We start from the raw sequence: 56,240 nt of genomic DNA on the forward strand, positions 1-56,240 counted from the left end.
GAGCTCGATGCTCGGGCTCGCAGCGCACAGGGCCGACGTCACGATGTAGGCGACGATCCCGATGATCAGGATGCCGCGGCGGCCGTACCGGTCGGACAGCGGTCCGGCGATGAGCTGACCGGCGGCGAGCCCCACGAGGCAGGCGGTCACGGTCAGCTGCGCGATGGAGGTCGCGGCGGAGAGCTCGAGCGTCAGGGCCGGGAGCGCCGGGAGGTACAGGTCCATCGAGATCGGACCGAACACCGTCAGGAGCAGCAGGAGAGCCGGCAGCAGGCGACCGGCCTTCGGGCGGATCATCGGTGGGGTCATGGGTTCCAGCGTCGCGTGCAGCGGTGCGAACGCGGGAGTTCCTGACGAGACGTGTACCGACAGGGCACCCCTCTTCTGCCGCGACCGGCTTAGCCTGCTATGCATGGACAATCGAGCCGAGGTGCGGGAGTTCCTGATGACCCGCCGCGCCCGGGTGACCCCCGAGGCCGCCGGCCTCAGCGCCGGCCCGAACCGGCGGGTCGCAGGCCTTCGCCGCAGCGAAGTCGCGGCTCTCGCCGGCGTGAGCGTGGAGTACTACGCGAAGCTCGAGCGCGGTTCGATCGCCGGAGCCTCCGCATCCGTCCTCGACGCCATCTCCCGAGCACTGCAGCTCGACGACACCGAGCGCGCGCATCTGCTCGACCTGGCCCGAGCCGCGGACGGCATCCCGACCAGCGGCCGCCCGCGCCGCCGCGCTTCCACACCCGGCGCACCCCGTCCCAGCCTTCAGTGGGCGCTGTCCTCGATCACCGATGCGGTCGCGTTCGTACGGGACCCCCGGCAGAACCTGCTCGCCACGAACGAGCTGGGCCGCGCGTTCTACGCGCCGGTCATCGGCGGCGGCGGCCGCACGCCGAACCTGGCGCGATTCCAGTTCCTCGATCCCGCGTCGCGCGACTTCTACCCCGACTGGGACCTGTTCGCCCGGATGTGCGTCGCGATCATGCGTGCCGAGGCCGGCCGGGACCCCCACGACAAAGAGCTGCAGGATCTCGTCGGAGAGCTCTCCACGCGCAGTGAGCTCTTCCGTACTCTGTGGGCCGCCCACGATGTGCGCACCCACGGAGCGGGCACGAAACGGTTCCAACACCCCGTCGTCGGCGAGCTGACCCTCGCGTACGAGGAGCTCGCCATCACTGCCGAGCCAGGGAACGTGCTCCTGGTGTACACGGCCGAGCCCGGGTCGCCCACCGAGGAGCGGCTACGGCTGCTGGCATCGTGGTCCGCCGAGGTTCTCAAGCCTGAGCGAGTCCTCCCTCAATCTCGCGATGGGGCCGCCGCTGGCCCCAGTTGACCGCATCCTGGTCCACAAGGAGAGGGGAGGACGTGACCTCCGCCGTGGCGGTGGCCAACACGGGAGCTTCGTGGTGCGGATCGGGCGGGAGGCCCTCATACCGCGCCCGCGCGGGCCTTCCGGCGGCGTAGCACCAGCACGAGCAGCACGATCGCCACCGCTTGCAGTACGACGACGATCGTGATGAGCGCGGGAACGTTCGCGTACAGGGCGCCCGCGACAATAGCGCCGGCGAGCGCGCCGGCGCCCTGGAAGACCGCGAACCAGCCGTACGCCGACCCGCCTCGACCGCTGGGCGCGAGCTCGGCGACGAGGGCCTTCACCGTGGAGTCCTGCACACCGGATGCCGCTCCCCACAGCACGATGCCGGACACCACGGCGACGAGGGTCGCGCCGAGCGACAGTCCGGGCACGAACACGGTGAGAATCGGGACGGCGAGCAGCACCGCCGGACCCCAGCGGTCGTACGCCCACCCGGTCGCGAGCGCCGAGACCGCCGCCGCTGCCATTCCCACGGCGTACAAGAGCGGTATGGCGGGAAGCGCGACGAGGCCGGTTTGGACCAGGTGGAACGACACGATGCTGTAACTGAGAAGGCCGAAGGTCGTGAGGCCCGCGAAAAGGGAGAACAGGAGGAACGTGCCGTACGTCTTGCGGGCAGGGGCCGGGACGGCTGCGGGCGCTGGGGCGGACGGCTGGTCGGATGTCGCGGGCCCCGCATCCGCACGCCGATACAGGCTCGGATCGGGCACCCGCGCCCGCAGCCAGAACAGCAGGACCATCGCGACGGCGGCGGGGATGATGAGCACCAGGAACGCCGGCCAGAGCGTGCCGGCCACGGCGGTGATCCCGGCGACGAGCAGGGGGCCGGAGAATGCGCCGATCTGGTCGAGCATCTTGTGTACGCCGAAGCCCCGGCCGGCGCCTACGGCCTGGGCGGCGTCGGCCAGCAGCACCGTCTTGGAGGGGGCGCGCACGGCCTTGCCGGTGCGCTCGATCAGCAGCAGCGCGCACGCCACTGCAAGGCCGACCGACCCGAGCAGCGGGGTGATCGCGAGCAGGGGCACCGATATCGCGGTCATCGCGTACCCGACGATCGTGAAGGTCCAGTACGCCCGGGTGCGGTCGGACCAGGGACCGGTCACCAGGCGCAGGAGCAGCGCGAGCGCCTCCGCGCCGCCGGCGACGACGCCCACGAGCACCGCCGACGCGCCCAGCCCCGCCAGCAGGGCGCCGCTGACCGATGCGGCGCCGTCGGCGACCATGTCGATCCCGAGACTGACGAAACCCAAGCCCATGACCATCGACCACGGCGCAACCCGAGGCGCTGGAGTATGCGCGCGGTCGGGGGGCGCGGGGCGGTCAGGACTCGTCATGTCGCGCCCAGCCTATGGGCGGCCCTGGTTCGGCTGGTGCGGGTGGGGTTCGCGCGTCGCGTGGTTCCGAGCCGGCCGGGGTGCGCCGCGAGGACCATTGCGTGGCGATGAGGATGACGACGGCGACGACGGGGAGGATCGCGCACCGGAAGAAGACCGCGGAGTACCCGAGGTCGCCGATCCCCGCGACGGCGATGATCGGCCCGGCGATGACCGCGCCGACGCGGCGTGTGTTCATGAACAGCCCTGTCGCGAGGCCGCCTTCATCCGCGAGCGACGTCTGGACCGCACGCGCTACCTTCTGGAGAACACCCGGATCCCGTTGTCGGACATCGCCGTGATGTGCGGATTCGGCGAGCTCAGCACGTTCAGCCGCGCCTTCCGCCGGTCGTCGGGGGTCGCCCCGAGCCAGCACCGCCGCGCCGCCCGCGAGCGGGCGGCATCGCTGAGCCCGGCCGTCGCCTGAATCGCTGACCGGCATGCTCCGGAACGGCGAGGCCGAACAGCTACCGCACGCTGGACCGCCGAGTCGACCGCACGCGCGGGAGCCGCAACCGCGCATTGCCCGGATAAGGATGGCGAGCGCGCACCAGGACCTCCACAGGACACTGCCCGGGAACCGACCGCGCCCGACTGAGTCCGCGAATCAAGCGCCGACGTTGGGTCGCGTGGCGGCTTGGACGGAACTCCAGAGGTCGTGCAGCGCCCTCCGCAGGCCGTCCGTGTCGACGCCGGCGATGTATTGGAGCACGAGCCCGTCGAGCGTGGCGAACACGCGACGGGCCGTCGCTGCGACGTCTCCCGTCACGCCGGCCTCGGCAAGGCTTTGCTCGACGACGTGCTGGTATCGGTCGTAGAGCCGCTCGACGTCCGGCCGGAAGAGGGGGTTGCGGCGAGCTTCGAGGATCATCTCGTACTGGAACGCCTGCAGCTCGGGTTGATCGGTGATGGATGCGAGCAACGAATCGACGAACGCATCGCCTGAGCCGAGTGCAAGGAGTCCGGTGGTCTCGATCGATCGCTCCACTGCCCATTCGAGCGCTGCGGCGAGCAGCGCCTCCCGGGTGCCGAAGTGGTGGGCGACCAGGGAGTTGTTGACGCCTGCAAGGTCCGCCACCGCCCGGAATGTCAGGCCGCGAAGGCCTTTGTCGGCGACGACCTGAACGGTTGCCGCGACCAACAGGTCGCGGCCTTCGCCGTACGCCACCTTGCGACTCACGCGCCCCATGCTACGCAATCGCGATGATCCCAGATCTGCTCTTGTCACAGAACTAAGCAGCTGCTTAAATTAGTGCGTGCGAAGACGCACCGCCGTGTCGAGGAGGACGCAGATGTCGACAGACCAGTTCACTGTGCTGGGCGTGAAGGACCGAACGCTCGCTGAGCCGTTCGAGGTGGGCACCGTGCAGTGGGTGCGCCGGCCCGGTGACGGTGGCCGTGAGGAGTTGTCGTCGGGATTCTGGTTCATCTCGCCGGAGCAGACCCCTGGGCCGATGGAGGTCGAGGGCCACGCGGATGAGACGGTCTACATCGTCGAGGGTCGGGTTCGCGTCCAGCCCGCCGGTGAGGACGCGGTCGAGCTGACGGCGGGATCCGTCGCGTCGTTCAACAAGGGTGTGCCCGTCACGTGGACGGTCCTCGAGCCGACCGTCGAGTTCTTCGTCTACTCGTGAGCCGCACTGATATGCGCAGTGAATACGACGTCATCGTCATCGGAGCCGGCTTCGCCGGCCTGACCGCCGCCCGTGAGCTCGCACACGCCGGCCGGCGCGTCGCGGTCCTGGAGGCCCGTGATCGCATCGGCGGCCGCACGTGGCTGGACAACCGCCTCGGGCTGGACCTCGAACTGGGCGGTACCTGGGTGCACTGGACGCAGCCCTTCGTGTGGGCTGAATTGCGCCGCTACGGCATCGGTCTCGCCCCCAGCCCCGAGCCGCGGAACGCCTACTGGTGGGACGGCGCTCGCGCCGTCGCGGGGAGCCCCGACGAGCTGCTCGAACTGCTGAACCGCCCCAACGAGCTGCTCTCCGCCCGGGCGCGGGAGGTGTTCCCGCAGCCCTTCGCGCCCCTCGACTCGGCGCTGCTCGCGGACTTCGACCGTGTCTCGCTGCTGGATGAGATCGACCTGCTTCCCATCACGGCGGAAGAGCGGTCCCTCCTGACCTCGTTCTGGACACTCAACTTCAACGGCGTCATCGACGACGCCGCCTTCACCCAGGCGCTGCGGTGGGTGGCGATCACGAACGGCGACTGGAAGGTCAACTTCGAGGCGTGCGCGACCTACAAGATCGCCGGTGGCACTCGCGCACTCGTCGACGCGATCCGCGACGACACCGATGCGGACTTCTTCTTCGGCACCGATGTCCGTGTCGTCGATCAGTCCGGCGACAGGGTGATCGTGGCGACGGCGAACGGACGCGACTTCGCAGCATCCGATGTCGTCCTGACCGCACCCCTGCAGACGCTCTCCCGCATCGCGTTCACTCCCGAACTCCCCACGCCCGTCGCCCAGGCGGCCGAGCGCGGCCAACTGGGTCTGGGAACCAAGGTGTGGTTCACGATCGAGGGCGAACATCCCGCGTTCGTCGCGATGGGTGCGGCCGACTGGCCTCTCAATTTCTTCCAGTCCGAGTACGTCAAGGACGGTCGCACGTTCGTCATCGGATTCGGCCGCGACGCGCACGCGATCGACGCGCCCGACTCGGCGGCGGTCCAGAGCATCCTGAATCGTCTCGTACCGGACCTGACCGTCCTCGAGAGCGTCGGGCACAACTGGGTCGACGACGAATATGCGCAGGAGACCTGGCCCATGCACCGCACGGGCTACCTCACTGAGTCACTGCCTGCACTGCAGCGGCCCCTCGGCAGGGTCCGTCTCGCCGGCTCCGACATCGCCGATGGATGGGGCGGTTTCATCGACGGTGCCATCGACAGCGGGATGAAGGCCGCCCGCGCCATCCTCACCACCCCCCATTCAGTGACCGTCTGACCCGGCCGGTCGCAACAGATCAAGGAAGATCACATGACCGTGAACGAAGCCTCACCGCTGCCCGTCCCCGAGGCGCGCACCACAATCACAGGATCCACCTCCTTGCGCGAGGGCGCTGTCGGAGTGCTCGGCATCCTCTTCTTCGTCCTCTCCGCCCAGGCGCCCCTGACCGGGATCGCGGGCGCGCTCCCGCTCACCGTGTTCCTCGGAAACGGCGCTGGAGCGCCGGGCGCATACCTCGTGATCGGCGTCATCATCGTGCTGTTCGCGATCGGGTTCATCGCCATGAGCCGCCGCGTCAAAGCGAAGGGCGCGTTCTACGCCTACGTGACCGCCGGACTCGGCCGCAGGACGGGCACCGGCTCAGCCTGGCTCGCCCTCCTCGCGTACGCGACCGTACAGGCGGCGATGTACGGACTGTACGGTGCGAGCATCGCCGGCCTGTTCGCGGCGATCGGAGTCACCATCCCGTGGTGGCTGCCCGTGCTGCTCACGATCATCCTGATCCAGGTGCTCGGGTCGCTGAACATCGAACTCGGCGCGAAGGTGCTCGCCGTCCTCGTGGGCTGCGAATGCGCCATCCTGCTCGTCTTCGCGTTCGTGATCCTCCTCACCGGCGGCGGTCCTCACGGCGGAAGCCTCAACATCGTCGCGAGCTTCTCGCCGTCCGCGATCATGTCGGGCGCACCCGGCGTCGCACTCATGTTCGCCGTGGCGTCGATGTTCGGCTTCGAATCCACCGCGATCTACTCCGGCGAAGCGAAGGACCCCAAGCGCACCGTGGCCCGCGCCACCTACCTCTCGGTCGGAGTCATCGCGATCTTCTTCTCCTTCGTCTCATGGATGTTCGTCTCGTACTACGGCGCCGACCACGTCGTCGCGGCCGCGCAGAAGGCAGTGACATCGGGCGACTCGACCAGCTTCGTGTTCGACGCCCTGAGTGGCACGCTCGGATCGTGGGCGGGCGCGGTCGCGAACATCCTGCTGATCTCCTCCCTGTTCGCCGGCATCCTCGCGTTCCACAACGGCATCAATCGGTACGTCCACGCCCTCGGATCGCAGCGGTCGCTGCCCGCGCGACTTGCCCGTACCAACCGGCACCAGGCGCCCCACGCCGCGGCATGGGCTCAGACCGGGATGTCGGTCGTGCTGGTCGCCCCCTTCGCGCTCTTCGGACTCGACCCGGTGCTGACCCTGTTCTCCTGGTTCAGTGGCCTTGCGGTGGCCGCCCTGGTCGCGCTGTACGTGCTGTGCTCGATCGCGATCGTCGTCTACGCGGTACGCAACCACACCGGCGACATCTGGCAGACGCGCATCGCTCCGATCGTCGCGGGCATCCTCCTGCTCGGCGTGCTGGGGCTCGTCGTGCTGAACTTCACCGCGCTCATCGGCGGAGAACTGCTCACTGCCGTGCTCCTGCTCGCGGTCGTGCCGATCGCCTTCTTCATCGGATTCGCGACCGAGCGTCACCCGAAAGACATCCTCGCCGACGCCTGACATACCGCCGACTCCTCTGAAGGAACTCCAATGTCCCAGACCGACACCCCTACCCTTCTCGACTCCGTCACCGTGCCTGTCGAGCAGGGTCGTGCCATCCCCGATGCCGCCACCCGCGAAACGATCGGCTACGCACCTGTCCACACCGTCGCCGACCTCGATGCCGCCATCGCGTCGGCCCGCGCCGCGCAACCCGCGTGGAGCGCGCTCGGACACGCCCAACGGTCCCGCATCCTCAACTCGATCGCGGATGAGATCGAGGCGAACGCCGAGGAGCTTGCTGTGCTGCTCTCGCGGGAGCAGGGCAAGCCCCTCAACGGGCCCAACGCCCGCTTCGAGGTCGGGGCTTGCGCCGTGTGGACTCGGGATGCGGCTGATACCGTGCTCGAGCCAGAGGTCGTCTTCGAGGCCGAGGACTCCCGCGCCGAGATCCACTACGACGCGCTCGGCGTCGTCGGCGCCATCGGCCCCTGGAACTGGCCGATGATGATCTCGGTCTGGCAGATCGCCCCGAGCCTGCGCATGGGCAACACGGTCGTGGTCAAACCGAGCGAGTACACGCCGCTGTCGGTGCTCGCGCTCGTCGAGATCTTCAACCGCCACCTTCCGGCCGGCGTGCTCACGGCGGTCAGCGGCGACCGGGAGGTCGGTGCCGCGTTGGCCGCGCACCCCGGACTCGACAAGATCATGTTCACGGGCTCGACCGCGACGGGCCGCCGGATCGTGGAGTCCTCGGCGCACAACCTCGCGCGCCTGACGCTCGAGCTCGGCGGCAATGACGCCGGCATCGTGCTTCCCGGAACAGACGTCGCAGCCATCGCCGACGACCTCTTCTGGGGCTGCTTCATCAACACCGGCCAGACCTGCGCGGCGCTCAAGCGCCTGTACGTCCACGACTCCGTGTACGACGAGGTCGTCGACACTCTCGCCGGGATGGCCGCGGCTGTGCCGATGGGCGGCGGCCTCGACGAGGGCAACGTCCTCGGCCCCCTGCAGAACGAGAAGCAGTTCGAGATCGTGTCGCGGCTCGTCGAGGACGCCCGCGCCCGCGGCGCGCGAGTCGTCGTCGGCGGTGAACCCGCAACCGACCTCGGGCCGTTGTTCTACCGGGCGACGGTGGTCGCAGACATCGAGGACGGCGCATCCCTCGTCGACGAGGAGCAGTTCGGACCAGCCATCCCTGTCATCAAGTACACCGACCTGGATGATGCGGTGCGACGCGCCAACGCCTCACAGCAGGGCCTCGGGGCTTCGGTCTGGTCGAGCGATCCGGACGAGGCCGTCGAGGTCGCGACGCGCCTGCAGGCGGGAACCGTATGGATCAACCAGCACGGTGCTCTCAACCCGCACATCCCCTTCGGCGGCACGAAGCAGTCCGGCTACGGGCAGGAATTCGGGGTCGCCGGACTCAAAGCCGTCGCGGCGCCCAAAGTCATCAGCCGGTAGCCGACGGCTCTCGCGCGCGGCTACCAGACCGAGTCGCCGCGCATGACGGCATCCGACCCGCCGTCGATGTAGATGATCTGGCCGCACAGGTGGGCGTTCTGCTCACTCGCGAGCCAGACGAGCAGTTCGGCGGCGTCACGGGGCTCGAAGAAGCCGTTCAGTGGCATGGGAACCAACTGGGCGAGCTGCTGCCGGGCCTCGTCGCTGGCGGTGAGGTCGGCGGTCATCGGGGTGAGCACCACACCGGGTGCGATGGCGTTCAGCGGGATCGAGGCGCCCGCCCATTCGGGACGGGGGGCGGTCCGACGCACCCAGCGCGAGAGCGCGCGCTTCGCCGTGCCGTAGATGAGGCCGCCCGTGTCCGGATTCTCCGCGAGCTGGACGGCTCGCGCGAGAGCCGCCGATTCATCCCCCGCGAGCAGCGCATCCAGAAGCGCCTCGTCCGGCGGGAAGAGAGCGGCCATCGACGACACGAGGACGGCGCGCGGCGCGGGCGACTGCGCGAGCAGCGGCCGAAGGCCTTCGAGCGTCGCGACGGTCCCGAAGTAGTTCACCGCGACCGTCGACGGTGTCGGCGTGGCAAGACCCGCGATGGCGAACACGGCATCCACGCTCCCTCCCGACAGATCGCGGACCTCATCGACGAGTCGGCTGCGCCCATCGACCGTGCTGAGGTCTACGCAGACATCCGCATTCGCGATGTCGACGCCGATGACACGCTGCCCGCGCTCGACGAGGAGCTCCTTCGTCGCCTTGCCGATGCCGCTTGCGGACCCGGTGACCACATTCGTTCGGACCATGACACTCCTCGTTTCGACCTCATGCCGCCGGAACAGGCGACCCGATGACTGATCCTGGCCGGCGGCCCGGTCGCCGGTTGGGCCAGAAGTCCTATGACTCTGAACGCTTGCGGGCCGGGTCGGCGGGGCAGACCGTCCGGAAACACGTGCGCGTCAGGGTGACGACCCGCGTCATGTCGTAGTACCGGGTGCTCGCGGTGGTGCCGTTGATGCGCGTACGACGAGGGTCGGGTCCGTCTGCGGCAGGTCGCCGACGGTCTCCCGGCCTTCGATCTGCGCGATGAGCCGCAGCGTGGCCGCGCGGCCGAGCGCCTCGAACGGCTGCCGGACGGTGGTGAGCGCGGGCGAGGCGTACGCCGCAAGCGCGATGTCGTCGACGCTCACGACGGAGATGTCGTCGGGAACGGTGCGACCGGCCTCGTGCAGGGCGCGGATGAGGCCGAATGCCATCTCGTCGCTCGAGACGAATACCGCCGTGGCATGCGGAATGGCGGCGATCGTGCGCCCGGCGCGGTAGCCGGATTCCGGGGTCCAGTCGCCGGGGATGACCGGCGGCGGAATGATGCCGCGATCCTTGAGCGTCTGCTCCCATGCCTCGCGGCGCTGCTGCGACTCGAGCCAATACTCGTCGCCGGACACGTGCCAGACGGTCTCGTGGCCGAGATCGAGCAGATGCTCGACGGCCAGACGCGCGATCGCGCGCTGGTCGACGGCGAGGGGCGCGTCATCCGCGAGAGATACCCGCTCGCTGCGGATCGACGGGGTGCGCTCCATGCGCATCCGCATCGCGGGCCGATCGAGCTCGACGGGAACGCCGATGACGACGCCTTCCGCGCCTTGACGCTCGAGCCGGTCGAATGCCTCCAAGAACGCCTCGCTGGATGCATGGTCGGCCACGGCAGCCGTTGTGACCGTGTAGCCGTTCGCAGCGGCCGCACGCTCGATCCCCACGCTGAGCGCGGCGGACGAGTAGCGGTCGGTCGAAACCAGCAGGAGGCCCAGCAGGCGTGTGCGGCCGGACGCGAGGGATGCGGCGGCCGCGTGCACGCGGTAGCCGAGCTGGTCGACGACGGCCATGACGCGGCGCGCGGTCTCCGGGCGCACGCTTCCCTGACCGGAGATCACGCGCGACACGGTCTGCGTCGAGACACCCGCGAGGCGGGCGACGTCGACCTGGCTCGGAGACTTGTCTGGCTGGCGGGGAGACATGGTGCCAATGGTAGCGGTGAACCTCAGGGAAATCAGGTGATTTCAACGAAGTTCGATGCGATAATGTGAGCGCAAACATTCGGCGTTATGAGTACATGGAGAAACATGACCGACATACTGGCCTCGACCCCGGTCGTCGTCACCTCGGGTGCACCGGCCCTGACCTGGAGCCCGGCCGGCCTGCGCCGTCACGGCCGCGAACACCGGATCCTCTCCGGTGCCATCCATTACTTCCGTGTGCATCCCGATCTCTGGGAGGACCGCCTGCGGCGCCTGGCCGCGATGGGCGCGAACACCATCGACACCTACGTGCCCTGGAACTTCCACGAACGCAGCGAGGGCGATGTGCGGTTCGACGGCTGGCAGGATCTCGAGCGATTCATCCGGATCGCGGGCGAGGTCGGCCTCGACGTGTTCGTTCGCCCGAGCCCCTACGTGTGCGCGGAGTGGTCGAACGGCGGCATCCCGTTCTGGCTCAGCGGGCGTTCGCGCGCGCTGCGCACGAGCGACGAGAACTTCCTGGCGGCGGTGGATGCGTGGTACGACCAGCTCATCCCTCGCCTGGTACCGCTGCAGGCCGCGTTCGGCGGTCCGATCGTCGCGATCCAGGTCGAGAACGAATACGGATCGTTCGGCAGCGACGCCGCCTACCTCGAGCATCAGCGCGAGGCGCTGCGCTCGCGGGGCATCGTCGAGATGCTGACGACAGCCGACGGTGTCAGGTCGGACATGGTCGAGCACGGCAGTGTTCCCGGCGCGATGGCGACCTTCACGTTTGGCACAGGCGTCTCCCGAGCGATCGAACTCCAGCGCGATGGTGACGCACTCATGTGCGCGGAGCTGTGGGGCGGGTGGTTCGACCACTGGGGCGAACGCCATCACGTGCGCTCGGCGCCGAGTGTGCGCGAGACCGTCGACGAGCTCCTCGCGGCGGGCGGATCTCTGAGCCTCTACATGGCCCACGGGGGCACGAACTTCGGCCTGTGGAACGGCGCGAACCACGATCGCGTCCTCCAGCCGACGGTCACGAGCTACGACTCGGACGCTCCCATCGGCGAGGACGGCACGCTGAACGACAAGTTCCACGCGGTGCGCGAGGCGTTCGCGGTGTTCCACGATGGCGAGCTGCCACCCATCCCGCCCGCGCCGGTGTTCCAGGTCCCCCAGTCGGTCCCGTTGTCGCGCCAGGCGGGCCTGCTCGACGTCGTGCGTGCCGTCGCCGTGTCGGCGACGACCGCGGGGCCGCTGACCTACGAAGAGCTCGGCGCCGAGGACGGCCTGGTCGCGTACGAGACGCAGGTCGCGTTCGCGGAGGGATCGATCCTGACGGTCGCGGGATTGCACGACCGGGCGACGGTGTTCCTGGATGACGAGCGCCTGGGAACCCTCGAGCGCGACGGCGAGACCTCGCTCCCGCTTCCCACCGTCGGCGGGTCGGGGCGTCTGACGATCGTCGTCGAGAGCCTCGGGCGCATCAACTACGGACCGCTGCTGGGCGAGGGCAAGGGCATCATGGGCGGGGTGCTCGTCGACCGACGCTATGTGCACGGGTGGGCGCACCGCATCCTTCCCCTCGATCCGCCCACGGTCGTGGGCTCGGCACCCGCGACGGGCGGGTCTGCCCTCGCAACCGTCGAGCTGGAGGCGCCTGCCGACGCGTGGCTCGCCTTCCCCGGCGGCGAGAAGGGCATGGTCTGGCTGAACGGGTTCCTCCTCGGCCGGTACTGGAGCAGGGGCCCCCAGGAGACGCTCTACGCCCCGGCCCCCCTGTGGCGCGCGGGGCGCAACGAGGTTCGCGTTCTCGACACCGACCAGCTCGGCGGAGTCGTCGAGATCCGGGAGCGGCCGTCCTTCGGACCGACTGAGGAGTACATCGGGTCCTGACACCGGCACCGACGGAAGAAGGGGCCGCCCGCGGGCGGCCCCTTCTCTCGCTGCTCGAGTTCGGTCGATACTCGAGGTCAGCCCTTGACGGCGCCGGCCGCGAGCCCCGAGCGCCAGTAGCGCTGGAGCGAGAAGAACAGGATGACGAGCGGGATGACGCCGAGCAGTGCTCCGAGCATCACCGCGCCCTTGTCGGGCGCGAAGTAGCTCATCATCCCGTAGAGGCCGAGCGTGACGGGCTTGAGCTCGGGGCTCGAGATCATCATCAGGGGCAGCAGGAAATTGTTCCAGGTGGCGACGAACACGAACAGGAAGATCGTCACCATCGCGGGCGCGAGCAGGCGCAACACGATCGTGAAGAAGATGCGGATCTCGCCCGCCCCGTCGATGCGCGCCGCTTCGAGCAGCTCCGTCGGCACCGAGGACTCGGCGTAGACCATGCCGAGGAAGACGCCGAACGGCGAGACCGCGGACGGGATGATGATCGCCCACACCGTGTTCGTCAGCCCGAGCGAGTGGAACTCGATGTACAGCGGGATCGTCAGGATCGCCACGGGCAGGAGCAGCCCAGCCATGATCACTCCGACCGCGATGCGCTTGCCCGGGAATGCGAACTTCGCGATCGCGTATCCGGCCATCACGGCGACGAGCGTCCCGATCACGCCGGCGGCGGTCGAGTACGCGATCGAGTTCCCCAGCCAGTGCCAGTACAGGCCCTGCGTCCAGGCCATGAGCTTGTCGTAGTTCGTCGCGAGGTTCCAGTTCGCGAACCAGAAGCCGAAACTGGTGGTCAGGTCGGCGTTGCTCTTCGTGGAGGCGACGGCGAGCCAGTACACCGGCACCAGGAAGTACAGGGTCGCGACCACGAGCGCGATGATCCCGAAGGTCCGCGCGACCGGGCCCGGCGCGATCGATGACGGCAGAGCATCCACGCCCTGCGGCCTGCGAGGGCGACGCGACCCGTATGCCGAGACGACGGCGCGGGTCTCGAGGGTCGAGGTCATCATGCATCCCCCTTGCGTCGCTGCAGCAGCGCGTACACGATCGCCAGCACGCCCGCGATCAGCGCCATCAGCAGCGAGTATGCGGAAGCGGGGCCGCTGCCGGATGGCGAGACCTCGCCCATCATCGAGTTGTAGGTGAGCATCATCGGCGTGTAGTCCTTGCCCATCCAGGCATTCGCGGTCTGCATCACCATCGGCTCGTTGAAGAGCTGGACCGTGCCGATGATCGACAGGAGCACGGCGAGCAGCGCTGCGCCGCGCACGAGCGGCACCTTGATCCGCGTCGCGACCTGGAACCCGCTCGCGCCATCGATTCGTGCGGCCTCGTAGAGCTCGCGCGGCACGGCTTGGAGCGCGGCCAGGAAGATCAGCATGTTGTACCCGGTGTAGGTCCACGTCGTCATATTGGCCATCGAGAAGAGGATCGTCCCCGGGGCGGTGAGGTCGACGCCCGCGGGGAGGAATTTCATGAGCGGCGACACCTGCGGCGTGTACAGGTAGAGCCACATCATCGCGGCGATGATGCCCGGAACCGCGTAAGGCAGGAAGAAGGAGAGCCGGAACAGCGCCGGACGGCGCACGATGAACGAGTCCAGCAGCAGCGCCAGGGCGAGGGCCGCGATGATCATGACGGGGATCTGGATGACGGCGTACAGCACCACGCGACCCATGCCGACCCAGAACGCGCTGTTCCCGATCGCGGCGGCGAAGTTGGCGAGGCCGACGAAGGCGTCGACCTGCGCGCCGCCGCCGTACAGGCCGCCGCCGGATGAGACCTGAGCGAACAGCGACGAGCGGACGGAGACCGCGATCGGCACGAGGAAGACGATCGCGAAGAGGATCGCGAAGGGGGCGAGGAACATCCACCCGGTGAGCGCCTCGCGCCTCCTGTCACGCCCTCGCCTGCTTCGTCGCCGTGCCGGCGGTGGTGCAGCACCCGCCGGCCCGCCCGTCCGCGCGGGCCGCGTGTCGGTCACCGTGACCATCTTCCACCTTCCGTTCGTTCGATCCCCGTCTCATGCGTCCGTGCTGACGGCGGGTGAGCACGCGTGGGGCACCCCGCCGTCGACACGGTCACCTGATCACTGAGCGACGGGAAGTCCAAGATCCTTCAACGACGCCACTGCGGTGTTCTGCGCGGTCTGGAACACGTCAGCAACCTTCGCGGTGCCCGAAATGGCGGCCGCCGCCGTCTCATTCATCTTGGACAGCGTGGCGAAGCCCGGAGCGTACGGGAAGTCCGGATTGAGGTTGCCGGTCGCCTTCGCGAGTTCGGCGAGCACGTCTTGTCCACCGAACTGCGTGAGCATCTTCGCGGGAGTCGTAACCGAGCCCTTCGCCGCCACGACCAGTCCTTGAGAGGCGAGGTCGTCGACCTGCGTGTTGAGCCAGTTGTCGAACTCCATCGCCTGCGCGGGGTACTTGCATCCCTTCATGACCGAGACGCCGGAGCCTCCGTCGGGGCCGGTCATCGCACCCTTGCCGTAGTCGGGCAGCTGTGCGACGCGCCATTGGCCCGCGGCCGGCGTGCCGTCGAGCGAGTCGAGCAGGAAGCCTGCCTCCCACGCCGCGCCCACGTGACCGATGAGTTGACCGTCGTTCAACGCCTTCGTGAAGCCGTCGCCCCAGCGTTCGGTGGCCAGGGTCTGCTTCTTGTCGAGCAGGTTCTGCCAGAACGCCGCGACTGTCCGGGATCCGGGACCCTGAGCGTTGACGGTCCACTTGCCGTCCTTGCCCGAGAACCACGTGTCGCCCGCGGCGGCGGCCTGCGCGCTCAGCCAGTTCTGCGCCTCGTCGGGCGTGAACGCCGTGACGTACTTGCCGTTCGCTGCGGCCTTGGCCGAGTCGGCGGTCAGGTCGTCGAGCGTCTTCGGGACGGTCAGGCCGAGCTGCTGAAAAGCGGTCGCGTTGTAGAAGTAGACGAGGGGGCCCGTGTCCTGGGGGAGCCCGACGACCGCATCGCCGACCTTCATCCCGCTCAATGCTCCCGCGGAGAAGTTGTCCTTGTACTTGGCGGCCTCCTTCGAGACGTCCGTCAGGAGGCCCTTCGCATACAGCCCCGGAACCTCGGAGTACCCGGTCTGTGCGAGGCAGGGGGCCGTCCCGGACTTCACATCGGTCTCGAGCTTCAGGATCATGTCACTCGACTTGCCGTCGAACTTCGTCGACTTCACCTGGATGTCCGGGTGCTCTTTGTTCCAGCGCGCGACGATGTCGGCGACCGGCGTCATGCCGGCGCCGTCGGGCAGGCGGTGCATGTACTCGATGCTGACCGGACCGCTGGGCGTGGGTGCGTTCGATGCGCCCGAGCTGCAGGCCGCGAGGCCGGCGGTGGCCAGAGCCCCCGCACCGATGACGGCTGCGGTTCGGATGATGCGGTGTGTGGATGCCATGCGTGCTCCTCGTTGAGATCGGTATCTCTCCCGTGGCCGGGGTCTGCTTTGCGACGTCGAGGTGCACGACGTCGTCCGACGGCCATTGTGCCCGAAAATGTTTGCGCTCACAAGCTCGGATCGGCGGGGTGTGCATCATCCCGCGATTTGGCTTAGTGATCGACCCATCTGGCGCTGCACGATCTTGAGTTTGCGCAAACATTGCTGCTAGCGTGCGAACGTCCCAGGTCGGCTTCGAAGTTGCAGCAAGGTGGAACATGTCTCATCGTCATCGCACGGGCATCGCGCTCGTCTCCCTCGTGACAGCGTCGTTGCTCGCGATCGCCCCCCTGACCGGCGGCAGCGCGTCGGCCCAGGTGGGGGTGACCCCGCCGGGGACCGTCATCCCGCATTCCCAGTACACGCTGATCGGTGCCGACTCCGAGTCCGCGCCGTACCCTGCGCCCCCGTCGCTGGACGGCACGGCTGCAGCGGCGCTCGACGGCGACGTGACCACGCAGTGGGCCACGCGGTACAACGGCGGCGCTCCCGACCCGTTGCCGCACTGGATCACCTGGGACGTCGGGGGATCGTTCGACCTCACCGGACTGAACTACTCCGTGAAGGTGCAGAGCAACGGCCCCGTGAAGGACTTCTCGGTCTTCGCGACAGATGACATCGCTGTGGCGAAGGACCCGGCAGGCAACTGGGGTCCCGCCGTCGCGACGGGAACATTCCACCAGCCCGCAGCCGGCACGGAGGTGCAGACCGTCGCCTTCGACCGCACCGTGCACGCCCGATACGTGAAGTTCGAAGCCGACTCGACGATCAACGGCAGCGCGAACGTCTCGGCCTCCGAGCTCAGTGTCTACGCGACCGGTGACACGACGCCCGCACCCGTCGACCCTGGCCCGCCTGCGGACCCCGCCACGACGACGCCGATCACGAACGGCAACGGGCTCACCGTGCAGGTCGCGAGCGATTTTCCGCAGGTCGTCTCGTACGACCTCGGCGGTGCGAAACTCTCAGGCCAGGCATCTCGGCTGAACACCTTCACCATCAACGGCAAGAACTACGCGGCGACGACAACGGGAAGCGTGTCGGGATCGACGGCGACGTACACGTCGACCTTCACGGGATACCCCGGCCTCACCGTGACCTCGACCATCACCGCGACCGACCGGAACACCGTCGAGTTCGCGATGTCGAAGCTCGAAGGACCGGCCGCATCCGGAGTCGACACCATCTCGATCCCGGGCCAGTCGCTGCTGTCGGTGGACTCCGGCGACCCGCGGTCGCAGCTCGCGCGGACGCGGATCTCCACAGACTCCACCACCACGGCCGACCAGTTCGTGAGCATCACATCAGCGACGCCGGCCGACGTGAAGTCGGTGGGCACACCCTACGGATTCGTCAGCAACTCCGCGCTCGCCGGCGGTCTCATCTCCAACGCGACCGACGACTCCGCGCAGGACAACAACGACAACTGGAATGCGCGGCTGCAGTCGCAGATCGTCGCGGCCGGCAACGGCGCGAAGCGGGCTCAGCTGTCTGTGGGCTCGTACACCTACGCCCCGGCCGGCGCCACCGACGCGCGAGTGAAGATCTACGCCCTTCCGAAGACGACGGTCGTGCTCGCGGCCGACGTCAACGGCGACGGCGCCGTGACCTGGCAGGATGCGGCGATCGCTTACCGCAACGCCATGACGCGTCCGCTCGGCGCCGACCGAGTGGCCGACCGCGTCGTCCAGCACATCCCCTTCAACTTCGCCTCCGAGGCGACGAATCCGTTCCTGAAGACCCTCGACAACGTGAAGCGCATCTCGATGGCGACCGACGACCTCGGCCAGTGGGTGCTCGAGAAGGGGTACGCGAACGAGGGCCACGACTCCGGCCACCCCGACTACGGCGGCGACTACAACGAGCGCGCCGGCGGACTCGCCGACTTCAACACCCTGATCGACAACGGTGCCGGCTACAACGCGGACGTCGCTGTGCATGTGAATGCGACGGAGGCCTACCCGCAGGCGAACAGCTTCTCGGCACGCATGGTGCAGGGTCAGGTCAACGGCTGGGATTGGTTGAACCAGTCGTACCACATCGACCAGCGCTACGATCTCGGCAGCGGAGCGATCATCGACCGTTTCGCGCAGCTGAGGAAGGATGCTCCGAACCTCGCAGGCGTGTACATCGACGCGTACTACTCGAGCGGATGGCTCGCCGATGGCCTCGCCGCGCAGCTGCGGGCGATGAACCTGCAGGTCGCGAGCGAATGGGCCTACAAGTTCGAAGGCACGTCGATCTGGTCCCACTGGGCCAACGACAAGAGCTACGGCGGCAAGACGAACAAGGGGATCAACTCGAACATCATCCGCTTCATCGCGAACACGGACCGCGACGTGTGGAACGTCGACCCGCTGTTGGGCGGCCAGTCCATCAAGGAGTTCGAGGGCTGGACGGGACAGAACGACTGGAACGTCTTCTTCTCGAACATCTGGGTCAACGACCTGCCGACGAAGTTCCTGCAGCACTACGCGCTGCAATCATGGGTGCCGGGCAGCACCGCGACGCTGAGCGACGGGAAGGTGACGGTGACATCGGCAATGGTCTCCGGCACGCGCCGGATCACCATGGGGAAGGCCGTGATCGCGATCGGTGGCGCATACCTGCTGCCGTGGGGCGACCCGACCAAGGGCAACAACACGACGTCGCCCAGCGAGGCCGACAAGATGTACTACTACAACGCGGACTCGGGCCAGGCGACGTTCGGCCTGACCAGCCGATTCGACCCGAACGGCGTGTACACGCTGTACCGCCTCACCGACGAGGGGCGAGTGAAGGTCGGCGATATCACCGCCTCGGGCGGGCAGGTGACGATCACCGCCGACAAGGGCGTGCCCTACGTCCTGGCTCCGTCGACATCCGCCGCCCCGCACGCCGCGGCGGACTACGGGCACGGGTCCGGCCTGCGCGACCCGGGCTTCAACTCGGGCGACCTCGCCGGATGGAATCCGACAGGCGGAGCCGCCGTCTCGCGCACCGCGAGCGGGGACAACGTCGTTGTCCTCGGAAGCGCGGCATCGGAGATCTCGCAGCACCTCAAGGGCTTGACTCCGGGAGCGCAGTACACGGTCAGCGCGAACGTCGAGATCGCCGCGGGAGCGGCACGTGCCGTCACGCTCCGCGCCAATGGCGCACAGCTGGACGTCAAGAACACCTTCGGCACCACACCGGTGGAGAACACCGTCGCGGCCGACGCCAAATCAGGCACGTACTCGCAGCGCGCATCCGTCACGTTCACGGCGCCGCACAACGGGGGCGCCACGATCCACATCGGCGCTGTCGCCGGCGAAGCAGCGGTCACCATCGACGATGTGCGGGTCATGGCGAGCGACCTGACGTGGTCTCGCTGGACGGCGAGCACGAAGGCCTCCGACGGCACGATCGTCGCGCAGGACGACTTCGAAGGGAACCAGCCCGGCTGGGGTTCGTTCGTCAAGGGTGACGCGGGCGGAACGACGGATCCCCGCACCTCCATCAGCGACCTGCATGCCCCGTACACGCAGAAGGACTGGAAGAACTCGGCCTCCCCGTACAACGCGGGCAGCCTGCAGGGACAGGCCGTCGACGACGTCATCGACGGGCAGCACTCGCTGAAGGCCCACGAAGAGAACACCGGGCTCGTCTACCGCACTGTCCCGTCGACCGTGCCGTTCGTCGACGGACACCGCTACACCGTGTCCTTCTCGTACCAGACGAACGTCACCGGCCAGTGGGCGTGGGTGACCGGAGCGGACACCCGCGACGGCGCCATCGTGACGTCGACTGATGTGCGTCGCGAAACGCTCGCGCCGTCGCTCACGACGGCCACCTACTCGAGGGACATCATCGCCGGTTGCGGTGACACCTGGGTCGGGCTGCGCAAGATCGGCGCTGCGAACGGGACCGACTTCGTGATCGACGACTTCCGCGTCGTCGACCACGGACCCGCGTCGGGTGGGGCGGCCTGCGCGAATGTCGCAACGCCGGCATCCGCCGATGTCAGCCCCGGCGTTGCCGGGACGTACACGACCACCTTCACGAACCACGAGAAGGCGGATGCAACGAACGTTGCGATGACCCTCGAGAGTGTGCCGACGGGCTGGTCCGTCCGGGTCGCGACGGACAAGGGCAATCTGTTCGACACCGTGAAGCCGGGGGCGACCGTCTCGACGACGTGGATCGTCACCGCGCCGGCGTCGGCGGCCGGCACGTCCGTCACGCTGCAGGCGACGGGGACGTACTTCAACTCCTGCGCGACGAAGACGGTCACGGCGGATGCGTTGCTGACCGTCGCGTCGCGGCCCGTACTGGCACCGGACAGCATGACCGCAACGGCTGACTCCGAGAACGCGACGTCGGGATCCGCGGAAGGTCCTGCCTCCAACGTGCTCGACGGCGACGCCGGGACGATCTGGCACACTCAGTACGATCCGACCATCACGCAGTACCCGCACTGGCTGACGCTGGACCTGAAGGGGACGGCAACGGTTTCCGGGTTCGGGTACCTCGACCGCCAGTCCGGCGGCCAGAACGGACGCGTGAAGGACTACACCGTCTCGGTATCCGCCAACGGGACCGACTGGACCCAGGTCGCGGCCGGATCGCTGGTCGATTCGCCCTCGATGCAGGTGATCGCGTTCCCGTCGGTGAGCGCTTCGTACGTCAAGTTCACCGCTCTCACTGCGCTCAACGGGCAGCCCTTCGCCGCCGCTGCCGAGATGCGGGTGTACGGCACGTCGTCGAACACGCCCACCGGGGTCGCACCCGGAACCCGCTCAGCGGACGACGCGTGCTCGCCGTGAGCTGAGACGACACGAGCGATGGCCCGAAGGGACTCAGGTCCCCTCGGGCCATCGCTCGTAAGAGGCGGGGGGATGGACGTCCCCCGAAGTCCCGGTCGCCGGGCGAGGCCCGACCGACGGTTGACGTGCCGGTACTCCTCCCCTAGACTTTCACCAAGCAAAACTTCTCTTCCGTATTGTGAAAATGCGGAGGAACCCCCAGAAAGCGACTCGACAATGACGTACACGGTCAACTGCTCGATCCTCCTCACCGAGCTGCCCCTCCTCGACCGCCCCGCCGCCGCGAAGGCCGCCGGGTACGACGCCGTGGAGTTCTGGTGGCCGTTCGCATCCGCCGTGCCGGATCAGGCCGAGGTCGACGCCTTCGTGACCGCCATCCACGAGGCGGGCGTCCAGCTGACCGGCCTCAACTTCTTCGCCGGCGACATGCCCGCCGGAGACCGCGGCCTGGTGTCGTGGATCGGCCGCGAGGACGAGTTCCAGGCCAACATCGCCGTCGTCGTCGGTATCGGCGAGCGCCTCGGTACGAAGGCGTTCAACGCCCTGTACGGCAACCGCATCGAGGGCGTCGACGCCGCCGCCCAGGACGACCTCGCGGTGCGCAACCTCGCCGCCGCCGGCCGCGCGGTCGCCGGGATCGGCGGCATCGTGCTGCTCGAGCCCGTCTCGGGCATGGAGACCTACCCGCTCAAGACCGCCGCCGACGCACTCGCGGTCATCGAGCGCGTCAAGAACAAGGAGGGCGTCGACAACGTCAAGCTCCTCGCCGACTTCTACCACCTCGCCGTCAACGGCGACGACATCCCCGCGGTCATCGCCGCGCACGCCGCCGAGTTCGGCCACATCCAGATCGCCGACGCCCCGGGGCGCGGCGAGCCCGGCACGGGTGAGCTCCCGCTCGCGCAGTGGATCGAGGATGCGCGGGCCGGCGGCTATGCCGGCGTCATCGGCCTCGAGTACAAAGCCACGCAGTCCGACCCGTTCGCGTGGGCGACCGCATCCACGGCATCCGCGGCATCCACGACCGCCTGAGCCGGCTCCCCCACGCTGAAAGAGAGAACGACATGACGAACATCGCGATCATCGGCCTCGGCATCATGGGCCTGCCCATGGCCAAGAACCTCGTGAAGGCGGGCTACGACGTCACCGGCTACAACCGCAGCCAGGAGCCCATCGACGCGCTGGTCGCGGCGGGCGGTCACGGGGCGAGCAGTGTGGCGGATGCCGTGAAGGATGCCGACGTCGTCATCACGATGGTCCCCGACTCGCCGGATGTCGCCGGGGTCGTCCGCGGCGAGGGCGGCGTCTTCGCCAACGCCAAGGCCGGCGCCCTCTGGATCGACAACTCGTCCATCCGCCCCGACGTCGCGAAGGAGCTGGCCGAGGAGGCCGTCGCCGCCGGTCTCGGCGCCGTCGACGCCCCGGTCTCCGGCGGCGAGCAGGGCGCGATCGACGCCGTGCTCTCGATCATGGTCGGCGGATCGCCCGAGGACTTCGCCACCGCCGAGCCCGTGCTGAACGCGATCGGCAAGACGATCGTGCACGTCGGCCCCGCCGGCGCCGGCCAGACGGTGAAGGCCGCCAACCAGCTCATCGTCGCCGTCAACATCCAGGCGCTCGCCGAGGCGGTCGTCTTCCTCGAGGCGTACGGCGTCGACACCGACGCCGCCCTGAAGGTCCTCGGCGGCGGTCTCGCCGGCTCGAAGGTCCTCGACCAGAAGGGGCGCAAGATGCTCGACCGCGACTTCGCGCCCGGATTCCGTCTCGCCCTCCACAACAAGGATCTGGGCATCGTCACCGCCGCCGCACGCCAGGCCGGCATCTCCATTCCGCTCGGCTCGGCCGTGGCCCAGCTCGTGACAGCCCTGGTCGCGCGCGGCGACGGCGGACTCGACCACTCCGGCCTGTTCAAGCTCACCAGCGAGCTGTCCGGCCGCGACTGACACCCACTTCTCGCCCCTCGACACGCTCGGGGACCGACTTCAAGGAGCATCCACATGTCCCGCATGCGCGCAGTCGACGCCGTCGTGCAGATCCTGATCAAGGAGGGCGCCACCGAGGCCTTCGGCCTGCCCGGCGCCGCCATCAACCCGCTCTATTCCGCGATGCGCGCCAACGGCGGCATCCGCCACACGCTCGCCCGTCACGTCGAGGGCGCCTCGCACATGGCCGACGGCTACAGCCGCACGGCCGACGGCCGCATCGGCATCTGCCTCGGCACGTCCGGCCCCGCCGGCACCGACATGATCACCGGTCTGTACGCGGCCATCGCGGACTCCATCCCGATGCTGTGCATCACCGGCCAGGCGCCGGTCGCGAAGCTCGACAAGGAGGACTTCCAGGCCGTCGACATCGAGTCGATCGCGAAGCCGGTGACGAAGTTCGCCAAGACGGTGCTCGAGGCAGGGCAGGTGCCGGGGGTGTTCCAGAAGGCGTTCCAGGTGATGCGCACGGGCCGTCCCGGCCCGGTGCTGATCGACCTCCCGTTCGACGTGCAGATGGCCGAGATCGAATTCGACATCGAGACCTACGAGCCGCTGCCGATCGCCCAGCCTGCCGCTACGCGCGCGCAGGCCGAGAAGGTGCTCGACATGCTGACGGCTGCCGAGCATCCGCTCATCATCTCCGGCGGCGGTGTGATCAACGCGGGCGCCTCGACGCAGCTCGTCGAGCTCGCCGAGCTGCTGGGCGTGCCGGTGGTCCCGACGCTCATGGGCTGGGGATCGATCGCCGACGACCACCCGCTCGCGGCCGGGATGGTCGGCATCCAGACGTCGCAGCGCTACGGCAACGCGAACTTCCTCGAGTCCGACTTCGTGCTGGGCATCGGCAACCGTTGGGCGAACCGCCACACCGGCGGCCTCGACCTGTACCGCCGCGGACGCACCTTCGTGCACGTCGACATCGAGCCGACCCAGATCGGCCGCGTGTTCGCGCCCGACTACAGTGTGGTCTCCGACGCGCGCCTGTTCATCGACGCACTGCTCGAGGTCGCCCGCGAGCGTCAGGCGGCCGGCGGGCTGCCGTCGTACCTGGGCTGGGCGGAGGACTGCCGCATCCGCAAGGCCACCCTCCAGCGCAAGACCAACTTCGACAACGTGCCGATCAAGCCGCACCGCGTGTACCAGGAGATGGTGCAGGCGTTCCCGCGCGAGACCACCTACGTCACGACGATCGGGCTCTCGCAGATCGCCGGGGCGCAGCTGCTGCACGTGTACGGTCCGCGGAAGTGGATCAACGCCGGCCAGGCCGGCCCCCTCGGCTGGACGGGCCCCGCGGCCCTCGGCGTCGTGCGCGGCAAGCCGGGCGAGCCGGTCGTGGCGCTGTCGGGCGACTACGACTTCCAGTTCATGATCGAGGAGCTCGCCGTCGGCGCGCAGCACAAGCTGCCCTACATCCACGTCGTGGTGAACAACAGCTACCTGGGCCTCATCCGCCAGTCGCAGCGCGGCTTCGAGATGGACTTCGAGGTGTCGCTGGCGTTCGACAACGTCAACACGCCGTACGACGCCGACAGCGTCGCGCACGGCTACGGCGTCGACCACGTCAAGGTGGCCGAGGGCCTCGGCTGCAAGGCGATCCGCGTCGAGCGCCCCGAGGATCTCGCCGCGGGCTTCGCCGAGGCGGAGCGCCTGAAGGACGAGTTCCAGGTGCCGGTGGTCGTCGAGGTCATCCTCGAGCGCGTCACCAACATCGCCATGGGCACCGAGCTCGACAACATGGTCGAGTTCGAGGACCTGGCCGCGACGGGTGCGGACGCCCCCGCGGCCGTCTACGCTCTGCTGGACTGACACCCGACGGATCGGAGAGCCCGGCTATGCGCATCGTCATCGCGCCCGACAAGTTCAAGGGGTCGCTCACGGCCCCCGAGGTGGCCGACCGGGTCGCCGCGGGGGCACGGCGGGCCGACCCCTCGATCGAGGTCGTCGAGGTGCCCGCCGCCGACGGCGGCGAGGGAACGGTGGATGCGGCGGTCGCCGCCGGCTTCGAGCGGCGCACGGTCTCCGTCAGCGGTCCGACGGGGCAGCCGGTGGATGCCGCGTTCGCCCTGCGCGACGGCGAGGCGGTCGTGGAGATGGCGCAGGCGTCGGGCCTGGACGTCCTCCCCGGCGGAGAGAAGGATGCGCGGGGCGCGACGAGCTTCGGCACGGGTCAGCTGATCGCCGCCGCGCTGGACGCGGGTGCCCATCGCATCGTCCTCGGCGTGGGCGGCAGCGCCTCGACCGACGGCGGTGCCGGGCTGCTGCAGGCCCTCGGCGCTCGGCTGCTCGACGGCGATGGCGCCGAGCTCCGTCCGGGAGGGGCTGCGCTCGCGGGGCTCGCCGCCGTCGACCTCGCGAACCTCGACCGGCGCCTCGCCGACACGGAGTTCGTGCTCGCGAGCGACGTCGACAACCCGCTGCTCGGGCGCAACGGCGCCGCGGCCGTCTTCGCGCCGCAGAAGGGCGCATCGCTCGAGGACGTCGGCGCGCTCGACGCGGCCCTCGCCCGCCTCGTCGACGTGCTGTCGTCACAGGACGACCGTCTCGCCGTGCCCGCCCGGGTCGCCGCGGCTCGACCGGGCGCCGGTGCCGCGGGCGGCGTCGGGTTCGCGGCGCTCGCTCTCGGCGCGAAGCGCCGCCCGGGCATCGACGTCGTGCTCGAGTTCACCGGGCTCGCCGACAAGCTGCCGGGAGCGGATGCCGTCATCACCGGTGAGGGCAGCCTCGACGCGCAGAGCCTCATGGGCAAGACGCCGGTCGGGGTCGCGCGTCTCGCGGAGGCGGCAGGCATCCCGGTCCACGCCGTCTGCGGACGCTCGCTGCTGAGCGTCGAGCAGACCGCGGCATTCGCCTCGGTGAATGCGCTGTCCGAGCTCGAGCGCGACCCGCAGCGCAGCATGACCAACGCCGGGGAGCTCCTCGAGCAGCTCGCGGAGCGGCTGGTGCGCAGCATCCATCCCCTCGTGTTCGACACCGTGCTGCGCGGTACGGCGCTCGTCGACGGTGCGTTCGCGCCGGTCGAGATCGGCGTGCGGAACGGGCGGATCTCCCGCATCGCGCCGGCGGGCGCCGGCCTCGAGAGCGAGACCGTCGTGGAGGTCCCGGTGGACGAGGTCATCCTCCCCGGCCTCGTCGACACGCACGTCCACGTGAACGAGCCCGGGCGCACGGAGTGGGAGGGCTTCGAATCCGCCACCCGTGCCGCGGCCGCGGGCGGAGTCACGACGATCGTCGACATGCCCCTCAACAGCATCCCGCCGACCGTGTCGGTCGAGGCGCTCGACATCAAGCGCCGGACCGCCGAGGGCCGGGTCTTCGTCGACGTCGGCTTCTGGGGCGGGGTCATCCCGGGCAACATCGCCGACCTGCCGCCGCTCGTCGAGGCCGGCGTGTTCGGGTTCAAGTGCTTCCTGCTGCCGTCGGGTGTGGACGAGTTCCCCGACGTCTCGGTCGACGAGATGCGCGACGCGATGGGCGTGCTGGCGGGGCTCGACTCGCTGCTCGTCGTCCACGCCGAAGACGCGCACACGATCGACGAGGCGCCCCACCACGCGGGCCGCGAATACTCGGACTTCCTCGCCTCGCGCCCGCGGGAGGCGGAGGATGCGGCGATCGCCGAGGTCATCCGCGGCGCCGCCGACACGGGCGTGAAGGCGCATGTGCTGCATCTGTCCAACGGCGACTCGCTGGGGCGCATCGCCGAGGCGAAGGGCCGCGGGGTGCGCCTCACGGTCGAGACCTGCCCGCACTACCTGACGCTCGATGCCGAGGACATCCCGGACGGCGCGACCGCGTTCAAGTGCTGCCCGCCGATCCGCGAGCACGCGAATCGCGACGAGCTGTGGCAGGGCCTTGCCGACGGGACGATCGACTTCATCGTGTCGGACCATTCGCCGGCGACACCGGAGCTCAAGTACGCGGGCGACGGCGACTTCCAGCAGGCGTGGGGCGGCATCGCCTCCCTGCAGCTGGGCCTGCCGCTCATCTGGAGCGAGGCGCGGCGCCGCGGCATCCCGCTCGAGCGCGTCGTGGGATGGATGTCGCAGGCCCCGGCCGACCGCGTCGGCCTCGCCGACAAGGGCCGCATCGCCGTCGGCAACGCCGCGGACTTCGCGGTCTTCGCGCCGGAGGCGACGTTCACCGTCGTCCCCGAGCAGCTGGAGCACCGCCACGCCGTCTCGCCCTACAAGGACCGGGAACTGTCCGGCATCGTGCGCACGACCTACCTCGCCGGCGCGCCGATCGACCGGGAGCGGCCCCGCGGGCGCCTGCTGCGCCGCGGCGTCGCGTAAAGACCTCGTGGTCGGTCGTCCGGTGCGCGGAGGGGCGTCACGGGCGGCCGGCCACGGTGGAACACTGGAAGTCCGCGGGCGCGTGCCCGCGGCACGACAACAGAACGGAGCGACCGATGACGGATGAGCTCGAGCTCGGCCACCTCGCCCCCGACTTCACGCTGACGGACGCCACGGGCGTCGAGCGGTCCCTGTCCGACTATCGCGGCAGGAAGGTGATCGTGTACTTCTACCCGGCCGCCTTCACCCCCGGCTGCACGACCGAGGCGTGCGACTTCCGCGACAACCTCGGCTCGCTGGAGGGCGCCGGCTACACGGTGCTCGGCATCTCGCCCGACTCGGTCGCGCGGCTCGCGGAGTGGGCGGACGCCGAGCAGCTGCCGTTCACCCTGCTGTCCGACGAGGGTGCGGAGGTCGCGAAGACGTGGGGCGCGTGGGGCCAGAAGACGGTCGGCGACCGGACCTTCGACGGCCTGATCCGCTCGACGATGGTCGTCGACGAGGACGGGCGCCTGCAGTCCATCGAATACAACGTCGACCCGAACGGCCACGTCGGACGGCTGCGCGAGGCGCTGGCCGCCTGACGAGCCCTGAACACGAACGCCTCGCTGCGCCGTCAGCGGGGCGTTCGCGGTTTCCGCGGCGGGGGTTGTCGGATGCGGCATCCCGCGCTAGAATTGTCGCATGCTGAAATAACAGTTCCACGATACGAAACGAAAGTATTCGTATTCTCTACACCGTGGATGCCAGCAGACACAGAAGGAAGTCAAGCAATGCTGCTTGAGCAATTCAACGAAGCAGATCGCTCGGAGGCGATCGCCGTGCTTCGGCCGTGTGTCGACGTGTCGCGATGGTACGAGACCGTCGCCGATGCCCGACCGTACGCCTCGCTCGAGGCGCTGTGGGAGGAGGCGGCGAACGCCGCGTATCCGTTCACAGGCGCCGAGGTCGGGGCCGCGCTCGCGCACCATCCCCGCATCGGGGAGCGCGCCGACGGGAGCAGCCGCGAGGCGAGCATGTCCCGCTCGGAGCAGGCGGGGGTCGACCCCGCCGACAGTGCGGTCCAGGAGGCGCTCCGCCGGGGCAACCTGGCCTACGAGGAGCGTTTCGGGAGGGTGTTCCTCATCCGGGCTGCGGGTCGCAGCGCGGACGAGATCCTCGCGAGCCTCGAGGTGCGGCTCACGCACACGCCTGAGGAGGAGGACCGCGTCGTCGCGGGACAGCTGCGCGAGATCGCGCTGCTGAGGCTGAAGGGAACCGTCACCGCATGACCGTCTCGCACCTGACCACCCATGTCCTGGACGCCGTGCAGGGACTGCCGGCGCCGGGCGTGCCCGTGCAGCTGTTCGCCGAGGATGGCTCTCTCATCGCCGAGGCGGTGACGGATGCCGACGGCCGCGCGAAACAGCTCGGACCCGAGCGGCTCGCGCCCGGCGTGTACCGCCTGCGCTTCGACACGGGGGCGTACTTCGCCGCCCGCTCCATCCCCACCTTCTATCCGGAAGCGGTGCTCGCGTTCGTCATCGACGACGTCGACCGGCACTATCACGTGCCGCTCTTGCTGAGCCCCTTCGCCTATTCGACCTACCGAGGAAGCTGACATGACCGACGTCCTGACCACCGCCCAGATCACCGAGACCACCACCGGAGGCATCGTCCTCGGCCCGAACCAGTACGGCAAGGCCGAGGTGCGCGTCGTCAAGGTGACCCGCGACACCGACCGCCACGAGATCGAAGACCTCAACGTCACCTCGCAGCTGCGTGGCGACCTCGAGGGTGCCCACCTCGCCGGCGACAACGCGCACGTCGTGCCGACCGACACGCAGAAGAACACCGTGTACGCGTTCGCCCGCGACGGCGTCGGCTCACCCGAGGCCTTCCTGCTGCGCCTCGCGAACCACTTCACGAGCGAGTTCGCGTGGATCACCGGCGGCCGCTGGCTCGCCGAGAGCTACGCGTGGGAGCGCATCGTCCTCGAGGGCGACGAGCACGACCACGCCTTCGTCCGCACCGGCCAGGAGGTGCGCACGGCGGGCGTCGTCGCCGACGGCGATGCGCGCCACATCGTGTCGGGCCTCAAGGACCTCAAGGTGCTGAAGACCACCGCGTCGGGCTTCGAGGGCTACCCGAAGGACCGCTACACGACGCTGCAGGAGACGAACGACCGCATCCTCGCGACGAGCGTCGCGACGCAATGGCGCTACCTGCCGGGGATCGTGGATGCCGACTTCAACGCGATCTACGCCGACGTCAAGCGCATCCTCCTCGAGGAGTTCTCGCGCCGCTACTCGGCCGCCCTGCAGACGACCCTGTTCGACATGGGCAAGGCCGTGCTCGAGGCCCACCCGGAGATCGGCGAGATCCGCTTCTCGATGCCCAACAGCCACCACTTCGTCGTCGACCTGTCGCCCTTCGGGCTCGACAACCCGAACGAGGTCTTCTACGCCGCGGATCGTCCGTACGGGCTCATCGAGGCCACCGTCACGCGCGAGGGCCTCGCACCGGCCCCCGAGGTGTGGGCGTCGGTGGTGCCGTTCGTCTGATCCGCTGACCGGGGGGAGGAGGGGCGGGCCCCGCGGGCCCGCCCCTTCGTCGTCCCGCCCTCAGCCCGCCAGCGCCTCGGAGAGCGTGACGCGCCCGCCCATCCGCAGGATCGAGTTCCGGTAGATGCGGGCCGCGACGAGGATCGCCCCGACGCACGTCGCGATCAGCAGCACGAGCGAGACGAACGGCTCCCACCACTGGGCGGTGCCGAGGTAGAGCCGCATCGGCATCGCGACGGGAGCCGAGAACGGCACGTACGACATGACCGTCAGCACGGCCGCGTTGTTGTTGAAGAGGATGACGAGCATGTACGGCGCGACGACGAGCAGGGTGAGCGGCGCCGTGGTCGAGCCGACATCCTCCTGCCGCGAGACCATCGCACCACCGGCCGCGAACAGCGACGCGAGCAGCACGAAGCCGAACAGGAAGAAGACGGCGAACCACGCGACCGGGCCGCCCAGGCCCCCGATGAGCTGCGCCTGCCCGGTGAACGACAGCCCGACGATCGCGATCGCGGCGAAGCCGATGATCTGCGACATCGCGAGGATCGTGTTGCCGAGCACCTTGCCGGCGAGCAGCGTCCGCACCGGGATCGCCGAGATCAGCAGTTCGACGACGCGGGTCTGCTTCTCCTCCACGACGCTCTGCGCGATCGTGCCGCCGAAGGTCGAGGCGGCCATGAGGAACACGATGCCGAACCCGATCGCGACGAGATAGCGCAGGATGCTGTCCGCCGGCGACCCCTCCAGCAGCCTGACCGTCGGCGACTGGCTGAGCTGGCTCACGAGCGCCTGCGGCACGGAGTCCTTCGCGACGACCTGGTAGTCGAACGCGCCGCCGGATGCGGGCGCCGGGACGAGCGCAGCATCCACCTTCCCGGCCTTCACCATCGCGAGAGCGGCGGGCACGCTCGGTGCCTGGGTCGCGGCGATGCCCTGCATTCCCTCCACGACGCTCGCGGTCTCGCTCGTGACCGCGACGGGCGTGCTTCGCACGGACTGTGCGGCGATGCCGCCCCACACGACGGCGACCAGCGCGAGGGCGAACAGGATGCCGGTCGAGACCACGAACACGCGGCTCCGCAGCTTCGAGACGATCTCGCGCTGCGACACGAGCCACACGCTCTGCGCGGTGCTCGGGCGGCTCATCGTCACGCTCACTGGATGACCTCCTTGAAGATCTCGGCGAGAGAGGGATGCTTCGGCGCGAAGCTGTGCACCGGCCCGCGCTCGACCGCCTTCTCGAGGACCCGCTGGGCGTCCGCCTCGGATGCGGCGTCGAACAGTGCGGTGTCGCCGGCGAGCTCGAGCACGTCGACGCCGGGCTCGTCGCGCACCCACGCGGCATCCCTCGCAACGAGCTCGTAACGGCGCTTCGCGTGCTGGGTGCGCAGGTCGTCGCGGGATCCCGCGGCGCGGATCGTCCCGGCGGCGATGATCACGAGGTCGTCGCACAGGCGCTCGACGAGGTCGAGCTGGTGCGACGAGAAGAGGACGGATGCGCCCTGCGCCGCGCGCTCCTGCAGGACGCCGGCGACGACGTCGACCGCCAGCGGGTCCAGGCCCGAGAACGGCTCGTCGAGGATCAGCACCTCCGGCCCGTGGACGAGCGCGGCGGCGATCTGCGCACGCTGCTGGTTGCCGAGCGAGAGCGTCTCGACCTTGTCGTCGAGGCGTTCGCCGAGGCCCAGGCGTTCGAGCAGGGCGGTGGCGGAGGCCGCAGCATCCGTCTTGCCGTATCCGTGGAGGCGCGCGAGGTAGGCGATGTGCTCGCGGGTCTTCATCTTCGGGTAGAGACCGCGCTCCTCGGGCATGTAGCCGAAGCGGCGCCGGTCCTCGGCTGTCACTGGCGCGCCGTCGAGGATGACCTGACCGGCGTCGGCCTCGAGCACGCCGAGCGCGATCCGCATGGCGGTGGTCTTGCCGGCGCCGTTGCCGCCGACGAAGCCCGTGAGGCGGCCCGGACGGACGTCGAAGCTCACATCGTCGAGCGCGCGGCGATCGCCGTACGACTTCGTGATGTCGTGGAGTTCGAGCATGGTTCGAGGCTATTGCTCCCCGGATCGAAGGCAAGCGATACTTGCTATTGACAAGTATGGTTGTTATTTGCAACGCTGGCGCCATCGAGCGAAGGAGAACGTCATGTCCACGAACCTCTTCATCAGCCTCCCCATCAGCGACCTCGAGCGGAGCAAGGCGTTCTACCTCGCGCTCGGCGCGACGTTCAAGCCGGAGTTGAGCGACGACAACGGCGTCTGCGTCGCCTGGGACGACAACGTCTTCTTCATGCTGATCACGCGCGAGTTCTTCGCGACGTTCACTGACAAGCCCATCGCCGACCCGAAGGAGACCGTGCAGGTCTCGCTGAACTTCAGCCGCGACTCGCGCGAAGACGTCGACGCCGTCATCGCGGCGGGACTCGCCCACGGTGGCACCGAGCCGAAGCCCGCGCAGGACTACGGCTTCATGTACTCGCGCGATCTCGACGACCCCGACGGCAACAACCTCGGGTTCCTCTACATGGCTCCCGAGGGCGTGGAGGCCGGAGCCGAGGCGCCTGTGGCCGCGCAGGCGTAGTGGCCGCACGCAGCTACGGGCAGTACTGCGGGGTCACGACAGCGGTCGACCTCATCGGGGAGCGCTGGGCACTGCTCATCGTCCGCGACCTGCTCGTCGGGCCCCGGCGGTTCACCGACCTGCGGCAGGGGCTGCCCCGCATCCCGACCAACATCCTCACCGCCCGGCTCAAGGAGCTGCAGGAGGGCGGTGTCGTGCGCCGCGTGCCGCTGCACAACTGCGGCCTCGTCTACGAGCTGACGGCGTACGGGCGCGAGCTCGAGCCGATCGTGCTCGCGCTCGGCCGCTGGGGCTTCCGGCGCATGGGCGAGCCAGGCCCTGACGACATCGTCACCCCGGCGTCGTTCACGATGGCCCTGCGCACCGCGTTCCAGCCCGACGTGGCCGCCACCCTCGAACCCCTGGATGTCGAGGTCCGCATCGGCCCGGTCGCGCTGCGCGTGCAGGTCGACGGGCGTCAGCTGCGGATCGCCCAGCTGGCTCCGCCGGCACCGCCGGTGGGCGGAGAGCCTCCGGCCGGCGAACCCGACCTCGTCTTCGCGGCGGATGCCGACATCCGCCACGTCATCGCCGGCACGATGACCCCGACCGAGGCGATGGATGCCGGCATCCTCACCGTCATCTCCGGCGAAGCCACCCTGCTGGAGCGCTTCGCCGCCGTGTTCTCGATCCCCACCGTGCCGTCCACCGATCCGCCCGCCGGGCGGAGTGAGAAGGAGTAGGAAATGACCGGTCGCATCACCATCGATCTGTTCGTCACGCTCGACGGCGTCGCTCAGGCTCCGGGGGGTCCAGAAGAGGACACCTCAGGTGGATTCCCGTGGGGCGGATGGCAGGCGCCGTTCGAAGACCCGGTGATCGGGCAGCGCATCGGCGACGGCATCCGCGGTCTCGACGCCCTGCTGCTCGGCCGCCGCACCTACGACATCTTCGCCGCCTACTGGCCGCATCACGCCGACGGAGACATGGGCTTCATCGGGCGGAAGTTCAACGAGATCCCGAAGTACGTCGCGTCGCGCGGCAACCCGTCGCTGGAGTGGCGCGGATCGAGCCTGCTCGGCACCGATCTCGCGGCCGAGGCGGCGCGGCTGCGCGAGCAGCACCAGGACATCCACGTCATCGGGAGCGTCGACCTCGTTCAGACGCTGCTCGCGGAGGAGCTCTACGACGAACTCGTGCTGTGGACGTACCCGATCGTGCTGGGCGAGGGCAAGAAGGTGTTCCCGAACGGTGCGGCGCCGTTGCGGCTGTCGCTGGTCGGTGAGCCCGTGCCGGGACCGACCGGAGTGGTCGAGCTGCGCTACGCCCCCGCCGGCCGCCCGACGACCGGCGACATGACCTGAGTCAGAACACCATCGGCCGGTCGTCGTCGTCGGGACCCGTGAGGTCGAGGTCGACGACGACCGGGACGTGGTCGCTCGGGATCTCGCCCTTGCGCTCGTTGCGGTGGATCTGGGCGCCGGTCACGTTGTCGGCGAGGCGGTGCGAGCCGAGGATGAAGTCGATGCGCATGCCCTCGTTGCGCGGGAAGCGCAGCTGCTTGTAGTCCCAGTAGGTGAAGCCGGTCGGCACGAGCGGACGGACGACATCCTTCAGCCCCGCCTGCTCGAGGGCCGCGAAGGCCTCGCGCTCGGGCGGCGACACGTGGGTCGTGGCGCCGACGACGACCGTGGGGTCGCCGTTGTCCTCATCCGTGGGGGCGATGTTGTAGTCGCCGACGAGCGCCATCGGCAGGTCGGGGTTCGCCTCGAGCGTGGAGCGCGTGTAGTCGGCGAGGGCCGACAGCCAGTCGAGCTTGTAGAAGTAGTGCGGATCGTTCAGCGAGCGCCCGTTGGGGACGTAGAGGCTCCACACCTTGACCCCGCCGATCGTCGCGCCGATCGCGCGCGCCTCCTGCGGCGCATCCGGCCCGTTGTGGCCTTTGGCGAAGCCGGGCATGCCGGGGAAGGCGTGCTCGACATCGGTGATCGGCTCGCGGCTCGCGATCGCGACGCCGTTCCACTGGTTGAACCCGTGCGCGGATACGAAGTAGCCCGCCTCCTCGAACTCCGCGTAAGGGAACTGCTCGGGGGTGCACTTGATCTCCTGCATGGCGAGCACGTCGATGTGCTCGCGCACGGCGAAGGCGACGGTCCGCTCGACGCGGGCGCGGATCGAGTTCACGTTCCAGGTGGCCAGGCGCATGGCATCCAGCCTATTCGGCGCCGCCGACGTCCCCGGGCTCGTTCCCACCCCCCGGCCGCCCTTGCCCGCCCTGCCCCGCCGGCCGCCGCTGCCCCGCCCGCCCCTGCCCCCCCGGTCGCGGCGTTCGGGATTCAGTCTGCAACGGCCGGGGGCGCGTGCTCACCGGCGCGATTCCGCAGGCGGGGGCAGCCGCTCGACTCGAGGAGACTGAATCCCGAACGTTGCGCGAGGCAGCCCGCCGGATCCGGTCCCGCCCCGGCGGGCAGAGCCGGCCACGGGAGGGGGAGCCGCCTCCGCCCCTGCCCCGCCGACGTGTTCCCCCGGTCGCGGCGTTCGGGATTCAGTCTGCAACGGCCGGGGATGCGTGCTCACCGGCGCGTTTCCGCAGGCGGGGGCAGCCGCTCGACTCGAGGAGACTGAATCCCGAACGTTGCGCAGGGCGGCAGGCCGAGCGGGAGACGCGGGGCAGAGCCGCCCCGGGGCGGCCGGGGCTGGGTCAGAGGGCCTTGAGGATGTCCTCCACCCGATCCTTCGCGTCGCCGAAGAGCATCTGGGTGTTCTCCCTCCAGAAGAGGGGGTTGGCGACGCCGGCGTAGCCGGAGGCCATCGACCGCTTGAAGACGATGACGTTCTCGGCCTCCCACACCCGCAGCACCGGCATGCCGGCGATCGGCGAGCCGGGATCCTCGGCGGCGGCGGGGTTGACGGTGTCGTTCGCGCCGATGACGAGCACGACCGACGTCGACGCCAGGTCGTCGTTGATCTCGTCCATCTCCAGGACGATGTCGTAGGGCACCTTGGCCTCGGCGAGGAGCACGTTCATGTGCCCGGGCAGACGTCCGGCGACCGGGTGGATGCCGAAGCGGACATCGACGCCGCGCTCCCGCAGCTGCTTGGCGAGTTCGGCGACGGGGTACTGCGCCTGGGCGACGGCCATCCCGTAGCCGGGGGTGATGACGACGGAGGATGCGCCGGCGAGCATCTCCGCGGCGCTTTCGGCGTCGATCTCGCGGTGCTCGCCATGATCCTCGTCGTCCTTCTTCGGCGCTTCGATGCCGAACCCGCCGGCGATGACCGAGAGGAAGGACCGATTCATGGCCTTGCACATGATGTACGACAGGTACGCACCGGACGACCCGACGAGCGCACCGGTGACGATGAGCAGGTCGTTGTTGAGCAGGAATCCGGCCGCGGCGGCCGCCCATCCGGAGTAGCTGTTGAGCATGGAGACGACGACGGGCATGTCGCCGCCGCCGATCGAGGCGACCAGGTGCCACCCGAGGGCGAGCGCGAGGATCGTGACGACGATCAGCAGCCAGAGCTCCGGCGTGATCACGTACCAGACGGTGAGTGCGACGAAGACGACGAGAGCGCCGACGTTGAGGATGTTCTTGCCGGGCAGCATGAGCGGCCGCGACGAGATCCGCGCGGAGAGCTTGAGGAACGCGACGATCGAGCCGGTGAAGGTCACCGCGCCGATGAACACGCCGATGAACACCTCGGCGTGGTGGATGCCTTCCAGGTTCGGGGGGACGCCGACCGTGTAGAGCGCGCCGTTCCAGCCGACGAGCACCGCCGCCAGTCCCACGAAGGAGTGGAAGAGGGCGATCAGCTGCGGCATCGCGGTCATCTCGACGACCCGTGCCCGCCAGAGGCCGATCACCGCGCCGACGAGCACCGCGACGACGAGGAGCGTGAAGCCGAGGGTGGCCTGCGGCTGCCCCCACGCGCCGACGACGACGAGCCAGACCGTCGCGAGCAGGGCGATGGTCATGCCGGTGATGCCGTAGGTCACGCCGAGGCGGGCGGACTCGTGCTTGCTGAGCCCGGCGAGGCTCATGATGAACAGCAGACCGGCGACCACGTACGCGGCGGTCGCGACGGCTGAGGCGATGTCGATGGCGGTCATCGGTCACCCGCCTTCGTGAACATGGCGAGCATGCGCCGGGTGACGGCGAAGCCGCCGAACACGTTGATGGATGCCAGCAGCACGGCGACCGCGGCGATGATCTGCACGATCAGCGACGGGGCGACGATCTGCAGCATCGCGCCGACCACGATGATGCCCGAGATCGCGTTCGTCACGCTCATCAGCGGGGTGTGCAGCGCGTGCGCCACGTGCCCGATGACGTAGAACCCGACCACGACCGCGAGGGTGAGCACGAGGAAGTGCTGCGGCAAGGGCGGTGGCGCGAACGCGCAGACCGCGAACAGGGCCGCGATGCCCAGGGCGATCAGGCCCGTCTTCGCGCCGGCCGACAGCGTGCGCTTCGGCTTCGGCGGTGCGACCTCCGTGGGCGCCTTCGCGAGCGGGGCGGCCGACACCTGCACGGGCGGGGGCGGCCACGTCACGGCACCGTGCTGCACGACCGTCACCGCGCGCTGCACGACGTCGTCGACGTCGATCGTGAGCTGCCCGTCCTTGTCGGGCGTGAGCAGCTTCAGCAGGTTCAGCAGGTTCGTGCCGTACAGCTGGGACGCCTGCGCGGGCAGCCGGCCGGCGAGGTCCGTGTAGCCGAGGATGATCACGCCGTTCGCCGTGACGGTGCGCTCCCCGGCGACCGAGCCCTCGACGTTGCCGCCCTGCCCCGCCGCCATGTCGACGATCACGGAGCCCGGCTTCATGGACGCCACGTCCGCCGCCGTGATCAACCGGGGCGCCGCGCGCCCCGGGATCAGCGCCGTCGTGATGATGATGTCGACGTCGGCCGCCTGCTCGGAGTAGATCTCCGCCGCCCGCCGGTCGTACGCCTCGCTCGTCGCCTTCGCGTACCCGTCGGTGGACTGCTCGACCGCGACATCCACCGGGAGGTACTCGCCGCCGATCGACCGCACCTGATCCGCGACCTCGGGACGCGGGTCGGTCGCGCGGACCACGGCGCCCAGACTCGATGCCGCGCCGATCGCGGCGAGCCCCGCGACGCCTGCCCCGGCCACGAGGACCTTCGCGGGCGGCACCTTGCCGGCCGCGGTCACCTGTCCGGTGAAGAACCGGCCGAACTCGTTCGCCGCCTCCACCACTGCGCGGTACCCGGAGATGTTCGCCATCGACGAGAGCACATCCATCGACTGCGCCCGCGAGATGCGGGGCACCGCATCCATCGCCAGAGCCGTGAGGTCCCGCTGCGCGAGCGCCGCGAGCAGCTCCGGCTTCAGTGCCGGGCTCAACAGGCCCACGACCGTCGCGCCGTCCTTCAGACGGGCGATCTCCTCGCGCGTCGGCGCGTCGACCTTCAGCACGACATCCGACGACCACGCCGTGTCGCCGTCGACGATGACGGCGTCGGCGGCCTCGTAGGCCGTGTCGGGGAACGATGATGCCGCGCCTGCGCCCTGCTCGACGACGACGTCGTAGCCCAGGCCGCGGATCTTGGCGACGGTCTCCGGAGTCGCGGACACACGGGTCTCTCCCGTGCGCTCCGCGACGATGCCGATGCGCATAGCTGCCTCCCTTGCTGCGGGGTGGATGAGTCAGTTGAGTATAGGGGAGCATCTGCCATGATATGGAATACAAATTTCACATTACGGAACTTGTGGATGCTTCGATCCCGACGTCAGGCTCGCTGCCGCCCTCAGATCCAGACTGTAGGGGAGCCCCGGCGGCGGGACCGGCATAAGACGCCGGAACGTCGTGAAACATCGCCCGTTCTTACGAATCCGTGCAGGATGCGGCGCATCCGTAGACTCGTCGGCATGACTGCCGCCAGCACGCCCGAGCTCGAAGCCGACCGCCAGGCCCTCATCGGTCTCATCAACGACGAGGCCGTCTTCCACGGCGATTTCACCCTCTCGAGCGGCAAGAAGGCGACGTACTACGTCGACATGCGGCGCCTGACGCTCGATCACCGGGCCGCGCCGGCGATCGGCCGCATCATGCTCGATCTGATCCGCGACGTGGATGGCGTCGTCGCGGTCGGCGGCCTCACCCTCGGTGCGGATCCGATCGCCAACTCCGTCATGCACGAGTCGGTGCGCGCCGGCCGTCCCCTCGACGCGTTCGTCGTGCGCAAGGAGCCGAAGGATCACGGCCGTGGCCGTCAGATCGAGGGCGCGGATGTCGCCGGCAAGCGTGTCGTCGTGGTCGAGGACACCTCCACCACGGGGCAGTCTGCATTGAAGGCCGTCGAGGCCCTGCGCCGCGAGGGGGCGGAGCCTGTCGCCGTCGCGGTCATCGTCGACCGCAAGACGGGCGCGCAGGCTGCCGTCGAGGCCGAGGGCCTCCGGTGGCTGGCGGCGATCGATCTCGACGATCTGGGCCTCGCCCCGCAGTAGGGAATCGGTCACCGAGCTCGTCGAGGTGTCACATGCCGGCGCCGGCCGGTGTCTTCATGTCGAAGGAAAGTCTCATCGACACGGATACACCGGAGGAAGACATGAGCACCCGCATCCCCGCGGCCGAGGTCACCGGCATGTACGGCGCCCTCATCAAGGTGGCCGCACGCAAGATGATCGGCCGCGTGCCCGACTCGATCGGCGCGCTGTGGAACCACCGCGCCGTCATGAAGGACTCGATGAGCATCGGCCGCAAGGTCGAGGGCTGGCGCGAGCTCGACCCGAATCTCGCGACCTACGCCGCCATGGCGTCCGCCGCGACCATCGGCTGCAGCTTCTGCCTCGACTTCAACTACTTCATGGCGCACAACCACGGACTCGACGAGGCGAAGATCCGCGAGGTGCCGCGCTGGCGAGAGGCGACGGTCTTCACGTCGCTCGAGCGTCGGGTCATGGAGTACGCCGAGGCCGCGAGCCAGACCCCGCCCGCCGTGACGGACGAGCTGTCCGACGCGCTGCTGGCCGATCTCGGCCCGGCCGCGCTGGTCGAGCTGGCCTCGCGCGTCGGCTTCATGAACATGACGGCGCGCACGAACGTGGCGCTCGGCATCCGCTCGGAGCAGTTCGCGGATTCCTGCGGACTGCCGCCCCTCTCGACGCGCCCTGTCGTGGATGCCGCCGCGTAGGCTCGCGATCATGAGCATCGCTCAGGTCGACGACCCGTTCGTCGAGCACCGGGGCCTGCTGTTCACCGTCGCGTACGAGATGCTCGGCTCGGCCGAGGACGCGGAGGATGTGCTGCAGGAGTCCTGGCTGCGCTGGGCGGCCGCCGACCGCGACGAGGTGCGCGACCCGCGGGCGTACCTCGTCCGCATCGTGACGCGCCAGGCGCTGAATCACCTGCGGTCGGTGTCGCGGCGCCGCGAGGACTATGTCGGCGAGTGGCTCCCCGAGCCGCTGCTGACGAGCCCCGATGTGGCCGAGGACGTCGAGCTCGCCGAGAGCCTGTCTATCGCGATGCTCACGGTGCTCGAGACGCTCGGACCGTCCGAGCGGGCGGTGTTCGTGCTGCGCGAGGTGTTCGACGTGCCGTACGACGAGATCGCGGATGCCGTGGGCAAGACCCCGGCGGCGGTGCGGCAGATCGCGCACCGGGCGAAAGACCATGTCGCCGCGCGGCGTCCACGCATCCATGTCGTGCCGTCGGAGCTCGAGGAGGTCGTCGAGCGCCTCGTCTCCGCGCTCAATTCGGGCGACCTGCAGGGGCTCATGGATGTGCTCGCGCCCGACGTCGTCTCGGTCGCGGACGGCGGCGGCAAGGTCCGCGGCGCGGCGCGCCACCCGGTCGTCGGCGCCCTGCGCCTCGCCCGCTACCTCGTCGGCGGCATGGAGAAGACCCCGGGCACCTTCGTGGCCTCGGCGATGTGGCTGAACGGGCAGCCGGGCATCCGGATGGAGCTCGACGGTCGGCTCGTCGGCGTCGTCAGCCTGACCGTCGAGGACGGGCGCGTGACGCGCATCTACTCGATCGCGAACCCCGACAAGCTCGGTCGGGTGGATGCCGAGGCCGTTGTGGCCCGCTGACATCGTGGCCCGCTGACCCGCTGCCCGCGGGGAGGCTCGGCGGCTGGGCGCGGCTCAGGCGGGCTTGCGGCCCGCCGCCGCGTCGGCCGCAATCCGCGCGATGCGCGCACGGCGGGTCTCGGGCTTCTTGGCGAGAGCGATCGCCGACAAGGCCGCCTTGCGCACGCCGGGGGTCCACGCATCCCACTGCATCCGGGCGGCAGGATCGGCATCGAGCGCGGCGGTGAGGTCGGGCGGTTCGATGCCGGCCTCGGGACCGTCGAGCACCGTCCACATGCCATTCGCCTGCGCGAGGTCGATGAGCCGCTGCCCGGCCGGGCGCATCCGGCCCTCCGCGACCAGCATGGCGACGCGGGCCTTGTTCGTGCCGGCCCACGCCGAGTTCGGCGAGCGCGGCGCGAACCACAGCATCGACCGCTCGTCGTCCAGGGGCTTGGCCTGGCCGTCGATCCATCCGACGCACAGCGCTTCGAGCACCGCGTCCTCGTAGTCGATACGGGAACGCCCGGTGGCAGGCCGCCACACCACCAGCCAGGCGCCGTCGCTCGATGCGCTGTGCGCGTGCAGCCAGGTGCGCCAGTCGTCGACGGTCTCGACGTGCACGCGGGGCGCGTCATCCATCTTCGCCATGCGCGCGCTCGGTATCAGTCGCCGGCGATGAGGGCCGCGACCGAGTCGACGACCTCGTCAGGGCGGAACGGATAGCGCTCGATCTCGGCGCGGTCGCTGATGCCGCTGAGCACCAGCACGGTGTGAAGACCCGCTTCGATTCCCGCGACGATGTCGGTGTCCATGCGGTCGCCGATCATCGCCGTGTTCTCGGAGTGCGCGCCGATCTTGTTGAGCGCCGAGCGGAACATCATGGGGTTCGGCTTGCCGACCACGTAGGGATCCTTGCCCGTCGCCTTGGTGATGAGCGCGGCGATCGCACCGGTCGCCGGCAGCGGACCCTCGGCGCTCGGGCCCGTCGCATCCGGATTCGTCACGATGAAGCGCGCACCCGCGTCGATCAGACGGATGGCCTTCGTGATCGCTTCGAACGAGTAGTTGCGGGTCTCGCCGACGACGACGAAGTCGGGGTCCATCTCGGTCATGATGAAGCCCGACTCGTGGAGCGCCGTGAGGATGCCGGCCTCGCCGATGACGAATGCGGAGCCGCCGGGAAGCTGCGACTCCAGGAAGTCCGCGGTGGCCAGCGCCGACGTCCAGATCCGGTCCTCCGGCACGTGCAGCCCGGATGCGCGCAGCCTCGCCGAGAGGTCGCGCGCGGTGAAGATCGAGTTGTTCGTCAGCACGAGGTACGGCGTGTCCGCGGCCTCCCACTGCGCGAGGAGCTCGGCGGCGCCGGGCAGCGCGTCGTTCTCGTGGACGAGGACGCCGTCCATGTCGGTGAGCCAGCATTCGATGTCCGCACGGGAACGCATGCGGCCAGCCTACCCAGGCGTGTCAGACGCGCTCGGCGGCTATCGTGTCAGGAGTGACCCGACACGATGACGAGTGGGACCCGGCTCGTCTGCCCGACCTCGCGGGGCGCCGCTATCTCGTGACGGGGTCGAATGCAGGCCTCGGCTACTTCGCCTCGGAGCAGCTGGTGCGAGCCGGCGCGCGCGTGGTCATGACGGGCCGCAATCCGAACCGCCTGGCCGCAGCGCGGGCGGCCGTCGAGCGTCGGGTGCGGGTGGATGCGCACGTCCCGCGCACGCACCCTCTCGGCGCCGTCGAGACCCTGCTGCTGGACACGAGCAACCTGGGGTCCGTGCGGGCCGCCGCGGCGACCGCCCGCACGGGCGGACGCATCGACGGCGTGCTGCTGAACGCCGGTACCGTGCATCCGCCGAAGCGCCGCGAGGAGACGATGGACGGCCACGAGGTCGTCTTCGCCACCAACGCGCTCGGCCACTACGCGCTGTGCGGCGAGGTGCTGACCGCGCTCGCGGCGACACGCGGCCGGATGGTCTGGGTCGGCAGCATGTCCACGATGATCTCCCCGTACGACCCGGTGGACCCGGAGCTCGAGGACGACTATTCGCCGTGGCGGGCCTATGTGCAGTCCAAGGTCGCGACGACGGTGCTGGGCCTCGAGGCGGACCGCCGGCTCCGGCTCGCGGGTCTTCCGGTGGGCAGCGTGGTCGCCCACCCCGGCTATTCGCTCAGCGGGCGCACCCCCGGAGTCCGCGGGGTGAACGAGCCGTCGCTCGGCGGCCGGTTCGCCGACAACCTGCAGGGCTGGATCGCCCAGTCCAAGGAGCACGGCGCGTGGCCGCTCGTGCGGGCACTGATCGACCCCGCGATCGCCTCCGGCGAGTTCTGGGGACCCGCATCCCTCGTCAAGGGCGAGCCGAAGCGTGGCCACGCGACCAAGCTGACCCGCAGCCCGGAGCTCGGCGCGCGGCTCTGGGACTACTGCGAGCAGGCGACTCGCGTGCGCTGGCCGTTCGAACGCGCGCGCCGCATCGCCCAGGGCTGACCCGACGGGAGACTGCGCGCAGTACGGTGAAGGTGCCACCTCCGAGAGGAGCCATCATGTCGAGCGAGCACATCGCCCACGGACTCGACCACGTGCCGGCGCCCGACGAGCCCACCGTGCCGGAGCTCGAGGAGGACGAGAACGTCGCTCCCCGTCCCGAGGAGGAGATCGCCGACGTCCTGCGCGCCGAGCCGGACGTCGAGGACCACAGCCGTCATCCCGCGTGATGGACGGTGTGGATGCGGGGGCCCGCATCCACACCGCCATCAGTCAGGCGAGTTCGGCTGAGAAGCGCTGCTGCTCACTGTCGTACTCGAGCACGCGCACACTGAGTTCCGCACCGGGCGCGCGCTGCGCGCCACGCACGAGACCCGGCACGTCGGCGCTCTCCACGAGGACACCGAACGGCAGGGTCTTCGTCACGGTCGCGGTGATCACGTCACCGGTGGCCGGAAGCCGATGGTCCATGCATCCACCTCCTCCCCTGGATCGGGCGAAGGAGGACGGGCGGATCACGGGCCGGCGGGATCGCCTCTCCGTGTCATGCCGCGCCTCGCGTCCGGCACCATCCCGATCTTCACACCGGGATCGTATCGTCCTACGCGGCTTCGCTGAGGACGAGCTCGCGGCCGGTGCGGTCGAGCGTCCACGCCGAGGTCACCTCATCCGGGTGCTCGTCGAGCCACGCCTTATGCGGGCCGCACACGTCGAACAGCACGTAGCCCACCGTCGTCGGCCAGCGGAACTTCGCTTCGGCCTCGGCGTCGCATCCTCTGACAGCGCAAGTAGTCACGGTCCAAACGTACGACGGATCTCGGGCATCCGGCGAATGCGGGACCGCTCAGACATGTCCCGCTGACCTGCGTGTTCCGACGCCCCGCCCACCGGGATTCCGCCACCGGGAGTGAGCGAACAGGCCTCTCGACCCGAGAGAGGGCGTGGGCCAGAGGGATCCTCTTCCGAGCCGGCGTTCTATTCGATGGCAGTAGTTCCCGCCCCGATTTCGTGCTGTAGTCGCTGATGTCGTCGGCGGGCGAAGTCTTGGGCGCGTGGGCCCGATCCGAGGGCCCGGGATGAGATGGCGAGCACCGCTCGGGTCGAAGTGACGACAGGAAGGACGGTTCGTCGCAGACCGAGCAGCTTGCGATATCGCCGGGGCAGACTCGCCACAGCGGCGGCGAACAGCACGCGATAGGCGAGTCGCATCGATCCGGTGAAGGGGACGTCACGAAGGAACTGCACGATGTCGGCCACGCGCGCGTCGTACTTGAGCTCGCCGCGGTCGAGGTACGCATCCATCCGCGACCTCAGTTCGGCCTCGGTCTCCGGGGGATCGAGTACGCGCATCAGTCGACCCGCTTGCGCCCACTCGCGCACATACGCGTCGGCCCCGCCCGGGATCGGCCCGCCCCAGCGCTGATGGGCGCCAAGGAATGCTTCCGTGAAGGCGAGGTGTACCCATTCCACGAGCGACGCGTCCGATGCCGAGTACGTGCGGAGGCCTGTATCCGTCGAGTAGGTGCCGGCAACCCTCTGATGAAGGCGGCTCACGCGGGCCGTCTCAGCGTCAGCCTGCTCGGTTGACCCGTACGTGACGCAGATGATCCAACGTACCGTGCCGGAGAGGCGCCCCACGGGGTCCTCCCGATAACGCGAGAAATCATGCACCCCTGCCATGGCGCCCGGGTGCAGCGCCTGGATGAGAAGAGCCCTGATGCCCGCGACGAAAGTCGCCGTGCCGGCGTGCACCGTCCAGACAGCGCCGCCGTCGGGGAAGTAGCCACCATCGTGACCGTCGGCCAACGCCCGCACCCATGGAGGCGTGCCGTCCGGATCACCCGCCAGCGCGGTGAGCAGTCGCGCACGTAAGGGAAGCCGAGTCACACCTCAAGCGTGCCACGACCCAATGCAGTAGAGCGGGGCGAATGCTGGGTGCAAGTTCTCTCGACACACCAACGGTCAGCGCGTCGATATCGGCTTTGGCGGCCGCGAGGTCGACGTAGATGGATCCGTAAACGGGCGCTGCCCGATACAGGAACGTCGCGTTCGGCTCCCAGCGCGCTCGTTCGGGATCGCCAAACGGGCAGTGCGCGGTTGCCGTCCCTTGCGGGGCGTCGCGGACCACCGATGCCGACTTCAGTCACCGGTGAGGCCGAAACAGCTCAGTCCCGACCGACGCTTCGCTTCGAACCGGCCGAGCCGCGGAAGGCGTTTCGTCTTCGAGGGACAGAATACGAGCGTGAGCAATGACGAGCCTCCGACGCAGCGGGTGCGGTTCTTTAGCGTCAACGACCTCTCGATCGGGTGGTACATTCCGCGCGTTGCCGCGCTTGCGGAGCGCTTCGACCCGGACGACCCGCCCGCTGACACCACGGACGTTCTCGAGCTCCACAACGTTGAGCAGTACCTTGAGCACGGATTCCTTCCTGCTTCATACAGCGATGGGCAGGTTGCCAGCGCCAAGACCCGGATCCCAGCGATCCACAGCATGGTCGCCCGGCACTTCTCGAAGATCACAGAGGCCAACTTCGCTGACGCGGTAGCGGATGTGGGAGACGTTTACCACGGTGATCTCCTTGATCTCCTGGGCCGGTACGGGGCGTACGAGCGGTGTGAAAGTTCCATCGTGCTGCCAGCGCTATCCGCGGTGGGTGTTCATCTCGGTCAGATGCTCACGAGCAAGAAGCTTGTTGAAGCGTACGGGGCCGAAATCAACAAGCTGCTGCTTGCAGCCCCCAGCAACGCGGAGTACCTCATTCGCAAGCATCTGCAGGCACGAGGGCGCGAGGACCTACACCTCCCCCGCAGTCTCACCGCCGACGACGCGCGCGCCCTGATTGAGCGCTACATCGACAGTGCGGATGCCAACCCCAATTACGTTGGGCTCGTCGCGACTGCAAAAGATCTCCAAGAGATAGGTCTCGACCCAAAGCTCCGACTGCGTGCGAAGCGCCGAAGCGAGGAAATCACAGCCGCGTTCTTCGCCGAAAACACCGGACTCAGAGCCGGCTGTGAAGTATTCCTGTCCGACGATCAAGACAAGCCCGAGGTATTCGAACTCGACACCACCGAAGGCTGGACAGCGCGCTACACCTACAGCACGGCGTGGCTGAGCGCGACCCTAGACGAGGCGAGCATCCTCAACAACTTCCAGCACCTCTTCCGCTTCGTCGACGACAGCGGCCTCCTGGTGATGCCGTCCTACCCGGCGAAGCTCAGTGTCATCGAACGGTTCATGGGAACGAGGGGAAAGCAGGAATACAAAGTTGGAGTGGAGTTCCACGCCACAGACATGCGAACGCTCCTCCAGACTCAGGCCTACAACGAATTCCTCGATTCGAAGGACACCAGCCTCGAGGAAGTGTTCGAGTGGTTCTTTGAGAACTACCTCGCGACAGAGTTCAGTGCGGTCGGCTTCTCGTTCTCACCGTCCGCTCGAGGCTCGTCCCATGTGGAGCGTGTCCGGCACTTGTTCGCGGAGATTGAAAGTGCAGCGGCGCAGTTCACGCTGTTCGTGAACGAAGGGGAGGTCGACAGAGAGCTGCTCGCGGTCAGTGCCAACATCGTCAACTACAAGGAGACCCCAAGTCTCCTCTCCGACAAGTACGTCTATCCAACGACTGGCTCCGACATCGATGCGATCCTCCACCTCCTCTTTTCAGACCAGTCGCAACTGCACTACATCAATGACGCGCTCACGGCCGACACTGCGGCCCAACTACTCATCGAGAGCCACGTCTCCTATGACGAATTCAATGACTACCAGAAGCCGATGCTCGACTTCTTGATCGAGCGAGACATCCTTCAGAAGACGGCGACACGAGTCCAGATCGCCAGCTCTGCTCAGTTCCGCGTGCTGGCTGCGCTCTTCGCGACGACTGCAGCCAACTACTACCACCTGCCCGAGGAAGGGCAAGCCGCGGTCGACGCGATGGTCGCGAAGGGCTGGGTCACCCGCCGTTCCTCCCTGCTAACCGAAGCTGAGGCCGCCTACTTCAATTACGTCCTCAACGCCAAGGACTTCAGCAACGGACTCAACCTGCGAAACAGGTACCTACACGGCACGCAAGCTGAACGAGATCGAGCGGGTGAGCACTCTAGGAACTACGTGATCGCGCTGCGGACTGCCGTTGCGCTGGTCCTCAAGATCAACGAGGACTTTTGCCAAGCCGATGGCATGCGCGGGGCGGACCCGCAAGCGACTGAAGCCAGCTGACTCCAGCTCCGCAGTAGCTCGGCGTTCGGCGAGGCCAGCGGTCTCGGTCTCACATGGTGTCAGGCACCTCGATTTCTCACGGGACGTGCTCGCCGAACATGAGGTAGCCAACCCGGTCATCTTCGATCTGACGCAGCTCCTCCGCAATGATGAGCGCCTGGCCGCTGGATCTAGAGCCCCATTTGCGATCCCTAACCTGAGCACCGCGCGTACGGGGAGTGTCGCGTGTGTGTCGTCGCCCGCGCAATCGCCATCCGGCACGGGCCTGAGCGCGGGGGAGGGTGCCGTGCGTCAGGCGTCCATATGGCAGCACCGAGCACCTGGGCCTCTCGGCTATGGTCCCCTGTGTGCTCGACGTTCGTCAAACACGCGCTAGCGGCGTAGGTGCGGGATGGGAGTGCGGCGCTTATCTAGACTCCGCCTATGGCGTCCCTCCGGCATCGACTGAACATGCTTTTCCTTGACCCGAAGCCGATGCACGAGCCCGACACGCAGATGGTTCAGGAAGCGAGACTGCGAGCGCTCGAGCGCCTTCGGAGGTTTTCCAAGCGAGCGGCCAGGCGGAGAGCACGGCGTCTGGTTGCGGCAGGTATTGGCGCGTTTTTCTTCGCATTATTCGTCGCCTTTCTGTGGCTTGGGCTGACCAGCCAAGGCGACGCGGTTGCCGCAGGTAGGGCCGTCGACAGCGCCGTGCAGGTCATGGCTGATATCACCAGAGCTGGAGCGATTGCCCTCCCCGGCTTCGTCGCCGCGCTCCTGACTCTGGCAGTTGTGAATGGAGGCAACCTGGCCTCCAGTTTCGTCATCACGATGGCAATCTGGATCGGTTCGGCCTCCGTCACTTGGGCGAGCATCAGCATCGCCGGCTTCTGGTTAGCCGTGTGGGACGAGAAGACTGGTCCCGATGCGAGCATCATTTACGCAACTTTGGCCTTGGCTGGCGTGTGCGTTGCTCTCGCGACAGCAATCGCGGAGGTTCTGCCGGCCAATGATGAGTGGCGACGCGAACGAATGCACGAACGGCTGAAACGCAATACGAAGATCAGCGGGACCTTCGCTCCCTTGCTGACCAGGTCGGTCTCCTCGATTCGGGTAGTCGGCCCGGGCTCGCGAAGCGGCCGGGAGTCGTCGCAGCTGTCTGGATCGTGGCGGCTGTGACCGTTGGAGCATGGGTGGGCGTCCTGACCGAGACCCCGAACCCTCAGGATGGAGCCGTGGCTGCGGTCGGTATCCCCACCGCCACAGTATTCGTGTATCTCGCGGCTTCCGTCGGTGGCACTCCCCGGCCAGCGCCGGTGTTGGCAGGCTTTCTGCAGTGCATCTACGTCGGAGAGCTCGTCCAACTGGCCGTCAAGGACGGACAACCAAGCTCGTGGGCCGCCGTGATCCTGGTCGTCATGTGGTCTGCGGCGATCATCCTCGCAACGCTCCCGCAGTGGGTGGCTGAACCTGCACGTCGGTTCCTCCTCGTCTCAGCAGGCATCGCGAGACAACGCAAGCTTCTCGCACGGGAGCACGCAAATCTAAAGCCTGCCGTCATGGCAGCAGACATCCTCGCGGTGTCCGATTAGCGGACTGACATAGTCGCGCCGTAACAGAGGCCCCGGCTGCCCATGCCCCGGGGGTTGGTTGGAGACTGATCCGAGGGGATCCGAATCCGTGCGGCGCGCGTTTCAGCCACGTGGGGGACGGCCTCAGTGCGCGCGATAGGCATCGTTTTGAGCACGCCGGCCGGTTCAGTTCAGTTGTAGGCCTGTTCTACGATCAACCAATGGATCCGATCTATGACAAGACAGGCGCGGTTGTCGGCTGGTTCGAGAGCGACCGCATCCGTGGCTTGGACGGCGCCGTGGTCGGTTGGGTGCGGGGCGAGTATGTCCACGGGCTATATGGCCAGAACGTCGGCGTGCTCAAATCAGGCAACTTCCGCGACACCAGCGGCAACGTCGTCGCGTGGCTACGGGGCGCCACTGGCGGACCCGTTCATCCTGTGCCCAGCGTGCCCCCGGTCCCACCTGTTCCTCACGTACCGCCGGTGCCTGCCGTGCCGCACGTGCCGTTCGTGCCCGCGGTGCCGTCACTCAGCTGGTCAGGTATCTCATTTGAGCAGTTCCTTCCTCGGCGTTAGCAGCCACCCGTCGCGATCACAGCCTCGTTGCCGCCGTGCGCGGACTCCATCGCGCTAACGATCCTGTAGCGGGCGCCAGCACCCCTGTGCGATTCATCGTCAGTCGTTGTGCGCGAAGGTGCGAACGGGGCGATGGTCGACGACGACAGGACCTACGGCTGGTGCAGCCCCAAAAGGCGGAGGTGGATCGCTAGTCTTCGGGAGTGGATGAAGCTCGCGCGATCGGGGTCCTGGAGTGGTGGGTTCGCTCCGCAAAGGCTGCCTCACAAGATGGCCACGGCAACGGCGGAGTGCCCCGCAATACGACCGTCTCCGCAGAGTTGCAGGCCCGCGAAGATCAAACGCGGCGTGTGCTCGCTCAAGTGCTCGGCGACGAGGCTGTCCCCGATATTCTCCGGCGTGGTTCGATGAACGATTTCTACTGGGTCGAAGAAGGCATTCGACGGGCAGAGTATGCGCTCGGCAAGCTGCGGACTGAGAAGGAGACAAGGGACATCCTGGGCAGCACCGCTCCCACGATGCAGGCGGACGCGCTCCATCCGCTTATCTGGGGTGCGGCTTGGAAGCGCTGGGAGTCCGAGCATTACTCGGATGCGGTGCAAAAGTCGGCCACTGCGCTGAGCGGGTACGTCAAGGATCAAACAGGACGCTACGAGCTGGGAGACGCTGATCTCATGTCACAGGCGTTCTCGCTCGCGGCCCCGCAGGCGGGGAAGCCTCGACTGCGCTGGCCGGGCAATGATGACGACCTGACCGTGAAGTCGATGCGTCCGGGCATCCTCAATATGGCGCAAGGTGTGTTCGCAGCCATCCGGAACCCCGCCGCGCATTCGACTGACGAGATACCCAAGCAGGAAGCACTTGAGCAGCTCGCGACTCTCAGTATTCTTGCCCGGTGGATCGAGCGGTGCGACCTGGTGAAGACCTGACAATCGTTATCGCTGGTGCTCTCAGCGGCGTGGCGTCAAAGCGTCGGGGCATTCGACTGACTCCGAACTCGGTGCCGTCTACCGGAAGCTGAACCCGATTGGCGTGTCCCTGCGTTAGGTTCTTGACCACGTAGGAAAGCTCTCCCGAACATGGTCGCGATCGCAACGCGGCAGGACCAGAGCTGACTACCCTCGTCGATCTGAGAAATGGGGACGCCGTGGCGAGAGTCATCACGATGTTCAACAACAAGGGCGGCGTTAGCAAGACCACAACGAGTTTCAACCTTGGTTGGATGCTCGCAGAGCGGGGACACAAGGTGGTCCTGGTTGATGCTGACCCCCAGTGCAACTTGACCGGCATGGTCCTCGACCTTGCCGGAGAGAGCGCGCTAGAAGAGTTCTACGAGCAGAATCCAGGACGGAACATCCGGTCTGCCCTTGAGCCCGCGTTTCAATCCCGGCCACGTATCGTGGAACCCGTCGACTGTGTCGAAGTGGCCGGCGTGCAGGGGCTATACCTCCTGCCCGGCCACATCGGACTCGCGGAGGACGAGACTTCGCTCGGCATCGCGCAACAGCTCTCAGAGACGATCCAAGCCTTGAAGAATCTGCCGGGCAGCTTTCGATACCTGTTCGACAGGACAGCGGAAAAGTACGATGCCGACTTTGTAATCGTAGACCTCAGCCCGGGGCTGGGGGCAGTGAATCAGAACCTCGTCGCGACGGCGGACTTTGTTGTTATTCCTGCGAGCCCGGACGTCTTCTCGGTCATGGCAATGGAGTCGCTCGCACGCGTATTCCCGCGCTGGAAGAAGTGGGCCCAAAGCGCATCCGAACTGGAAGCATTGCGAAACGCCGACTATCCATTCCCTGAGCCCACACTCAAATTCCTCGGCACCATCGTTCAGCGTTACCGTCTCCGCTCAGGAGAAGCGACCCAGGGGTTTCAGGAGTTCTTCACGAGCATTGATGAGGCTGTTGAGAACACTCTGGCTCCTGCGCTTAGCGATGCAGGCATCTTGCTCGAGGAGAGCGAGTACGAGTCAGCGGGCATCGGATCCAATTACCGGCTCGCCAGCATCTCGGATTTCAATTCACTCATCACCACCTCGCAGACCGTGCGGAAGCCCGTCTTCGCTCTGACGCAGCAGGACACCGGGCAAGCAGGCGTGGTCTGGGCTGCGACAGCGTCCGCGATAGAGACCTTCCGACAAGTCTTCACGGAACTTGCCGTACGCGTCGAGTCGCTTACGGCCTGATGGCTACTTCCAGGCTGCCCTTCTTTCAGTCGGACGCCCAACGGTCACGTGACCTCGTCGGACTTGGACAGTCAATCGGTCAGCTAACTGTGGGGGCCGTGGACGCGTCCGATCTTTTTCGGGGCGCGCTGGTTCAAGCAGTTGCCGCGATGGATCACTACTTCCACGGTGTTGTACTGGACCGGGGGGTCGACATGTTGCTGGGCCGTGCGGTGATTTCCGGGTTCCACCGCACTATAGGGCTTCAGTTTGGGTCGGTGCGAGACATCGTCACCGCGATCACTCCCGGTGACCAGGAGCTCGAGGCTCGAAAGCACATCGCAGCCCGACTCGGAAAGGAGACCTTTCAGTCCCCGGACGACATCGCGTCAGCGCTAGCACTCGTGGGCGTCACAGGCGTGTGGAAAACCGCATTCGGCAACGGTGCAGGTGCCGTGAAGACTTCGCTCGGACTTGTGGTCACTCGACGGAATCGGATCGTCCACCAAGCGGACAGTGATCCATTGAACCCCGGGGTTGTGACTCCCTTGAGCGCCATTGACGCGTTGGACGCCATCTCTACTGTCGAGTCGACCGTCCAAACGATCGACTCGTACTGCTAACTGCCGCCGCGCGAACCCTACGCGATTCTTGGGCTCTTGCGGGGGTGCGCGACCTTTACAAGTTGTTGGCAAACGATGAACAACGTCGATCGGAAATAGCTGGATCACATCGGAGGAGAACCACGCCTCGCCTCGATCTAGGCCGAGGTATGAACTCGCGCTAACTCTGCAGCCACTGCCGAGCGAGCGTTGGCGATGATCTGGGCGCGAGCGTCACGAGCCGTGTCCTGACTGGCCATAGCCTTGGAGACCAGTTGATCCGTGGCGCGCAGTATTTCGACAAGTTCGTCCGCGGGTAGCGCGGGTTGGATCGCCAAGATGTTGGCACTGCCTGTGTACCAGCACTGAGCGACCCCGTCCGCACCACGTATGGCGGAAGCGATGTCACTTGTTTGAGCCGCGGGGCCGTCACCCTCGAGTAGTCGCAAACCCCACGCCGCCGGAGCGAGCTCTATCTCCCAATCTGCTCCGTGCAGGTTGTCCTGTCCGCCGCGCACGTCGGTAATCCAGTTCGGCCAGTCGTTACGGATCTTCGCCGCGTCCGCGGTCCGAACGTCGGCCGACCGTCGTTGAAGCTCCGCCTCCCTTCTCGATGCCTCGAGCTGGCTTTCCACAAGATGTTCAACAGCCATCAACGCGGCCGCCAGAGCTTCGACATCTTGCCCGGCGGCGCCCGCTGTTGCCAGAGGCCTGCTCACGCGGACTGTGCCATCTTGGTAAACGGACCACGAGATGTCCTCGACGGTGGGCAGCATGCGCTCGAGCCCTCGGGCCCAATCGTCATATTGATCGGGGGGCGGAACGTTGGCGACCACGAACGTAGTCGCCAACTGCGTCGAATACATTTCGGTGACGTCCGCTGACGCGATGAACGAAGGGCCTTCCGTCGTACGCTCTCGCCGTGCTTTGATGGCGGCTCGTCGGCGACGATCTTGAACCCACGTTACGGTCGCCGACTCGTATCCCGTTACCCATGCGAACACGAACGCTCGGGCGCGTGAGACGTCCTCGTCGTCAAACACATCGCTGCCGCGGTCTCGGCGAAGCGCGGAGAACCATTCCGCCTCGCCGACATCACCGACGAACGCGGCGGCGTCGAGGGCACTCTGAAGATGGGCGATACTTTCGTGCGCTGACTTGTCGAGCGCGTCATGACGGACGAAGCCTGGGCGCGACGGACGCAGGCGCCGCCACCGGGTCAATGCCGCCTCGTACGCATCGACGAGGTGGTCGATACAGGCGCCCAGATTCTCGGCTTCGTATGCTTGGTCCGCTAGCACGAACAAGCGCCGTATCTCGTCATCCGATATTGCGTCGGCCAGCGCAACGGTTCGAACGTCCATCGCAAACTGTGCCTCGAGCAGACCGACAACGAAGACCTCAGCGGCGTTCGCCCAGCCGGGCAGTGCGTCACGATCAGGCTCGAGACCGTCGTGCTGGGCCGCGTTCCGCGCCTTTCGAAGCGAACGTATATCTGGGAGCACGGTGGGCGCCCATTTCAGGCTCTGGTCATTTCTCAGCCGTGAAATCATGTCATCGACTTTGAGTGAGATCGCTATGCCGCGCGCGGACGCAGCTAGAGCCACTGCCCGTTCGACTACAGCGTCCAACGCGACGATCGCTGCCCCACGCCGATAGGGACCAGCAGTCCGAGTCCGATGCAACGCTTCCTCGAGTCCCAAGCGGATCGCCAGGAGCTGTCGAACGTCATGAGGCAATGGTTGGCTGTCGCTCATGAAGTGATTCTGGCCTGTCCACATCTCCTATCGGGGAAGAGCAACGGTCGAGCTCCGGCAAGCAGGTTCTTGGCGTACATCGAAGGGTCCACTACAGCGCACCCGAACCGCCACGCATCGGCACCTCATGAACCCGGGGGACGAGACGTGCGTTTACCCGGTACGGTGAGATGCCCGATGACGGGACGCCTGCTGCAACTCGATCCGAGCGCTCACCACGTGGCCGCCGAAAGGCCATGGGCCGAAGGCCGCGAGTATCCAGGAGGACGCGTGAAGAAGATAGTCCTCGGAAGCGAGACAACGTCAAATGAACGTCAGGGACGGTACTGGTCGCGCGGCTGCTCGTAAAGCTTGCGCGCCGACGGGTCGGCGTTGCGGCCGCCGTGCAGCGCACCGCCGACCTGTGTGATGACGGCCTCGGCGTCGCATCCTCTGACAGCGCAAGTAGTCACGGTCCAAAAGTACCCGCAGTGGGTCAGTGGGCGTCGCGGGGAGGGTTGTAGGCGAACTCGATGCGGATGCCGTTGGCGTCCTCGACGAAGGATGCGTAGTACCGGTCGTTGAACCGCGGATAGAGCTTGGGGTCGCGCACCGCGATCCAGCCCGCATCCAGAGCGATGCCGTGCAGTCGATCGACCTCCTCGGGCGACGCGATGTCGAACGCGAGGTGCTGCCAGCCGACCCGCCCGTGTACGTGCGGCCCGGTGCCGGGCTCGCGCGGGGGCCGCAAGATCAGCTCCGTCTGCGTGCCGTTGCTCCACGAGACGCCCACCTCGGCGTCATGCCGGATGTAGCCGAGCGCCGTGAGCACCGGATCCCACTGTGCGATCGCCGACGGGACGTCTTCGACGGTGAGTCCGAGGTGGTCGATAAGGGCCATCCGGCGAGTCTAGGGGCCGAGCCGCATCCGGGATGATGAACGGATGGAGTCGTGGGAGATGCGCGAGTGGCACGCCGAGTTCCTCGACGCCTGCAACCGGCACGACCTCGATGCCGTCCGTGAATTCATCGACCCGGCCGTGCGCCGAGCCCACTTGCCGGCCGGGGCGGACGCCTGGATCGCCGACCTTGAGGACCTCTTCCGAGGCTTCCCGGACTGGCGGTGGAAGCGCATCCACATCCTCGTCGAGGACGACCGCCTCGCCGTCCACCTGCGCGGGAGCGGCACGCACCACGGCGCGTACCTGGGAATCGCCGCGACCCGTCGGCACATCAACGTGGCCGAGTTCGCGATCTACCGTGTCGCGAAAGGTCGCATCGTCGAGTACTCCAGCCTCGCGGAGGACGTCGGGGCGCAGCTCAGGCCGTGAGCCACACGGCATCGGCCGCGGAGGCCGGGATCTGCGCCTCGACGCCGTCGAGCGCATAACGCGCCGGGCCGAGCACGCGGACCGTGCGCCCGACGACGAGTCCGGCGCGATCGAACTCGCGCAGAAGCTCGGGATCGCGATCGCTCACGCGCAGCACGCGGCCCTCGTGACCCTCGCTGGCGTTGCCGAGCAGCACGAAGTCCTCGCGGTGCACCTGGCCGTCGGCATCCGGGATCGCATCGCCGTGCGGGTCGAAGCGCGGCCGCCCGAGCCGCTCGTCGATGCCTTCGAGCAGGCGGTCGCTGAGCACGTGCTCGAGCACCTCCGCCTCGTCGTGCACCTCGTCCCACGTGTAGCCGAACTCGCGCACGAGCCAGGTCTCGACGAGCCGGTGGCGGCGCACGATCTCCGCCGCGCGGCGCTCTCCGGTCTCGCTCAGCGCGATCGGACCGTACGGGCGGTGGCTGACCAGTCCCTGCGCCGCGAGCTTCTGCACCATCTCGGTCACGCTCGACGGTGCGAGTCCGAGCTCGGCGGCCAGCTGGGAGGGGGTGATGCTCTCGCTCTGCCACTCGGTGTGGTGGTAGATGGTCTTCAGGTAGTCGTCGACCGCGGGCGAGGGCACGATGTCAGGCTACCCGTCACGTGAACGTCAGAAAGAGCAGCACCGCGTTGAGCCCGATGAGGAAGACGGATGCCGCGACCCCCAGCAGCGACGTCGTGATGGTGTTGCGGAATCGTCCGAGCCGCGCGGTCAGCACGACGAGCGGGATGAGCGCGAACGGGATGCCGAACGACAGCACGACCTGGCTGAGGACGAGGGCGAGCGTCGGGTCGATGCCGAGCCCGAGGATGACGAGCGCCGGGATGAGCGTCACGAGCCGCCGCGCGAGCAGCGGCACGCGGATGTGCAGGAGGCCGTGCATGATCTCCGCCCCCGCGTAGGCGCCGACCGACGTGCTGGCGAGGCCGCTCGCCAGCAGCCCGATCGCGAAGATCGTGGCGACCGCCGGCCCGACCCCGTCGCGCAGGGCCGCGTAGGCGCCCTCGAGGGTCGCGGTCCCCGGCACGCCGGCGAGGTTCGCGGCCGCGAGCAGCAGGATGCACAGATTCACCGTTCCGGCGATGGTCAGCGCGATCGTGACGTCCCAGCGGGTCGCGCGCAGGAGCCGCTCCGGGGTCACGGTCGTGCCGGCGAAGCGATCGCGCGTGAGCGCGGAGTGCGCGTAGATCGCATGGGGCATGATCGTGGCACCGAGGATGGATGCGGCGAGCAGCACCGAGTCGGGCCCGTCGAACCGCGGCACGAGCCCGTGCACGACGCTCGCGGCATCCGGCGGAGCCACGAACACGCCGAACGCGAAGCCGAATCCGATGATCGCCACGAGCCCGATGACGACGAACTCGAACGTGC

55 protein-coding genes (2 of these 55 only partly in view) are annotated in these 56,240 nt (G+C 68.1%); 32 read left to right on the forward strand and 23 right to left on the reverse strand.

From position 1 onward, the window contains the following. Positions 1-309 carry the 5' portion of a multidrug effflux MFS transporter gene (locus tag SM116_RS02660; RefSeq protein ID WP_320942915.1) on the reverse strand. The gene continues 939 nt to the left of window position 1, outside the view, so the window shows 309 of its 1,248 coding nt (coding positions 1-309); the start codon lies at positions 307-309; its stop codon lies beyond the left edge, outside the window. 103 nt (positions 310-412) lie between these two features. Here SM116_RS02660 and SM116_RS02665 point away from each other — a divergent pair, with 103 nt between their 5' ends. Continuing rightward, entirely contained in the window at positions 413-1,324 is a 912-nt protein-coding gene (locus tag SM116_RS02665) for a helix-turn-helix domain-containing protein (RefSeq protein ID WP_320942916.1), read from the forward strand. A 95-nt stretch (positions 1,325-1,419) separates the two neighbouring features. On the opposite strand, the gene SM116_RS02670 is transcribed toward SM116_RS02665, so the two are convergent. Next, positions 1,420-2,700, reverse strand: a complete 1,281-nt coding sequence (locus SM116_RS02670; RefSeq protein WP_320942917.1) for an MFS transporter — start codon at positions 2,698-2,700, stop codon at positions 1,420-1,422. Between the two features lie 97 nt (positions 2,701-2,797). Here SM116_RS02670 and SM116_RS02675 point away from each other — a divergent pair, with 97 nt between their 5' ends. Beyond that, positions 2,798-3,166, forward strand: a complete 369-nt coding sequence (locus tag SM116_RS02675; protein ID WP_320942918.1) for a helix-turn-helix domain-containing protein — start codon at positions 2,798-2,800, stop codon at positions 3,164-3,166. A gap of 180 nt (positions 3,167-3,346) precedes the next feature. On the opposite strand, the gene SM116_RS02680 is transcribed toward SM116_RS02675, so the two are convergent. Further along, positions 3,347-3,928 (reverse strand): TetR/AcrR family transcriptional regulator, encoded by a 582-nt coding sequence (locus tag SM116_RS02680; protein ID WP_425563297.1) that lies wholly within the window; start codon positions 3,926-3,928, stop codon positions 3,347-3,349. A 103-nt stretch (positions 3,929-4,031) separates the two neighbouring features. On the opposite strand from SM116_RS02680, the gene SM116_RS02685 reads away from it, so the two are divergent. The 4 genes from SM116_RS02685 to SM116_RS02700 are packed head-to-tail and all read left to right on the forward strand — an operon-like array spanning position 4,032 to position 8,632. Next, positions 4,032-4,373, forward strand: a complete 342-nt coding sequence (locus SM116_RS02685) for a cupin domain-containing protein (protein WP_320942920.1) — start codon at positions 4,032-4,034, stop codon at positions 4,371-4,373. Next, positions 4,370-5,689: a flavin monoamine oxidase family protein gene (locus SM116_RS02690; protein ID WP_320942921.1), complete on the forward strand. Its 1,320-nt coding sequence runs from the start codon at positions 4,370-4,372 to the stop codon at positions 5,687-5,689. Before SM116_RS02685 ends, SM116_RS02690 begins: the two co-directional genes overlap by 4 nt. A 33-nt stretch (positions 5,690-5,722) precedes the next feature. After that, positions 5,723-7,186: an APC family permease gene (locus tag SM116_RS02695; RefSeq protein WP_320942922.1), complete on the forward strand. Its 1,464-nt coding sequence runs from the start codon at positions 5,723-5,725 to the stop codon at positions 7,184-7,186. A gap of 30 nt (positions 7,187-7,216) precedes the next feature. Beyond that, positions 7,217-8,632, forward strand: a complete 1,416-nt coding sequence (locus SM116_RS02700; protein ID WP_320942923.1) for an aldehyde dehydrogenase family protein — start codon at positions 7,217-7,219, stop codon at positions 8,630-8,632. 20 nt (positions 8,633-8,652) lie between these two features. Here SM116_RS02700 and SM116_RS02705 read toward each other — a convergent pair whose 3' ends face one another. Together SM116_RS02705 and SM116_RS02710 are read right to left on the reverse strand one after the other, a co-directional pair. Beyond that, the gene (locus tag SM116_RS02705) at positions 8,653-9,432 is read right to left on the reverse strand and encodes an SDR family oxidoreductase (protein ID WP_320942924.1); all 780 of its coding nucleotides are present in this window, start codon (positions 9,430-9,432) and stop codon (positions 8,653-8,655) included. A gap of 171 nt (positions 9,433-9,603) precedes the next feature. Then, positions 9,604-10,641 (reverse strand): LacI family DNA-binding transcriptional regulator, encoded by a 1,038-nt coding sequence (locus tag SM116_RS02710; RefSeq protein ID WP_320942925.1) that lies wholly within the window; start codon positions 10,639-10,641, stop codon positions 9,604-9,606. Between the two features lie 105 nt (positions 10,642-10,746). Between SM116_RS02710 and SM116_RS02715 the strand changes: the two genes are divergently transcribed. Further along, the gene (locus SM116_RS02715; RefSeq protein ID WP_320942926.1) at positions 10,747-12,525 is read left to right on the forward strand and encodes a glycoside hydrolase family 35 protein; all 1,779 of its coding nucleotides are present in this window, start codon (positions 10,747-10,749) and stop codon (positions 12,523-12,525) included. Between the two features lie 77 nt (positions 12,526-12,602). Here the strand turns inward: SM116_RS02715 and SM116_RS02720 are convergent, their stop codons facing one another. The 3 genes from SM116_RS02720 to SM116_RS02730 all read right to left on the reverse strand — a co-directional run bounded on the left by SM116_RS02720 (position 12,603) and on the right by SM116_RS02730 (position 15,922). Then, the gene (locus SM116_RS02720; RefSeq protein WP_320942927.1) at positions 12,603-13,532 is read right to left on the reverse strand and encodes a carbohydrate ABC transporter permease; all 930 of its coding nucleotides are present in this window, start codon (positions 13,530-13,532) and stop codon (positions 12,603-12,605) included. Next, entirely contained in the window at positions 13,529-14,392 is an 864-nt protein-coding gene (locus SM116_RS02725; RefSeq protein ID WP_320942928.1) for a carbohydrate ABC transporter permease, read from the reverse strand. The genes SM116_RS02720 and SM116_RS02725 overlap by 4 nt, the downstream gene beginning before the upstream one ends. Before the next feature lie 219 nt (positions 14,393-14,611). Beyond that, positions 14,612-15,922, reverse strand: coding sequence for an ABC transporter substrate-binding protein (locus tag SM116_RS02730; protein WP_320942929.1), 1,311 nt, complete (start codon positions 15,920-15,922; stop codon positions 14,612-14,614). Positions 15,923-16,179: 257 nt separating this feature from the next. Here SM116_RS02730 and SM116_RS02735 point away from each other — a divergent pair, with 257 nt between their 5' ends. The 9 genes from SM116_RS02735 (at position 16,180) to pucL (ending at position 29,562) form a co-directional block, all read left to right on the forward strand. Next, a complete protein-coding gene (locus tag SM116_RS02735) occupies positions 16,180-20,745 on the forward strand; it encodes an endo-alpha-N-acetylgalactosaminidase family protein (protein ID WP_320942930.1) in 4,566 nt (1,521 codons plus the stop codon). A 216-nt stretch (positions 20,746-20,961) separates the two neighbouring features. Then, entirely contained in the window at positions 20,962-21,777 is an 816-nt protein-coding gene (locus SM116_RS02740) for a hydroxypyruvate isomerase family protein (RefSeq protein WP_320942931.1), read from the forward strand. Positions 21,778-21,809: 32 nt separating this feature from the next. Beyond that, the gene (locus SM116_RS02745) at positions 21,810-22,688 is read left to right on the forward strand and encodes a 2-hydroxy-3-oxopropionate reductase (protein WP_320942932.1); all 879 of its coding nucleotides are present in this window, start codon (positions 21,810-21,812) and stop codon (positions 22,686-22,688) included. A gap of 54 nt (positions 22,689-22,742) precedes the next feature. After that, the gene (gene gcl / locus SM116_RS02750) at positions 22,743-24,536 is read left to right on the forward strand and encodes a glyoxylate carboligase (protein WP_320942933.1); all 1,794 of its coding nucleotides are present in this window, start codon (positions 22,743-22,745) and stop codon (positions 24,534-24,536) included. A 26-nt stretch (positions 24,537-24,562) separates the two neighbouring features. Continuing rightward, on the forward strand, positions 24,563-27,019 hold the full coding sequence (gene allB, locus SM116_RS02755) for an allantoinase AllB (RefSeq protein ID WP_320942934.1): 2,457 nt from the start codon (positions 24,563-24,565) through the stop codon (positions 27,017-27,019). Positions 27,020-27,135: 116 nt separating this feature from the next. Continuing rightward, positions 27,136-27,603 carry a thioredoxin-dependent thiol peroxidase gene (gene bcp, locus SM116_RS02760; protein ID WP_320942935.1) on the forward strand — a complete coding sequence of 156 codons (468 nt, stop codon included), beginning with the start codon at positions 27,136-27,138 and terminating at the stop codon, positions 27,601-27,603. Positions 27,604-27,792: 189 nt separating this feature from the next. Continuing rightward, complete coding sequence (gene uraD / locus SM116_RS02765; protein ID WP_320942936.1) at positions 27,793-28,290, forward strand: 2-oxo-4-hydroxy-4-carboxy-5-ureidoimidazoline decarboxylase; 498 nt, start codon at positions 27,793-27,795, stop codon at positions 28,288-28,290. Then, positions 28,287-28,619, forward strand: a complete 333-nt coding sequence (gene uraH, locus SM116_RS02770; protein ID WP_320942937.1) for a hydroxyisourate hydrolase — start codon at positions 28,287-28,289, stop codon at positions 28,617-28,619. Before uraD ends, uraH begins: the two co-directional genes overlap by 4 nt. A gap of 1 nt (position 28,620) precedes the next feature. Continuing rightward, a complete protein-coding gene (pucL, locus tag SM116_RS02775; RefSeq protein WP_320942938.1) occupies positions 28,621-29,562 on the forward strand; it encodes a factor-independent urate hydroxylase in 942 nt (313 codons plus the stop codon). A 60-nt stretch (positions 29,563-29,622) separates the two neighbouring features. On the opposite strand, the gene SM116_RS02780 is transcribed toward pucL, so the two are convergent. Beyond that, on the reverse strand, positions 29,623-30,711 hold the full coding sequence (locus SM116_RS02780) for an ABC transporter permease (protein WP_320944231.1): 1,089 nt from the start codon (positions 30,709-30,711) through the stop codon (positions 29,623-29,625). A gap of 8 nt (positions 30,712-30,719) precedes the next feature. Then, positions 30,720-31,601 carry an ABC transporter ATP-binding protein gene (locus tag SM116_RS02785; RefSeq protein ID WP_320942939.1) on the reverse strand — a complete coding sequence of 294 codons (882 nt, stop codon included), beginning with the start codon at positions 31,599-31,601 and terminating at the stop codon, positions 30,720-30,722. Between the two features lie 103 nt (positions 31,602-31,704). On the opposite strand from SM116_RS02785, the gene SM116_RS02790 reads away from it, so the two are divergent. Genes SM116_RS02790 through SM116_RS02800 form a run of 3 tightly spaced genes read left to right on the forward strand, consistent with a single transcriptional unit; the run spans position 31,705 to position 33,482 of the window. Further along, a complete protein-coding gene (locus SM116_RS02790) occupies positions 31,705-32,139 on the forward strand; it encodes a VOC family protein (protein WP_320942940.1) in 435 nt (144 codons plus the stop codon). Next, complete coding sequence (locus SM116_RS02795; protein WP_320942941.1) at positions 32,139-32,861, forward strand: winged helix-turn-helix transcriptional regulator; 723 nt, start codon at positions 32,139-32,141, stop codon at positions 32,859-32,861. Before SM116_RS02790 ends, SM116_RS02795 begins: the two co-directional genes overlap by 1 nt. A gap of 3 nt (positions 32,862-32,864) precedes the next feature. Beyond that, a complete protein-coding gene (locus tag SM116_RS02800; protein ID WP_320942942.1) occupies positions 32,865-33,482 on the forward strand; it encodes a dihydrofolate reductase family protein in 618 nt (205 codons plus the stop codon). A 1-nt stretch (position 33,483) separates the two neighbouring features. On the opposite strand, the gene SM116_RS02805 is transcribed toward SM116_RS02800, so the two are convergent. From SM116_RS02805 to SM116_RS02815, 3 genes are all read right to left on the reverse strand, one after another. Continuing rightward, positions 33,484-34,323, reverse strand: a complete 840-nt coding sequence (locus tag SM116_RS02805) for an exodeoxyribonuclease III (RefSeq protein WP_320942943.1) — start codon at positions 34,321-34,323, stop codon at positions 33,484-33,486. Positions 34,324-34,819: 496 nt separating this feature from the next. Next, positions 34,820-36,232 carry a Re/Si-specific NAD(P)(+) transhydrogenase subunit beta gene (gene pntB / locus SM116_RS02810; RefSeq protein WP_320942944.1) on the reverse strand — a complete coding sequence of 471 codons (1,413 nt, stop codon included), beginning with the start codon at positions 36,230-36,232 and terminating at the stop codon, positions 34,820-34,822. Beyond that, positions 36,229-37,764 carry a Re/Si-specific NAD(P)(+) transhydrogenase subunit alpha gene (locus SM116_RS02815; RefSeq protein ID WP_320942945.1) on the reverse strand — a complete coding sequence of 512 codons (1,536 nt, stop codon included), beginning with the start codon at positions 37,762-37,764 and terminating at the stop codon, positions 36,229-36,231. Before SM116_RS02815 ends, pntB begins: the two co-directional genes overlap by 4 nt. A 252-nt stretch (positions 37,765-38,016) precedes the next feature. On the opposite strand from SM116_RS02815, the gene pyrE reads away from it, so the two are divergent. The 3 genes from pyrE (at position 38,017) to SM116_RS02830 (ending at position 40,179) form a co-directional block, all read left to right on the forward strand. Next, positions 38,017-38,595: an orotate phosphoribosyltransferase gene (gene pyrE, locus SM116_RS02820; protein ID WP_320942946.1), complete on the forward strand. Its 579-nt coding sequence runs from the start codon at positions 38,017-38,019 to the stop codon at positions 38,593-38,595. 101 nt (positions 38,596-38,696) lie between these two features. Then, complete coding sequence (locus SM116_RS02825) at positions 38,697-39,281, forward strand: carboxymuconolactone decarboxylase family protein (protein WP_320942947.1); 585 nt, start codon at positions 38,697-38,699, stop codon at positions 39,279-39,281. Between the two features lie 10 nt (positions 39,282-39,291). Further along, positions 39,292-40,179 (forward strand): RNA polymerase sigma-70 factor, encoded by an 888-nt coding sequence (locus SM116_RS02830; protein WP_320942948.1) that lies wholly within the window; start codon positions 39,292-39,294, stop codon positions 40,177-40,179. A gap of 54 nt (positions 40,180-40,233) precedes the next feature. Here the strand turns inward: SM116_RS02830 and SM116_RS02835 are convergent, their stop codons facing one another. Beyond that, positions 40,234-40,809, reverse strand: a complete 576-nt coding sequence (locus SM116_RS02835) for a YdeI/OmpD-associated family protein (RefSeq protein WP_320942949.1) — start codon at positions 40,807-40,809, stop codon at positions 40,234-40,236. Positions 40,810-40,823: 14 nt separating this feature from the next. Beyond that, positions 40,824-41,603 (reverse strand): HAD-IIA family hydrolase, encoded by a 780-nt coding sequence (locus SM116_RS02840; protein ID WP_320942950.1) that lies wholly within the window; start codon positions 41,601-41,603, stop codon positions 40,824-40,826. Between the two features lie 53 nt (positions 41,604-41,656). Between SM116_RS02840 and SM116_RS02845 the strand changes: the two genes are divergently transcribed. Together SM116_RS02845 and SM116_RS02850 are read left to right on the forward strand one after the other, a co-directional pair. Next, a complete protein-coding gene (locus SM116_RS02845; protein WP_320942951.1) occupies positions 41,657-42,646 on the forward strand; it encodes an SDR family NAD(P)-dependent oxidoreductase in 990 nt (329 codons plus the stop codon). A 56-nt stretch (positions 42,647-42,702) separates the two neighbouring features. Next, positions 42,703-42,873: a hypothetical protein gene (locus tag SM116_RS02850; RefSeq protein ID WP_320942952.1), complete on the forward strand. Its 171-nt coding sequence runs from the start codon at positions 42,703-42,705 to the stop codon at positions 42,871-42,873. A 43-nt stretch (positions 42,874-42,916) separates the two neighbouring features. Here SM116_RS02850 and SM116_RS02855 read toward each other — a convergent pair whose 3' ends face one another. From SM116_RS02855 to SM116_RS02865, 3 genes are all read right to left on the reverse strand, one after another. Then, positions 42,917-43,114 carry a hypothetical protein gene (locus SM116_RS02855; protein ID WP_320942953.1) on the reverse strand — a complete coding sequence of 66 codons (198 nt, stop codon included), beginning with the start codon at positions 43,112-43,114 and terminating at the stop codon, positions 42,917-42,919. Positions 43,115-43,244: 130 nt separating this feature from the next. Beyond that, on the reverse strand, positions 43,245-43,439 hold the full coding sequence (locus SM116_RS02860) for a hypothetical protein (RefSeq protein WP_320942954.1): 195 nt from the start codon (positions 43,437-43,439) through the stop codon (positions 43,245-43,247). Positions 43,440-43,618: 179 nt separating this feature from the next. Beyond that, complete coding sequence (locus SM116_RS02865) at positions 43,619-44,530, reverse strand: oxygenase MpaB family protein (RefSeq protein WP_320942955.1); 912 nt, start codon at positions 44,528-44,530, stop codon at positions 43,619-43,621. 355 nt (positions 44,531-44,885) lie between these two features. Here SM116_RS02865 and SM116_RS02870 point away from each other — a divergent pair, with 355 nt between their 5' ends. From SM116_RS02870 to SM116_RS02900, 7 genes are all read left to right on the forward strand, one after another. Continuing rightward, a complete protein-coding gene (locus SM116_RS02870) occupies positions 44,886-46,862 on the forward strand; it encodes a hypothetical protein (RefSeq protein WP_320942956.1) in 1,977 nt (658 codons plus the stop codon). A 423-nt stretch (positions 46,863-47,285) separates the two neighbouring features. Continuing rightward, a complete protein-coding gene (locus SM116_RS02875; RefSeq protein ID WP_320942957.1) occupies positions 47,286-48,020 on the forward strand; it encodes a hypothetical protein in 735 nt (244 codons plus the stop codon). Positions 48,021-48,076: 56 nt separating this feature from the next. Next, positions 48,077-48,433 (forward strand): hypothetical protein, encoded by a 357-nt coding sequence (locus tag SM116_RS02880; protein WP_320942958.1) that lies wholly within the window; start codon positions 48,077-48,079, stop codon positions 48,431-48,433. Between the two features lie 200 nt (positions 48,434-48,633). Then, positions 48,634-48,990, forward strand: a complete 357-nt coding sequence (locus tag SM116_RS02885) for a 4-fold beta flower protein (RefSeq protein ID WP_320942959.1) — start codon at positions 48,634-48,636, stop codon at positions 48,988-48,990. 203 nt (positions 48,991-49,193) lie between these two features. Beyond that, complete coding sequence (locus SM116_RS02890) at positions 49,194-49,919, forward strand: TIGR02391 family protein (protein WP_320942960.1); 726 nt, start codon at positions 49,194-49,196, stop codon at positions 49,917-49,919. Between the two features lie 218 nt (positions 49,920-50,137). Continuing rightward, entirely contained in the window at positions 50,138-51,178 is a 1,041-nt protein-coding gene (locus SM116_RS02895; RefSeq protein ID WP_320942961.1) for a ParA family protein, read from the forward strand. A gap of 98 nt (positions 51,179-51,276) precedes the next feature. Beyond that, on the forward strand, positions 51,277-51,780 hold the full coding sequence (locus SM116_RS02900) for a hypothetical protein (RefSeq protein ID WP_320942962.1): 504 nt from the start codon (positions 51,277-51,279) through the stop codon (positions 51,778-51,780). Between the two features lie 137 nt (positions 51,781-51,917). Here SM116_RS02900 and SM116_RS02905 read toward each other — a convergent pair whose 3' ends face one another. From SM116_RS02905 to SM116_RS02915, 3 genes are all read right to left on the reverse strand, one after another. Continuing rightward, on the reverse strand, positions 51,918-53,516 hold the full coding sequence (locus SM116_RS02905) for a hypothetical protein (protein ID WP_320942963.1): 1,599 nt from the start codon (positions 53,514-53,516) through the stop codon (positions 51,918-51,920). 314 nt (positions 53,517-53,830) lie between these two features. Next, positions 53,831-53,968 carry a hypothetical protein gene (locus SM116_RS02910; protein WP_320942964.1) on the reverse strand — a complete coding sequence of 46 codons (138 nt, stop codon included), beginning with the start codon at positions 53,966-53,968 and terminating at the stop codon, positions 53,831-53,833. A gap of 23 nt (positions 53,969-53,991) precedes the next feature. Beyond that, entirely contained in the window at positions 53,992-54,396 is a 405-nt protein-coding gene (locus tag SM116_RS02915) for a VOC family protein (RefSeq protein ID WP_320942965.1), read from the reverse strand. A gap of 43 nt (positions 54,397-54,439) precedes the next feature. Between SM116_RS02915 and SM116_RS02920 the strand changes: the two genes are divergently transcribed. After that, complete coding sequence (locus SM116_RS02920; RefSeq protein ID WP_320942966.1) at positions 54,440-54,826, forward strand: ester cyclase; 387 nt, start codon at positions 54,440-54,442, stop codon at positions 54,824-54,826. On the opposite strand, the gene SM116_RS02925 is transcribed toward SM116_RS02920, so the two are convergent. Next, entirely contained in the window at positions 54,816-55,451 is a 636-nt protein-coding gene (locus SM116_RS02925) for a metal-dependent transcriptional regulator (protein WP_320942967.1), read from the reverse strand. The two genes, SM116_RS02920 and SM116_RS02925, sit on opposite strands and share 11 nt — an antisense overlap. Positions 55,452-55,467: 16 nt before the next feature. Next, positions 55,468-56,240, reverse strand: the 3' portion of a protein-coding gene (locus tag SM116_RS02930) for an Nramp family divalent metal transporter (RefSeq protein WP_320942968.1). The gene runs 469 nt beyond the window's last position; only the last 773 of its 1,242 coding nucleotides appear in the window; the start codon falls outside the window, past its right edge; the stop codon is at positions 55,468-55,470.

The sequence above is a fragment of the Microbacterium rhizosphaerae genome, from assembly GCF_034120055.1.
In the GTDB taxonomy this organism is placed as follows: Bacteria; Actinomycetota; Actinomycetes; order Actinomycetales; family Microbacteriaceae; genus Microbacterium; species Microbacterium rhizosphaerae.

What these genes read in the sequence shown, in the direction of transcription:
- SM116_RS02665 (WP_320942916.1), top strand. Translation starts at nt 413, where the DNA reads ATGGACAATCGAGCCGAGGTGCGGGAGTTCCTGATGACCCGCCGCGCC.
- SM116_RS02670 (WP_320942917.1), bottom strand. Translation starts at nt 2,700, where the DNA reads ATGACGAGTCCTGACCGCCCCGCGCCCCCCGACCGCGCGCATACTCCA.
- SM116_RS02680 (WP_425563297.1), bottom strand. Translation starts at nt 3,928, where the DNA reads ATGGGGCGCGTGAGTCGCAAGGTGGCGTACGGCGAAGGCCGCGACCTG.
- SM116_RS02685 (WP_320942920.1), top strand. Translation starts at nt 4,032, where the DNA reads ATGTCGACAGACCAGTTCACTGTGCTGGGCGTGAAGGACCGAACGCTC.
- SM116_RS02695 (WP_320942922.1), top strand. Translation starts at nt 5,723, where the DNA reads ATGACCGTGAACGAAGCCTCACCGCTGCCCGTCCCCGAGGCGCGCACC.
- SM116_RS02700 (WP_320942923.1), top strand. Translation starts at nt 7,217, where the DNA reads ATGTCCCAGACCGACACCCCTACCCTTCTCGACTCCGTCACCGTGCCT.
- SM116_RS02705 (WP_320942924.1), bottom strand. Translation starts at nt 9,432, where the DNA reads ATGGTCCGAACGAATGTGGTCACCGGGTCCGCAAGCGGCATCGGCAAG.
- SM116_RS02710 (WP_320942925.1), bottom strand. Translation starts at nt 10,641, where the DNA reads ATGTCTCCCCGCCAGCCAGACAAGTCTCCGAGCCAGGTCGACGTCGCC.
- SM116_RS02715 (WP_320942926.1), top strand. Translation starts at nt 10,747, where the DNA reads ATGACCGACATACTGGCCTCGACCCCGGTCGTCGTCACCTCGGGTGCA.
- SM116_RS02720 (WP_320942927.1), bottom strand. Translation starts at nt 13,532, where the DNA reads ATGATGACCTCGACCCTCGAGACCCGCGCCGTCGTCTCGGCATACGGG.
- SM116_RS02725 (WP_320942928.1), bottom strand. Translation starts at nt 14,392, where the DNA reads ATGTTCCTCGCCCCCTTCGCGATCCTCTTCGCGATCGTCTTCCTCGTG.
- SM116_RS02730 (WP_320942929.1), bottom strand. Translation starts at nt 15,922, where the DNA reads ATGGCATCCACACACCGCATCATCCGAACCGCAGCCGTCATCGGTGCG.
- SM116_RS02735 (WP_320942930.1), top strand. Translation starts at nt 16,180, where the DNA reads ATGTCTCATCGTCATCGCACGGGCATCGCGCTCGTCTCCCTCGTGACA.
- SM116_RS02740 (WP_320942931.1), top strand. Translation starts at nt 20,962, where the DNA reads ATGACGTACACGGTCAACTGCTCGATCCTCCTCACCGAGCTGCCCCTC.
- SM116_RS02745 (WP_320942932.1), top strand. Translation starts at nt 21,810, where the DNA reads ATGACGAACATCGCGATCATCGGCCTCGGCATCATGGGCCTGCCCATG.
- gcl (WP_320942933.1), top strand. Translation starts at nt 22,743, where the DNA reads ATGTCCCGCATGCGCGCAGTCGACGCCGTCGTGCAGATCCTGATCAAG.
- allB (WP_320942934.1), top strand. Translation starts at nt 24,563, where the DNA reads ATGCGCATCGTCATCGCGCCCGACAAGTTCAAGGGGTCGCTCACGGCC.
- bcp (WP_320942935.1), top strand. Translation starts at nt 27,136, where the DNA reads ATGACGGATGAGCTCGAGCTCGGCCACCTCGCCCCCGACTTCACGCTG.
- uraD (WP_320942936.1), top strand. Translation starts at nt 27,793, where the DNA reads ATGCTGCTTGAGCAATTCAACGAAGCAGATCGCTCGGAGGCGATCGCC.
- uraH (WP_320942937.1), top strand. Translation starts at nt 28,287, where the DNA reads ATGACCGTCTCGCACCTGACCACCCATGTCCTGGACGCCGTGCAGGGA.
- pucL (WP_320942938.1), top strand. Translation starts at nt 28,621, where the DNA reads ATGACCGACGTCCTGACCACCGCCCAGATCACCGAGACCACCACCGGA.
- SM116_RS02780 (WP_320944231.1), bottom strand. Translation starts at nt 30,711, where the DNA reads ATGAGCCGCCCGAGCACCGCGCAGAGCGTGTGGCTCGTGTCGCAGCGC.
- SM116_RS02785 (WP_320942939.1), bottom strand. Translation starts at nt 31,601, where the DNA reads ATGCTCGAACTCCACGACATCACGAAGTCGTACGGCGATCGCCGCGCG.
- SM116_RS02790 (WP_320942940.1), top strand. Translation starts at nt 31,705, where the DNA reads ATGTCCACGAACCTCTTCATCAGCCTCCCCATCAGCGACCTCGAGCGG.
- SM116_RS02800 (WP_320942942.1), top strand. Translation starts at nt 32,865, where the DNA reads ATGACCGGTCGCATCACCATCGATCTGTTCGTCACGCTCGACGGCGTC.
- SM116_RS02805 (WP_320942943.1), bottom strand. Translation starts at nt 34,323, where the DNA reads ATGCGCCTGGCCACCTGGAACGTGAACTCGATCCGCGCCCGCGTCGAG.
- pntB (WP_320942944.1), bottom strand. Translation starts at nt 36,232, where the DNA reads ATGACCGCCATCGACATCGCCTCAGCCGTCGCGACCGCCGCGTACGTG.
- SM116_RS02815 (WP_320942945.1), bottom strand. Translation starts at nt 37,764, where the DNA reads ATGCGCATCGGCATCGTCGCGGAGCGCACGGGAGAGACCCGTGTGTCC.
- pyrE (WP_320942946.1), top strand. Translation starts at nt 38,017, where the DNA reads ATGACTGCCGCCAGCACGCCCGAGCTCGAAGCCGACCGCCAGGCCCTC.
- SM116_RS02825 (WP_320942947.1), top strand. Translation starts at nt 38,697, where the DNA reads ATGAGCACCCGCATCCCCGCGGCCGAGGTCACCGGCATGTACGGCGCC.
- SM116_RS02830 (WP_320942948.1), top strand. Translation starts at nt 39,292, where the DNA reads ATGAGCATCGCTCAGGTCGACGACCCGTTCGTCGAGCACCGGGGCCTG.
- SM116_RS02835 (WP_320942949.1), bottom strand. Translation starts at nt 40,809, where the DNA reads ATGGCGAAGATGGATGACGCGCCCCGCGTGCACGTCGAGACCGTCGAC.
- SM116_RS02840 (WP_320942950.1), bottom strand. Translation starts at nt 41,603, where the DNA reads ATGCGTTCCCGTGCGGACATCGAATGCTGGCTCACCGACATGGACGGC.
- SM116_RS02850 (WP_320942952.1), top strand. Translation starts at nt 42,703, where the DNA reads ATGTCGAGCGAGCACATCGCCCACGGACTCGACCACGTGCCGGCGCCC.
- SM116_RS02855 (WP_320942953.1), bottom strand. Translation starts at nt 43,114, where the DNA reads ATGGACCATCGGCTTCCGGCCACCGGTGACGTGATCACCGCGACCGTG.
- SM116_RS02875 (WP_320942957.1), top strand. Translation starts at nt 47,286, where the DNA reads ATGGCGTCCCTCCGGCATCGACTGAACATGCTTTTCCTTGACCCGAAG.
- SM116_RS02885 (WP_320942959.1), top strand. Translation starts at nt 48,634, where the DNA reads ATGGATCCGATCTATGACAAGACAGGCGCGGTTGTCGGCTGGTTCGAG.
- SM116_RS02905 (WP_320942963.1), bottom strand. Translation starts at nt 53,516, where the DNA reads ATGAGCGACAGCCAACCATTGCCTCATGACGTTCGACAGCTCCTGGCG.
- SM116_RS02915 (WP_320942965.1), bottom strand. Translation starts at nt 54,396, where the DNA reads ATGGCCCTTATCGACCACCTCGGACTCACCGTCGAAGACGTCCCGTCG.
- SM116_RS02920 (WP_320942966.1), top strand. Translation starts at nt 54,440, where the DNA reads ATGGAGTCGTGGGAGATGCGCGAGTGGCACGCCGAGTTCCTCGACGCC.